53 protein-coding genes (1 of these 53 running past the window's edge) are annotated in these 52,782 nt (G+C 66.2%); 24 read left to right on the top strand and 29 right to left on the bottom strand.

Annotated elements, in window-relative coordinates; genetic code table 11:
* On the bottom strand, window positions 1–2,219 hold a 2,219-nt coding region (locus L6Q96_05780), incomplete at its 3' end, for a hypothetical protein (GenBank protein ID MCK6554080.1).
* A 178-nt stretch (window positions 2,220–2,397) separates the two neighbouring features.
* Between L6Q96_05780 and L6Q96_05775 the strand changes: the two genes are divergently transcribed.
* On the top strand, window positions 2,398–2,685 hold the full coding sequence (locus tag L6Q96_05775; protein MCK6554079.1) for a type II toxin-antitoxin system Phd/YefM family antitoxin: 288 nt from the start codon (window positions 2,398–2,400) through the stop codon (window positions 2,683–2,685).
* Between the two features lie 93 nt (window positions 2,686–2,778).
* Here the strand turns inward: L6Q96_05775 and L6Q96_05770 are convergent, their stop codons facing one another.
* From L6Q96_05770 to L6Q96_05725, 10 genes are all read right to left on the bottom strand, one after another.
* Window positions 2,779–2,946: a hypothetical protein gene (locus tag L6Q96_05770; GenBank protein ID MCK6554078.1), complete on the bottom strand. Its 168-nt coding sequence runs from the start codon at window positions 2,944–2,946 to the stop codon at window positions 2,779–2,781.
* 27 nt (window positions 2,947–2,973) lie between these two features.
* A complete protein-coding gene (locus L6Q96_05765) occupies window positions 2,974–3,396 on the bottom strand; it encodes a hypothetical protein (GenBank protein ID MCK6554077.1) in 423 nt (140 codons plus the stop codon).
* A gap of 26 nt (window positions 3,397–3,422) precedes the next feature.
* Window positions 3,423–3,869, bottom strand: a complete 447-nt coding sequence (locus tag L6Q96_05760; GenBank protein ID MCK6554076.1) for an Rrf2 family transcriptional regulator — start codon at window positions 3,867–3,869, stop codon at window positions 3,423–3,425.
* Window positions 3,870–3,883: 14 nt separating this feature from the next.
* The gene (iscX, locus tag L6Q96_05755; GenBank protein MCK6554075.1) at window positions 3,884–4,096 is read right to left on the bottom strand and encodes a Fe-S cluster assembly protein IscX; all 213 of its coding nucleotides are present in this window, start codon (window positions 4,094–4,096) and stop codon (window positions 3,884–3,886) included.
* A 29-nt stretch (window positions 4,097–4,125) separates the two neighbouring features.
* Window positions 4,126–5,934, bottom strand: coding sequence for a Fe-S protein assembly chaperone HscA (hscA, locus tag L6Q96_05750; GenBank protein MCK6554074.1), 1,809 nt, complete (start codon window positions 5,932–5,934; stop codon window positions 4,126–4,128).
* Entirely contained in the window at window positions 5,934–6,626 is a 693-nt protein-coding gene (locus L6Q96_05745) for a hypothetical protein (protein MCK6554073.1), read from the bottom strand. The genes hscA and L6Q96_05745 overlap by 1 nt, the downstream gene beginning before the upstream one ends.
* Window positions 6,627–6,647: 21 nt before the next feature.
* Window positions 6,648–6,974, bottom strand: coding sequence for an iron-sulfur cluster assembly accessory protein (locus tag L6Q96_05740; protein MCK6554072.1), 327 nt, complete (start codon window positions 6,972–6,974; stop codon window positions 6,648–6,650).
* Between the two features lie 11 nt (window positions 6,975–6,985).
* On the bottom strand, window positions 6,986–7,402 hold the full coding sequence (iscU, locus tag L6Q96_05735) for a Fe-S cluster assembly scaffold IscU (protein ID MCK6554071.1): 417 nt from the start codon (window positions 7,400–7,402) through the stop codon (window positions 6,986–6,988).
* A 21-nt stretch (window positions 7,403–7,423) separates the two neighbouring features.
* The gene (locus tag L6Q96_05730) at window positions 7,424–8,641 is read right to left on the bottom strand and encodes an IscS subfamily cysteine desulfurase (GenBank protein MCK6554070.1); all 1,218 of its coding nucleotides are present in this window, start codon (window positions 8,639–8,641) and stop codon (window positions 7,424–7,426) included.
* A gap of 657 nt (window positions 8,642–9,298) precedes the next feature.
* Complete coding sequence (locus L6Q96_05725) at window positions 9,299–10,225, bottom strand: DUF1566 domain-containing protein (GenBank protein MCK6554069.1); 927 nt, start codon at window positions 10,223–10,225, stop codon at window positions 9,299–9,301.
* Between the two features lie 776 nt (window positions 10,226–11,001).
* On the opposite strand from L6Q96_05725, the gene L6Q96_05720 reads away from it, so the two are divergent.
* Window positions 11,002–11,469: a hypothetical protein gene (locus L6Q96_05720; protein MCK6554068.1), complete on the top strand. Its 468-nt coding sequence runs from the start codon at window positions 11,002–11,004 to the stop codon at window positions 11,467–11,469.
* A 117-nt stretch (window positions 11,470–11,586) separates the two neighbouring features.
* On the opposite strand, the gene uvrA is transcribed toward L6Q96_05720, so the two are convergent.
* A complete protein-coding gene (uvrA, locus tag L6Q96_05715; protein MCK6554067.1) occupies window positions 11,587–14,427 on the bottom strand; it encodes an excinuclease ABC subunit UvrA in 2,841 nt (946 codons plus the stop codon).
* Window positions 14,428–14,738: 311 nt separating this feature from the next.
* Between uvrA and L6Q96_05710 the strand changes: the two genes are divergently transcribed.
* The 3 genes from L6Q96_05710 to L6Q96_05700 are packed head-to-tail and all read left to right on the top strand — an operon-like array spanning window position 14,739 to window position 16,527.
* The gene (locus L6Q96_05710) at window positions 14,739–15,014 is read left to right on the top strand and encodes a helix-turn-helix domain-containing protein (GenBank protein MCK6554066.1); all 276 of its coding nucleotides are present in this window, start codon (window positions 14,739–14,741) and stop codon (window positions 15,012–15,014) included.
* Complete coding sequence (locus L6Q96_05705) at window positions 15,011–15,574, top strand: hypothetical protein (GenBank protein ID MCK6554065.1); 564 nt, start codon at window positions 15,011–15,013, stop codon at window positions 15,572–15,574. The genes L6Q96_05710 and L6Q96_05705 overlap by 4 nt, the downstream gene beginning before the upstream one ends.
* The gene (locus tag L6Q96_05700; GenBank protein MCK6554064.1) at window positions 15,571–16,527 is read left to right on the top strand and encodes a site-specific DNA-methyltransferase; all 957 of its coding nucleotides are present in this window, start codon (window positions 15,571–15,573) and stop codon (window positions 16,525–16,527) included. Before L6Q96_05705 ends, L6Q96_05700 begins: the two co-directional genes overlap by 4 nt.
* A gap of 388 nt (window positions 16,528–16,915) precedes the next feature.
* Here the strand turns inward: L6Q96_05700 and L6Q96_05695 are convergent, their stop codons facing one another.
* Complete coding sequence (locus L6Q96_05695; GenBank protein ID MCK6554063.1) at window positions 16,916–17,167, bottom strand: hypothetical protein; 252 nt, start codon at window positions 17,165–17,167, stop codon at window positions 16,916–16,918.
* Window positions 17,168–17,258: 91 nt separating this feature from the next.
* On the opposite strand from L6Q96_05695, the gene L6Q96_05690 reads away from it, so the two are divergent.
* Together L6Q96_05690 and L6Q96_05685 are read left to right on the top strand one after the other, a co-directional pair.
* Window positions 17,259–17,483: a hypothetical protein gene (locus L6Q96_05690; protein MCK6554062.1), complete on the top strand. Its 225-nt coding sequence runs from the start codon at window positions 17,259–17,261 to the stop codon at window positions 17,481–17,483.
* Between the two features lie 497 nt (window positions 17,484–17,980).
* Window positions 17,981–18,373, top strand: a complete 393-nt coding sequence (locus L6Q96_05685; GenBank protein MCK6554061.1) for an AAA family ATPase — start codon at window positions 17,981–17,983, stop codon at window positions 18,371–18,373.
* A 30-nt stretch (window positions 18,374–18,403) separates the two neighbouring features.
* Here the strand turns inward: L6Q96_05685 and L6Q96_05680 are convergent, their stop codons facing one another.
* The 6 genes from L6Q96_05680 to mfd form a co-directional block, all read right to left on the bottom strand.
* Complete coding sequence (locus L6Q96_05680; protein MCK6554060.1) at window positions 18,404–20,575, bottom strand: phospho-sugar mutase; 2,172 nt, start codon at window positions 20,573–20,575, stop codon at window positions 18,404–18,406.
* Between the two features lie 79 nt (window positions 20,576–20,654).
* Window positions 20,655–22,463: a glutamine--fructose-6-phosphate transaminase (isomerizing) gene (gene glmS / locus L6Q96_05675; GenBank protein MCK6554059.1), complete on the bottom strand. Its 1,809-nt coding sequence runs from the start codon at window positions 22,461–22,463 to the stop codon at window positions 20,655–20,657.
* Window positions 22,464–22,470: 7 nt separating this feature from the next.
* Window positions 22,471–23,679 (bottom strand): NTP transferase domain-containing protein, encoded by a 1,209-nt coding sequence (locus L6Q96_05670; GenBank protein ID MCK6554058.1) that lies wholly within the window; start codon window positions 23,677–23,679, stop codon window positions 22,471–22,473.
* Window positions 23,680–23,699: 20 nt separating this feature from the next.
* The gene (gene pdxA, locus L6Q96_05665) at window positions 23,700–24,686 is read right to left on the bottom strand and encodes a 4-hydroxythreonine-4-phosphate dehydrogenase PdxA (protein MCK6554057.1); all 987 of its coding nucleotides are present in this window, start codon (window positions 24,684–24,686) and stop codon (window positions 23,700–23,702) included.
* Window positions 24,687–24,724: 38 nt separating this feature from the next.
* On the bottom strand, window positions 24,725–25,678 hold the full coding sequence (locus L6Q96_05660; GenBank protein MCK6554056.1) for a peptidylprolyl isomerase: 954 nt from the start codon (window positions 25,676–25,678) through the stop codon (window positions 24,725–24,727).
* Window positions 25,672–29,229 carry a transcription-repair coupling factor gene (gene mfd, locus L6Q96_05655; protein ID MCK6554055.1) on the bottom strand — a complete coding sequence of 1,186 codons (3,558 nt, stop codon included), beginning with the start codon at window positions 29,227–29,229 and terminating at the stop codon, window positions 25,672–25,674. Before mfd ends, L6Q96_05660 begins: the two co-directional genes overlap by 7 nt.
* Window positions 29,230–29,373: 144 nt before the next feature.
* On the opposite strand from mfd, the gene L6Q96_05650 reads away from it, so the two are divergent.
* On the top strand, window positions 29,374–29,712 hold the full coding sequence (locus L6Q96_05650; protein ID MCK6554054.1) for a tetratricopeptide repeat protein: 339 nt from the start codon (window positions 29,374–29,376) through the stop codon (window positions 29,710–29,712).
* 25 nt (window positions 29,713–29,737) lie between these two features.
* Here the strand turns inward: L6Q96_05650 and L6Q96_05645 are convergent, their stop codons facing one another.
* Complete coding sequence (locus L6Q96_05645; protein MCK6554053.1) at window positions 29,738–30,997, bottom strand: HAMP domain-containing histidine kinase; 1,260 nt, start codon at window positions 30,995–30,997, stop codon at window positions 29,738–29,740.
* Window positions 30,998–31,144: 147 nt separating this feature from the next.
* Window positions 31,145–32,128, bottom strand: a complete 984-nt coding sequence (locus tag L6Q96_05640) for a GNAT family N-acetyltransferase (GenBank protein ID MCK6554052.1) — start codon at window positions 32,126–32,128, stop codon at window positions 31,145–31,147.
* A gap of 154 nt (window positions 32,129–32,282) precedes the next feature.
* Between L6Q96_05640 and L6Q96_05635 the strand changes: the two genes are divergently transcribed.
* From L6Q96_05635 to lepB, 4 genes are read left to right on the top strand one after another with little or no spacing between them, the layout of a single operon-like run.
* On the top strand, window positions 32,283–32,723 hold the full coding sequence (locus L6Q96_05635) for an Hsp20/alpha crystallin family protein (GenBank protein MCK6554051.1): 441 nt from the start codon (window positions 32,283–32,285) through the stop codon (window positions 32,721–32,723).
* Between the two features lie 52 nt (window positions 32,724–32,775).
* Window positions 32,776–33,174, top strand: a complete 399-nt coding sequence (locus L6Q96_05630) for an Hsp20/alpha crystallin family protein (GenBank protein ID MCK6554050.1) — start codon at window positions 32,776–32,778, stop codon at window positions 33,172–33,174.
* A gap of 1 nt (window position 33,175) precedes the next feature.
* The gene (locus L6Q96_05625; GenBank protein ID MCK6554049.1) at window positions 33,176–33,769 is read left to right on the top strand and encodes a DNA-3-methyladenine glycosylase; all 594 of its coding nucleotides are present in this window, start codon (window positions 33,176–33,178) and stop codon (window positions 33,767–33,769) included.
* A 36-nt stretch (window positions 33,770–33,805) separates the two neighbouring features.
* Entirely contained in the window at window positions 33,806–34,498 is a 693-nt protein-coding gene (lepB, locus tag L6Q96_05620) for a signal peptidase I (protein MCK6554048.1), read from the top strand.
* A 313-nt stretch (window positions 34,499–34,811) separates the two neighbouring features.
* Here lepB and L6Q96_05615 read toward each other — a convergent pair whose 3' ends face one another.
* Window positions 34,812–35,054: a hypothetical protein gene (locus L6Q96_05615; protein MCK6554047.1), complete on the bottom strand. Its 243-nt coding sequence runs from the start codon at window positions 35,052–35,054 to the stop codon at window positions 34,812–34,814.
* 311 nt (window positions 35,055–35,365) lie between these two features.
* A complete protein-coding gene (locus L6Q96_05610) occupies window positions 35,366–36,436 on the bottom strand; it encodes a glucose-1-phosphate thymidylyltransferase (GenBank protein MCK6554046.1) in 1,071 nt (356 codons plus the stop codon).
* 192 nt (window positions 36,437–36,628) lie between these two features.
* On the opposite strand from L6Q96_05610, the gene L6Q96_05605 reads away from it, so the two are divergent.
* Window positions 36,629–38,014: a hypothetical protein gene (locus L6Q96_05605; GenBank protein MCK6554045.1), complete on the top strand. Its 1,386-nt coding sequence runs from the start codon at window positions 36,629–36,631 to the stop codon at window positions 38,012–38,014.
* A gap of 46 nt (window positions 38,015–38,060) precedes the next feature.
* Here L6Q96_05605 and L6Q96_05600 read toward each other — a convergent pair whose 3' ends face one another.
* From L6Q96_05600 to L6Q96_05590, 3 genes are read right to left on the bottom strand one after another with little or no spacing between them, the layout of a single operon-like run.
* The gene (locus L6Q96_05600) at window positions 38,061–39,515 is read right to left on the bottom strand and encodes a hypothetical protein (GenBank protein ID MCK6554044.1); all 1,455 of its coding nucleotides are present in this window, start codon (window positions 39,513–39,515) and stop codon (window positions 38,061–38,063) included.
* Between the two features lie 38 nt (window positions 39,516–39,553).
* Window positions 39,554–40,540, bottom strand: coding sequence for a signal peptide peptidase SppA (gene sppA, locus L6Q96_05595; protein ID MCK6554043.1), 987 nt, complete (start codon window positions 40,538–40,540; stop codon window positions 39,554–39,556).
* A 42-nt stretch (window positions 40,541–40,582) separates the two neighbouring features.
* On the bottom strand, window positions 40,583–41,581 hold the full coding sequence (locus L6Q96_05590) for a Gfo/Idh/MocA family oxidoreductase (protein ID MCK6554042.1): 999 nt from the start codon (window positions 41,579–41,581) through the stop codon (window positions 40,583–40,585).
* A gap of 251 nt (window positions 41,582–41,832) precedes the next feature.
* Between L6Q96_05590 and L6Q96_05585 the strand changes: the two genes are divergently transcribed.
* From L6Q96_05585 to L6Q96_05575, 3 genes are all read left to right on the top strand, one after another.
* Window positions 41,833–42,462 (top strand): endonuclease III, encoded by a 630-nt coding sequence (locus L6Q96_05585; GenBank protein ID MCK6554041.1) that lies wholly within the window; start codon window positions 41,833–41,835, stop codon window positions 42,460–42,462.
* Between the two features lie 86 nt (window positions 42,463–42,548).
* Window positions 42,549–43,376: a hypothetical protein gene (locus L6Q96_05580; GenBank protein ID MCK6554040.1), complete on the top strand. Its 828-nt coding sequence runs from the start codon at window positions 42,549–42,551 to the stop codon at window positions 43,374–43,376.
* Between the two features lie 89 nt (window positions 43,377–43,465).
* Window positions 43,466–43,978 carry a PKD domain-containing protein gene (locus tag L6Q96_05575; protein ID MCK6554039.1) on the top strand — a complete coding sequence of 171 codons (513 nt, stop codon included), beginning with the start codon at window positions 43,466–43,468 and terminating at the stop codon, window positions 43,976–43,978.
* Window positions 43,979–44,079: 101 nt separating this feature from the next.
* On the opposite strand, the gene L6Q96_05570 is transcribed toward L6Q96_05575, so the two are convergent.
* The 3 genes from L6Q96_05570 to L6Q96_05560 form a co-directional block, all read right to left on the bottom strand.
* Window positions 44,080–44,415, bottom strand: a complete 336-nt coding sequence (locus L6Q96_05570; GenBank protein MCK6554038.1) for an SCP2 sterol-binding domain-containing protein — start codon at window positions 44,413–44,415, stop codon at window positions 44,080–44,082.
* 181 nt (window positions 44,416–44,596) lie between these two features.
* On the bottom strand, window positions 44,597–45,655 hold the full coding sequence (locus tag L6Q96_05565) for a DUF4921 family protein (protein MCK6554037.1): 1,059 nt from the start codon (window positions 45,653–45,655) through the stop codon (window positions 44,597–44,599).
* An 89-nt stretch (window positions 45,656–45,744) separates the two neighbouring features.
* Window positions 45,745–46,311 carry a DUF4124 domain-containing protein gene (locus tag L6Q96_05560; protein ID MCK6554036.1) on the bottom strand — a complete coding sequence of 189 codons (567 nt, stop codon included), beginning with the start codon at window positions 46,309–46,311 and terminating at the stop codon, window positions 45,745–45,747.
* Window positions 46,312–46,425: 114 nt separating this feature from the next.
* On the opposite strand from L6Q96_05560, the gene L6Q96_05555 reads away from it, so the two are divergent.
* The 8 genes from L6Q96_05555 to L6Q96_05520 form a co-directional block, all read left to right on the top strand.
* Window positions 46,426–46,791, top strand: coding sequence for a hypothetical protein (locus L6Q96_05555; protein ID MCK6554035.1), 366 nt, complete (start codon window positions 46,426–46,428; stop codon window positions 46,789–46,791).
* Window positions 46,792–47,051: 260 nt separating this feature from the next.
* Window positions 47,052–48,647, top strand: coding sequence for a tetratricopeptide repeat protein (locus tag L6Q96_05550; protein ID MCK6554034.1), 1,596 nt, complete (start codon window positions 47,052–47,054; stop codon window positions 48,645–48,647).
* 11 nt (window positions 48,648–48,658) lie between these two features.
* Window positions 48,659–49,474 (top strand): DUF4292 domain-containing protein, encoded by an 816-nt coding sequence (locus tag L6Q96_05545; GenBank protein MCK6554033.1) that lies wholly within the window; start codon window positions 48,659–48,661, stop codon window positions 49,472–49,474.
* A 14-nt stretch (window positions 49,475–49,488) separates the two neighbouring features.
* Window positions 49,489–50,463, top strand: a complete 975-nt coding sequence (locus L6Q96_05540) for an ABC transporter ATP-binding protein (protein MCK6554032.1) — start codon at window positions 49,489–49,491, stop codon at window positions 50,461–50,463.
* Window positions 50,460–51,446, top strand: a complete 987-nt coding sequence (locus L6Q96_05535) for a dipeptide ABC transporter ATP-binding protein (GenBank protein ID MCK6554031.1) — start codon at window positions 50,460–50,462, stop codon at window positions 51,444–51,446. Before L6Q96_05540 ends, L6Q96_05535 begins: the two co-directional genes overlap by 4 nt.
* Before the next feature lie 59 nt (window positions 51,447–51,505).
* Window positions 51,506–51,940: a polymer-forming cytoskeletal protein gene (locus L6Q96_05530; GenBank protein ID MCK6554030.1), complete on the top strand. Its 435-nt coding sequence runs from the start codon at window positions 51,506–51,508 to the stop codon at window positions 51,938–51,940.
* Window positions 51,941–52,197: 257 nt separating this feature from the next.
* Window positions 52,198–52,512, top strand: coding sequence for a DUF3467 domain-containing protein (locus L6Q96_05525; protein MCK6554029.1), 315 nt, complete (start codon window positions 52,198–52,200; stop codon window positions 52,510–52,512).
* 39 nt (window positions 52,513–52,551) lie between these two features.
* Window positions 52,552–52,782, top strand: the beginning of a protein-coding gene (locus L6Q96_05520; GenBank protein MCK6554028.1) for a tetratricopeptide repeat protein. 1,383 nt of this gene lie beyond the right edge of the window; 231 of the gene's 1,614 nt are visible here — the first part of the coding sequence; it begins with the start codon at window positions 52,552–52,554; its stop codon lies beyond the right edge, outside the window.

Genomic DNA, 52,782 nt, shown 5'->3' with positions numbered 1-52,782 from the left:
GCATACGCCTGCACGTACTCCCGTACCGGGTCCTGACTGACGAACTGCACCAGTTGCGGGTCGTAGAACCGCGCCCCGTAGTCGTAGAGCGCCGCCGCACTCACCCAGCGCTGGCCGGTGTAGAGATGCTCGGGGACGAAGTCGCTCCCCGGCACGGCCGCCGTGAGACTCGCGCTCTGGCCGCTGGCCGTGTACGCCGCCGGCTGCCCGTAGGCGTTGTAACGGAAGCGCCGCGCCACCGTGCCGTCGGGACACGCCGCGCCGGCCAGATGACAGGTGAGCAGAAGCGTCGAGCCCAGATGGTCGGTGTGGGCGAAGTACACCGGATAACTCGGCGGCACGGGCGGCGGCGAGACACTGCCCGCCCACACCACCCGCAGCCGCGGCCAGGGCAACAACGCCGATACAACCACCACCACGACCAGCACCACCGGCCCCCGCGCCAGACGGCCCACCATCCCCAGCCGCACGCGGCGTCCGTATTCCGGGCTCCGCGTCCCCTCGTCCCACCACCGTCGACGGACGACAATGAGTACCAGCCCCACGCCCGCAATGACCGTCAGCGCCGCGGCGGCCTCCGCCGCCTCCACCGCCACCCGCGGCCTCGCCCACCCGTCGCGCCGCACGGCAGCCTCCATCGCCCGCGCCAGCACCACCGCCCGCTCGCCGTCATACCCCCGCGCCAGCGTCAGCCCCGAGGGCGCCGCCACCGGACTGTGCCCGATGCGCCGCTCCCCCAGATAAATGTGCCGCGTCAGCGTCCCGCCCGTCACCTCGAACCAGCGCCCGTAGTACACCGTCACCTGCTCGCCCGCCGCCCCCTCGTTGACGATACGCGCCACCCGCTGCCCGCGCGCGTCGTGCACGAAGCGCACCGCCGCGCCACCGCCCGTCACCATCGCCAGCCGCCCCTCGGCGTCGTAACCCAGCGTCCGCGCCGCCGCCGCACCGAGCGCCGGCAGCCCCGTCACCGACCCGCTCGGATCGTGACTCACCGCACCCCCCGGCGTCACCGCCTGCACCCGCTGCGGCGCCGCCGCGTTGTCGTAGAAGCTCACTAGCGCCCCCGCCCTCGTGCGATTGCCCAGCCCGTCGTAGGCGTACAGCGTTACCGGCTCGCTGTTCCTGCTCGCCAGCACCAGCCGGCCCAGCCCGTCGTAGGCATACGACCACGCATTGCGCAGCGGCGAGTCGCTCGCATACGTACTCTCCGGGGTCGTGTCGCCGAGAGCGGTCAGGTTGCCGGCGGCGTCGTACATCGAAAACCCGAGCGCCTGCAGCACCGGCGCCGGGGTGCCCGGCCCGCTCGCGCTCAGCGCACTCAGCCGGAACCGCCCCGCCCCGCTCTGGTCGTAGGTCGCCCGCTCGGTCACGCCGCCGCCATCGGTCCACGCCGTCAGCCGTCCGAAACGGTCGTACCGCAGATCGCGCGCAAACGTCTGCCCGGCCGCCGACACCAGCCGTATCCGCCCCAGATCGTCGTAGCGCGTCGTCACCGTCTGCGACTGCGCACTGCTACTTGTCGGCACCACCACGCCCTTCTGCCGGTCCGCCGCATCGTAGGCGTAGACCACCGTCGCCGCCGGCGTCAATGTCCGCCCGCCCACCACCAGCCTCCGCGTCACCCCCTCGCTCACGACCCGCCCGCGGGCATCGTACGTGAACACCGTCGCCAGTGTCACGTCCGTTCCCTGCCGTTCGTCGATGGCACAGAGCCGGCCCCGGGCATAGTACGAGCAGCCGCGCTCGGTATGCTCGTCGTAGGAGTAATCCGCGACGGCCGTGGCCGTGGGGTTTGCCTCTCCGCAGCGCGTCGCGTGTGCGATCGGATCCTCCAGCGTGTCGTCGTCGATCGTCAGCGTACGCACCGCCCGGTTGAGCGGGTCGTAACAAAACACCCGATGCTGCCCCGCCACCGGATCGTCCTGTCCGAGCAGGTTGCCGGCGCTATCGTAGGTCGCCCGCCACGTACCGCCGTTGCCGTCGGTCCACAGCGTGCGCCGTCCGAGCGAATCGTACTCCATGGTGCTCGCCGCCGTGCTGGCCGTAGAGGTCGTACACGGTCCATCCGGCACCTTCGACACGCAGTGCTTCGTCTCTCGGCCGAGGCCGTCGTAGACCTGCACGATACGCGTGCGGAAGTTCGTGGCGTCGTAGTGCTTGCTCTCGGTCACCCGCCCCAGCGCGTCGCGCTCGCCGCCGGATCGAATCGCCTGCAATCGGGACGGCTCGATCGTGGGTGTCTCGGTAGACCTCTACCACATAGGCGGTCCGTCTGGGATTTCAGCGCGGACGATCTAAGGAGTGGAAGCGTCCGAGAACCGGCGTCAGGTCAGATCGGCCGTCGGTACGGCCTCTGCGCTTGTGTCAGTCTACTTCATGGTCTACCGGTGAACCATGACGAAAGTGAACGTGCACGAGGCGAAAACGCACCTCTCCGAGTATCTCGATCGGCTCGAGCGTGGAGAGGAAGAGGTGGTCACGATCTGCCGGCGCAACGAACCCATCGCGGAGTTGCGGGCGCTGCCGCGACCGCGAAAGGCGCCGCGCCCAATCCTCCGCCGCGACCCTCGGTTCCGGTTGGCGAAGAGCTTCTTCGAGCCGTTGCCGGACGAAATACTCGGCGAACCTGACGCCTCCATCGGCGCTCATCTGCGTTCATCTGCGGACCCGGTTTGCCGCTAACGTCCACGCGGCCCGGCAAGCTTTCCGTCTGCCGCAAGGCGGGCAGGAGGGGCAGGGCGGCGACCCCCGGGGCGAAGCGGATGGCGTGGCCGGTCAGGCGGGCGGATCGAGCCAGCGGGTGAGGACCTGCTCCAACTGGGCTTTCGTGTACGGCTTGGCCAGGTGGTCGTCCGCGCCGGCGGCGAAGCACCGTTCGCGGTCGCCTTCCAAGGCGTTGGCCGTGAGCGCAACCGGCGGAACGTGCCGTCCGGCGCCCGGCAATGCATGGTCCGTGGCGCCGGGACCCGATCAGGATCGAGCCCGGCGCGGCCGGGGCGCCGCCCGTTCCGCCGGGCGGCGCGGTTCCAACTGCACTATCTTCTCGCGGCTCGCCGCCTGCAGGCGTGCCGCCTTCCAGCGCAGCAGTCCCGCGCGCAGGCCGGGCGCGTCGATGTCCAACAGATCGCAGATGTTCTCGAACGAGAACGGCCAGCGACGGTCGTCGGACATGATCCAGGCTTCCGCGTCGACGTACAGTTGGCGAGCCTTACGCTCGCGGGCGAACAGGTGTTTCTGAAAACAGTCGATGGCGTCCTGCAGGACGGCCACTACAAGCTCGTGCTCGGCGTCGTGGGTGCCGCGCGACCGGCGCCCACTGAAGTACTGCGCCGGCAGGACGGAGTCGGGTTGAAGCAGGTACGCGTGAGTGTCGGGAACGACGTTCAGGGACATTACCAGCCTCCGATCGAGATGCCCGATTAGACGGCGGCCTGCTCCGGAGTATTCAGCAGCGCTCCGGAACGTTTCGGCGTCAAATCGGCCAGTGAGGTATCTGCGAAGAATTCCAGCATGCGCCTCTGACCCTCTTCCCAGATGCGCTGCATGTTGCAGCTCGGGAGCATCGAACACCCGGTGTGGTCGTTGAGGCACCAGTTAATGGAAATCGGCCCTTCCACGGCCTCGATCACGTCGCGAAACGAGACCGCGGCCGGGTTCCGCGCCAGGGTGTAACCCCCGTGGGCGCCCCGGTGCGAGTGCACGATGCCGGCCCTGATCAAATCCTGAATGATCTTCTCCAGGAACTTCTGCGGTATGCGGCGCCGGGCGGCGATCTCCTTGACGGAGACGGGCCGCTCCGGCGACTGCAGGCACAGATAGATGGTGGCGCGGAGTGCGTAATCTACTTTGCGACTGACTTGCATCATTGGTGACGTTTCCCTCAATCCTGCGCGTCGCGCCATTCTTCGAGCCAGGCCATCTGAATCGCTTCCAACCTGGCTTCGCTCGAGCCGTGAGCGTCGTCCTCGAAGCCAGCGAGGGCCGTCACCCAGCGGTGGAGATCGGTGAAACGCACGGTCAACGGATCGACATCCGGATGCGCCTCCGCCAGCCGAATGGCGATCTCTTCGCTGTCTTCCCAGCGCAATCCCATCGGTGTCCGGCCTTTCTCCCGGGCCGCCGTCAGGCGACCTCCTCGACCCGCTTGTGGGTCAGTGCTTCCGTGATCGAGCCGTCCATGATGCGCTGCGCGAGCGGCATGGTGGCCCGGTTCACGGCATCGGTGAGTTCGCGGATGCGGTTGTAATCCGTGCCGGCCATGGCGGTCTCGAGCTCGGCGACCGCGGCATCGATGCCCCGGCGCTCGTCTCCCGAGACGGCGGTCTGGGCGAGGGCGCGCCGCGTGTGCCGCAGGATCCCCTCGGCGTCGTTGCGGGCCTCGATGAGCAGCCGCGCTGCCACGTCCTCCTCGGCGTGATCGATCGATGCCTCGAGCATGGCCTCGATCTGCTCGTCGGTCAGACCGTACGACGGCTTGACGTCGATCGACGTCTCGCGTCCTGTCTGCTGATCGCGGGCGGTGACGTTCAGGATGCCGTTGGCGTCGATCATGAACGTCACTTCGATGCGTGGCAGGCCGGCCGGCGCCGGTGCGATACCGCGCAGCTTGAAGCGCGCCAGACTGCGATTGTCTTTGACCAGTTCGCGCTCGCCCTGCAGGACGTGAAAGTCGACGGCGGTCTGATTGTCGACGAACGTGGTGAAGACCTGGGTTGCGGTAACCGGTATCGTCGTGTTCCTCTCGACGATGCGCTCCATGACCCCGCCGACGGTTTCCAACCCCAGCGACAGCGGCACGACGTCCAGCAACAGCATGTCCCGGTGCCCGCCCGACAGGACGCCGGCCTGAACCGCGGCGCCGAGCGCCACGACCTGGTCGGGGTCCAGCTCCGTGTGCGGTACGCACCCGAACAGGCTTTCCACCGCGTGCCGCACGGCGGGGACGCGGGTCGCCCCGCCGACGAGCACCACCTCGTCGAGATCGCCGGGGCCGATGCCGGCGTCCTTAAGCGCCTGCCGGCACGGGTTCAGGGTGCGGCCGACGATGTCTTCGATCTCCGTTTCGAACTCGGTGCGGGTCAGAGTGCGGCGGGCCACATGGTCACCGGCGCGCAACTCCATGGTCGCGGTGGCCGCGGTCGTCAGCTCGACTTTGGCGCGTTCGGCGACGACCAGTGCCTGGCGGACGACGTCCGGGTCGCCCTGGACGGGGGCGGGCAGGGCGGCGAGAAGAGTGCGGGCGAGGCGCCGGTCCATGTCGTCGCCCCCGAGCCGCGTATCTCCGGCAGTGGCCAGTACCTCGAAGATGCCGCCCTGGAGACGGAGGATGGATATGTCGAAGGTGCCGCCGCCAAGGTCGTAGACGGCGATCACTCCTTGATTGCGCTTGTCGAGTCCGTAGGCGAGAGAGGCAGCGGTAGGTTCGTTTACCAGCCGCAGGACTTCGAGTCCGGCCAGACGTCCGGCATCGCGTGTGGCCTGACGCTGGCTGTCGTTGAAGTAAGCCGGGACGGTGATGACGACCCGACGCACCGTCTCGCCGAGGGCGGCCTCGGCGCGGCGCTTGAGCTCTTTCAGGATGAGGGCCGAGATCTCCGGGGGCGTGTAGGTCCGGTCGCCGACACGGAACCGCACCAGATCTCTCCCGGCCTCCGCGTCGAAGGCGTAGTGCCGGCGATCTTCCTCGGTGACGTGTTCCATGCCGAGGCCCATGAAGCGCTTCACGGAGGCCAGCGTGGCGAGCGGATGGCGGATGGCGAGCGCCCGCGCCTCGGCGCCGACGATCGCTGCGTCCGGGGTCGGAAACGACACCACCGAAGGCAGCAGGGCGGCCCCGGTTTCGGGATCGGCGATGACCCGCGGGACGCCGTTGTCGGAGTAAGCGATCAGGCTGTTGGTCGTGCCGAGATCGATGCCGAAGATACGGTCCATCAGCGCTCCAGTTCTCTGTCGATATCGCGCAGAAGCGTGCCCAGGTAGGCGAGATCGGAGAGCAGGCTCTTGAGCTCGCGGTGCAGGGTGGCCGCATCTCCGCCGGCGTCCCAGGCGACGAAGTTCGCCTGCAGGAGCTCGAGCAGGGTGTCGCGTTGCGCTACCAGCTCGGCGCGGGTGGTGCGCACGGCGGCCGCGAGCCCTTCGGCGGCTGGCGTTTCTCGCGCCGCCCGCAGTTCTTCCAACTGCTCCTGAGTTTCGAACACGAGAGCCGCGAGCGCCGGGGGCACCCGGTTGTTGCCGGCGCCTACGCTTTCTCCGTGCAGTGCCAGCCAGTAAAGACCGCGATCGATCGGGTCGCGCAAGGTGGCAAAGGCGCGGTTAACCGCCGCCGTGTTGCGCAGGCTGGCGACACGTGCCGACTGCGCCCCGGTCTGGAAACGATCCGGATGCAGCAGGCGGTGCAAGGCGTAGTAGCGTTCCTGCAGGGCAGCGAGGTCGAGGGCCAGACGCCGGGGCACGCCCATGATGCGAAAGTAATCGACCTGTTCCGGTAGCGGCTGGATGGCTCCGCAGGCGGGGCAGAAATAGTCCGGCGAATGCTCGGCTCCGCACTGCCAGCAATGCACCCGCTCCCCGGCAGTCCAGGTGCCTTCCTCGTGCTGGGAGAACGAAACCAGGCTGGCAGCCATCGCGATCGGAGCCTCGCGCGTTCACACCGTAAACGACGCCCCGCAGCCGCAGGAGCGCTTGACGTTGGGGTTCTGCAGGGTGAAGCCGGAGTGCATCAGCCCCTCGTTGTAATCGAGTTCGGTGCCGTTCAGGTAAAGGAAGCTCTTGCGGTCGACCAGCAGCGGCGCGTCGGTCTCGCCGAAAACCTTGTCGCCCGGGCGTTCCACGTCGAGGTCCATCTTGTACTGGAGGCCGGAGCAGCCGCCGCCGACCACCTTGACCCGCAGGCCGGTTGCGGGTTTGTCGCCGCCCTGGGCGAGAAGACCGCGAATTTTCGCCGCGGCATTTGCTGAGAGCGAGATGGCCACGCCGTGACTCCCTATTCGTTGGCAGCCGCCCTGGGCTCGGCCTCGGCGTCGCCCTTGCGCGCCTTCCAATCGTGGATGGCGGCTTTGATGGCGTCCTCGGCAAGCACCGAGCAGTGGATCTTGACCGGGGGCAGGCTGAGTTCCTGCACGATTTCCGTGTTCTTGATCTCGAGTGCCTCGTCGAGGGTCTTGCCCTTCACGAGCTCGGTGACGTAGCTCGAGCTGGCGATGGCGCTGCCGCAGCCGAAGGTCTTGAAACGGGCGTCTTCGATGACGCCTTCGTCGGTGATCTTGAGCTGCAGCTTCATGACGTCGCCGCACTCGGGGGCGCCCACGACGCCGGTGCCGACGTTGGGCTCGTCCTTGGCGAACCCACCGACATTGCGGGGATTCTCGTAATGATCGATGACCTTGTTGCTGTATGCCATGCCGTTCCTCCGCCGCGCGCCTTACTCGCGCGCCCAGTTGTACGACTTCAAATCGATGCCTTCCCTTGCCATTTCGTAAAGCGGCGACATGTCGCGCAGACGCTTCACTTCGTGGACCACGCGCTGGACGACGTAGTCGACGTCGTCGTCGGTGTTGAAGCGGCCAAGTCCGAAGCGAATCGACGTATGCGCCAGTTCCTCGCCGACGCCCAGCGCGCGCAGCACGTACGAAGGCTCGAGTGTGGCTGACGTGCAGGCCGAACCCGAGGACACGGCGATGTCCTTGAGGCCCATCAGGAGCGATTCGCCTTCGACGTAAGCGAAGCTGACGTTGAGATTGCCGGGCAGGCGCTCGGTCGGGTGGCCGTTGACGTAGATCTCGTCGAGCTGGTCGGACAATCCTCGATACAGCCGCTCGCGCAGTGCGAGGGTGCGCGCGGCCTCGCCTTCCATCTCCGCGGCGACGAGTTCGCAGGCCTTGCCGAAGCCGACTATGCCCGGGACGTTGAGAGTGCCCGAGCGCATCCCGCGTTCGTGTCCGCCGCCGTCCATCTGCGGCACGAGGCGGACTCGCGGGCCCTTGGCGCGGACGTACAGGACGCCACAGCCTTTGGGGCCGTAAATCTTGTGGCCGGTGCAGGACAGCAGGTCGATCCCCATGGCCTCGACGTCGACGGGGATCTTGCCGACCGCCTGGGTCGCGTCGGTGTGGAAGAGGACGCCCTTTTCCTTGGCGATCTTGCCGATTTCCCGCAGGGGATGCACCGTGCCGATCTCGTTGTTGGCGTGCATGATCGAGATCAGGATAGTTTTGTCGGTGATTGCTCGACGCAGGTCGTCGAGGTCGATACACCCGTGATGGTCCACGGGCAGGTAAGTGACCTGCGCCCGCCCGTTGCGCTCCAGCGCTCTGCAGGTGTCGATGACGGCCTTGTGTTCGGTGGTCGCGGTGACGATGTGGTGGCCCTTGTCTTTGTAGAAATCCACAACGCCCTTGATGGCGAGGTTGTTGGATTCCGTGGCCCCACTGGTGAAGATGATTTCCTTGGCCTTCGCGTCGATCAGCCGGGCGATCGTCTCCCGGCTCCGGTCGACGGCGGCCTCCGCTTCCCAGCCGAACTGATGGTTACGGCTGGCCGCGTTGCCGAATTTCTCCGTGAAGAACGGCAGCATCGCCTCCAGCACCCGCGGGTCCATCGCTGTGGTGGCATGGTTGTCCATGTAGATCAGCCGGCCCATTCAAATCCTCCTCACGGCGGCTGGCGGGCATGCGCTCGACGCCACCGGGTATTCGTCGTGTTCTCCGGATCTTCTCGGCTTCATCCGGGAGATAGATCCAATTCAGACCTCATAGGTCTAATATCGGCCGGTCTGCGGGCAGTCAAGCCCGTATAAGGCGCAATGCCAGCCGGTTTCGGTAATGACGGGCACTCCGTTCGCCGGGGCAACGCAGTGTGTGGCGAGTCCGCGGGCCATCGACCTCGGCGGCAACACGAACTGGCAGTTCCCGGCCGTGCCGATGCCGACCTGGCCACCGACGCCGGCGGCGCTGACATCCTCGGAATTCGCAAGTCGGCGCGGGCTGCCACCCGCAACCCAATGCCCGCAACTCCCCGTTCGCCCCGAGTAGGACCCGTTTGTTCAGGGGCCGTATCGAGGGGTCACATCAGACGTGCCTCGATACGCGCCTGAACCCTTCGATACGCCGATCGAGAAGACATCGGCTACTCAGGGCGATCGGGTTGTCCAGACGGCGCTACTCGGCACGAACGGTGGCGCACTGCTCCTCGATCATCCAGGAAGTTCCTCGCGCCGTGCGCGCAAACTCGGAATTCGCAAGTCGGCGCATCCGGCCCGCCCCAGCCTGTCCCGCGAAGCGCAACGCGCGGCGCGGAATTACACGCCGCCCCGCACTGCGCGAACGCGATAATTGCTGGGCTTGGAGATCGGGCCGACGGTGCCATTGTCAAAGGACACCGTCCACGCAAACTGCGGGCTGGGGGCATAGGTCGTCGACGACCAGTAGGTGTACAGCACGGTGCAACTGCAGCCCGTCACCGTACAGCCGCCCGTGCACGACGTATTGAACACCGGGTCCACCACCGGTCCGGGGGGCGGAATCCCGTAATTGACGATGCTCAGCAACTCTCTGATGTTCGGCAGCCGCCAGTCGCAGTGCCCGGCGAAACACGGCGGTGCGTTCAGCGCGGCGACGTACGTCGCGTACGCGTTGTCCCACGTGTAATTCGTGTCCTTGTCGTGGATCGAACCGTCGTCGCTCTTCTTTGCCCACATCAGTCTGGTGTTCATATCGGTGATCGTACCGTCGCCGTTGTCCGTGTATGCCAGCGCAGCCCCGGCGCGAACGTCGCCGTCGTGTGCCGTGCCGGCACACGTGACTACCGTGCCGCTGCTGTCCCAGCACGTCGTCTGGCCCGACTCCGGGAACGCCTGACACACGTCGAAGCCGCTACCGCCAAGCGCTTGCGCGATGTTGTCGGTGTGGTCGTCGATGACATCCTTGTATGCCGACACGGCCAGGGGTGCATCGGGGCAGGTCGCGCTGGCAGCGGTGGCCGCATCGATGAGCTTCTGCCACTTGTCCTGGAACTTCGTTTCGCACTTGCCGATAGCGGCGGCGTATTTCGTCACGTCCCCGGTCTTGACCAGCTTCGCCTCCGCCTTCTGCCGGCAGTCGGCGTACTTGCCGGCGACCTGATTCTTACCGGCCTGGCATTTCTGTTCGGGCGTCAGCGCCCCCGCCGCCGGCGCCGCCGCCAGGAACACTCCCACGGTCACGATGTGCAGTCCCGCGTGTCGCATCGGTATCCTCCCCTCGCTCTATTGATGCCACCGCCCCGCAGGTGCGGATGGCTCGCCGTAGTTGTCATCAGAGATCTGGCACTTAAGCAAGATGAGAAATGCACGGGTGGCTCCGAGGCGGAGTGCGACCTCCGGGCGCGTTTACCGCGGACGAAGCGGAAGGACTCGTGTCTCACCCCGGAAGGTTGCGAGATCCCTGTACGATTTACGGGTGAGCGGCTGCGGATACGTTGCCATACTTATGCCGACGAGTACTAAGGGTTGTCATGAAGGGCAGCCATCGCCAGTGCAAGCGCGCCGCGAAGCGGGGGCGCGTCGCTGTCAAAGGGGCATCCGGAAGACGACACATGCCGAAGGGAACACGGGCCTCGTTCGAGCTGCACATACGCGGACTGTGCGAGGACGGAATTCGGGTTCCACTTCCGAGGCAGCGTGCTGTCAGGCCACGTCGTGCGTCGCAGCAAGTCAACTATTACGCAACAATCGCGGCGCCTGCCTGACCTGCAGGGGATACTCATTGGCACAGAGGGGACCCGCACCGCTGCAGCAGGTTGATAACCGTTACCCTCCGGGGTAGCGTTTCGTGTGGCGAAGATTCGACGTGGGAACTATGTCTTCCTGACGTGTAAGGGGGATCACGGGCCGAGACACGTGCACGTTTATCGCGACGCGCGACTCGTGTTGAAGTGGGATCTCGACGCCAATGTGCCGATGAAAGGGAAGCCGAGCGCCAGGCTACTGGCGCTCATCGAAGCGCTGAAGAGCGAAGGTGTGTTATGAAAATTGCGCGGGTGTCCGTGAATAATCGCCGAAAGGCATTCGAGATCAGAGCGGGTCGACACACGTATGTTTTTCCCTACGCCAGGCTCGAGATCCGCCCCACAACCAGCGACAGAGTGTGCGAAGCGCACGTCGACGACGAGCTCGGCAGTGAAGCGTTCAGCTATACGCTCGAGTCCGGCCGGCAGGGCAGCGTGCATCTCGACCACGTGCTGGAGTACAACCGGGATCCGACCTACATGCGAGATTTGCTGCTCTACCAACTTACGTTGGAGGCGCAGCGGCGGCTGCCCCGCAGTCCGCTGAGCCGGCGCGAGATGATCCGTCGCTTGCGCACGTCACCGGCGCAGTTCTACCGCTTACTCGACCAGACTAACTACAAGAAGTCGGTCGACCGGATGCTCTCATTGCTCCGTATCCTCGACTGCGACGTCGAACTGCTCGTCAAAACGCGGGCGGCGTGAATGCCTACGACTTGGTGGTTCGACCATCCCAGATTCTGGATTCTATTCAGACAGGTTGCGAATTGAAGTCCGAGTTCCCGCCTGGGACCCGGGACTTTGGACCGTGGACTCGGTCTACTACGCCGCCAGCCCGGGTAGCAGCGGACGAAGGAATGCGCCGGTGGCCGACTCCGGGGCCCGGGCGATCTCTTCGGGGGGGCCGGCCGCGACGACGCGCCCGCCGTTTTCGCCGCCGCCGGGGCCGAGGTCGATGACGTAGTCGGCCGTCTTCACGACGTCGAGGTTGTGCTCGATCACGACGACCGTGTTGCCGGCATCGACCAGCCGGCCGAGGACGTCGAGCAGTCGGCGAATGTCGTCGAAGTGCAGGCCGGTGGTCGGCTCGTCGAGAATGTACAGGGTCTTGCCGGTGGCGCGGCGGCTCAGTTCCTTCGCGAGCTTGATGCGCTGTGCCTCGCCTCCGGACAGGGTCGTGGCCGACTGGCCGAGGTGGATGTAGTCGAGGCCGACGTCGCGCAAGGTCTCCAGCTTGTGGCGGATTGGCGGGACGTGACTGAGCACCTCGATGGCCTGGGCGACACTCAGGTCCAGGACGTCGGCGATGTTGCGTCCCTTGAACCGGACTTCGAGGGTCTCGCGGTTGTAGCGCCGGCCCCCGCACACCTCGCAGGTCACGAACACATCCGGCAAGAAGTGCATTTCGATGCGAATCGAACCGTCGCCGCGGCAGGCCTCGCAGCGTCCGCCCTTGACGTTGAAGGAAAAGCGGCCGGGGCCGTAACCGCGCGTGCGGGCTTCGGGCAGTTGCGCGAAAAGGTCGCGGATGTGCGCGAACACGCCCGTGTACGTGGCCGGGTTGGAGCGCGGGGTGCGCCCGATCGGGGACTGGTCGACATCGATGACCTTGTCGAGGCACTGCCAGCCGCGCAGTTCGTCGTGAATTCCCGGTTTCTCCTTCGCTCCGGAGAGGCGCTGCGCGAGGGCGCGGTACAGAGTGTCGACGATCAACGTGCTCTTGCCAGACCCGGACAGGCCGGTGACGCAGGTCAGCGTGCCGAGGGGGATGCTGACGTTCAGGTTGCGCAGGTTGTTCTGGCGCGCCCCGGTGATCGTTAGCGACAGGAGGCTGCCGCCGCGGCGGGCTGCCGGGACGGCGATGCCGCGTTGGCCGGAAAGGTACTGGCCGGTCAGCGAGCGCGGGTCGGTCATGATCTGCGCCGGCGTGCCGCGCGCGACGACCTCGCCGCCGTGGGCGCCGGCCCCCGGGCCCATGTCGATCACGTAGTCGGCCTCGGTAATGGCGTCGCGGTCGTGTTCGACAACGAGCACGGTGTTGCCGAGGTCGCGCAGCCGGCGCAGGGTCGCAAGCAGCCGTCGATTGTCCTGCTGGTGCAGACCGATCGAGGGTTCGTCGAGGATGTACAGGACTCCGACGAGGCTGGCGCCGATCTGCGTGGCCAGACGAATGCGCTGGGCCTCGCCGCCGGACAGCGTCGCCGCGGGGCGATCGAGGGTCAGGTAGTCGAGGCCGACGTCGGCGAGGAAGCCGAGGCGTTCGGTGACCTCCTTCAGGATGCGGCGGGCGATCTCGTGCTCCTGCGGCGTCAGCGGCAGCGCGCTGAAGTAACCGATCGCCTGCCGGATCGACATCGCCGTCACGTCGACGATCGACTTCCCGTGCAGCCGCACCGCCAGCGCTTCGGGCTTGAGTCGAGCCCCGTGACAGCTCTCGCAGGGGCGGGAGTTCATGAAACGTTCCAGCTCCTCGCGCATCCAGTCCGATTGCGTCTCTTTCATGCGGCGTTCGAGGTTGGGGATGACCCCTTCGAACGGGCGGCGAAACTCGTAGCGCCGGTTGGCCTTCTCGAAGACGAAGGTCACGGACTGCGTCGTTCCATGCAGCAGCCCGTCGCGCGCGGTCTTCGGCAGGTCTTTGAAAGGCGTATCCGGGTCGACCTTGAAGTGGCGGGCGAGCGCCTTCCAGATTGCCGGGCGCAGATAGCTGCTCTTGCGTTCCCACGGCGCCACAGCCCCGTTGGGAACGCTCAGGGCCGGATTGGGGACGACGAGGTCGGGGTCGAAGTACAGTCTTTCGCCGAGTCCGCCGCACGTCGGGCAGGCGCCCTGCGGGTTGTTGAAAGAGAACATGCGCGGCGTCAGCTCGGCGAACGAGACCCCGCAGTGAACGCATGCGAAGCGCTGACTGACGACGAAGTCGTCGCGGACGGTGTCGCGGGAGGGGCCGAGAACCTCGATATGCGCGACGTCGTTGGCCTGTTTGAAGGCGACTTCGAGCGAGTCGGCGAGGCGCCTGGCGATGCCGGGGCGGATGACGAGGCGGTCGACCAGCACTTCTATGGTGTGCGCCACGGTCCTGGCGAGGGCGATGTCCTCGGCGAGATCCCGGAGCGCGCCGTCGATGCGTACGCGCACGAAGCCGGCCTTGCGGAGGGCGAGGAGTTCTTTGCGGTACTCTCCTTTGCGGTCGCGAGCGACGGGTGCCAGCACGTGAATGCCGGTACCCTCGGGCAGGGCGAGCAGGCGGTCGACGATTTGTTGGATCGTTTGCGGCTGAATGGGGCGACCGCAGCGGTGGCAGAAGGGCGTTCCGATGCGCGCGAAAAGGACGCGGAGGTAGTCGTAGATCTCGGTGACCGTGCCGACGGTCGAGCGCGGGTTGCGGGATGTCGTGCGCTGTTCGATGGCGATGGCGGGGGAGAGGCCGTCGATGGAATCGACGTCCGGTTTTTCCATCTGTTCGAGGAATTGCCGCGCGTAGGCGGACAGCGACTCGACGTAGCGGCGCTGGCCTTCGGCGTAAAGGGTATCGAAGGCGAGCGAAGACTTGCCGGAGCCGGAGAGCCCGGTGATGACGACGAGCTTATCGCGTGGAATGTCGACGGAGACATTTTTCAGGTTGTGCTGCCGCGCGCCGACGATGGAGATGTGCTGAGCCATGGCGAACCGAGAGAACGCTGCCGCGCCTTGGCTGCGGAGTCAATGCAGCGCCGGGAGTTCGGGGGCCTGCGGCCATAGAGCCGAGCCCATTAGCTCCACTTTCGTCGCACGTTCGAATCTGACCCACGGAAGATAGCTGTGTCGCGTTTCCGTTTCCCGCCGAGTGCGCATGAGGTCCGGCCAGAAGATTCGTGATCAGGCAAAGGGCAGGGTAGACCGTCCCTTGCCGGCGGTGCTTTCCGGAATTCCGGAAGACGCCCCGGACAACCAATTTTGGGTTTAACCGGAAATGGGTTTATCGACCCGGCTTGGTGACCAAGTCCGTCTTTACAGGCAAGTACGAATCCCTCCGGAAACTGCTCGTTGAAGCCCGGCGGGTGGCGGGGCTCACCCAGGCCGAGCTGGCGGGGCGCCTGGAGCGCCCGCAATCGTACGTTTCGAAATACGAGCGCGGTGAGCGACGCCTCGATGTTGTCGAGTTCATCGAAGTCGCGAACACGCTTGGCTTCAGTGCCAGCGATGCCGTCGAGACGATCAGGAAGATCGAGGAAGAGGTCGCCACCCGCCGCAAGAGGCGACGCAGGTGAAAGAGCGCCACCCGGTCGAGGAGCTGCTGAACGCCTCGGCGTCAGACATCCTGTCCGCGATCCAGCGTGGGTTTCGCGCCCTCGTTGACGTGAAGGGGAAACTGGCCGAGTATTTTCTCTTCCAGAAGCTCGAGCGGTTGCGGGAGCAGAGAGTCATTGAGAGCGTTGAATGGTTGGACAGGGACGGTCAGCCCGATTTCGTCATTGGGGTTGGCGAGCGGACTCTGCGGGTCGAGTGCAAGAATGTCCGCAGTGGTGCGGAAGGACGCTACCGGAATGCGGAGGGGTACAAGGTCGAGCTGCAGAAGACGCGCAACAGCAAGGACGGAACACCGACGCGGGGCTACCGCATCGGTGAGTTCGATATCCTTGCGGCGTGTCTTTTCAATCAGACACACCAGTGGGAGTACTTGTACGTGGCAACGGGGGCACTTCAACGAAGGGCGAACATGGCCGACATTCTAGTGATCATGCAGCGGGTGCCGCCGGGGCCTGAGGGGCCATGGCGCCCCGACATCGAGGCGGCGATTCACGACGCCTTGCAGGGAGTAGGGCGGTGAAGCGGCGGGAAGTGGCGAAGCCGTTGTATGAGACGTCGTACGGGAAGGCCTTCCTTGGCGATTCGCTCCCGCTCATGGCCGACATGCCGGTGGCAAGCGTGAACCTGGTGTTCACGTCGCCGCCGTATGCTCTGCACTTTAAGAAAGAATACGGGAACGCGGCGCAACGGGACTACGTCAAATGGTTTCTGCCGTTTGCTCGTCACGTACACCGTCTCTTGCGGGACGACGGGAGCTTCGTCGTCGACATCGGTGGTGCGTGGACGCCTGGGCAGCCGACGCGTTCCCTCTATCACTTCGAGCTGCTCATCGCACTGTGCCGTGAGGTCGGGTTCTATCTGGCGCAGGAGTTCTACTGGTACAACCCGGCGAAGCTGCCCTCGCCGGCGGAGTGGGTGACAGTGCGGAAGGTTCGCGTCAAGGACGCCGTGAACTGTTTGTGGTGGCTCTCCAAGACCCCCGCGCCGAAGGCTGACAATCAGCGCGTGTTGAAAGAGTACAGCCCGGATATGAAGCGCTTGGTCAAGCGCGGGTACCGAGCCACGGTGCGGCCGTCTGGGCATATCATAACGGCGAAGTTTACGGATCGCGGCGGTTCCATCCCGCCGAACCTGCTTACCTATGGGAATAACGACAGCAATGGCCACTACTTGGAGCAGTGCAAGAAGCACGGTTTGAAACCGCACCCGGCGCGCTTCCCAGTACAGTTGCCGACATTCTTCTTGCGGTTTCTTACGGACCCCAACGACTTGGTCTTCGATCCGTTCGCGGGTAGCAACACCACGGGCGAAGCGTGCGAACGCGAGGGCCGGCGGTGGATTGCTGTCGAGGTGGAGGAGCGGTACCTGGAGGCAAGTCGCTTCCGCTTTACGGGCGACCTCAGGGCCTTGTCGGACCTGTACGAAGAAAATGGGACCGCGGGTGTGGTCGTGCAGCCAAGCCTCTTCGGCTGAGGAATCGTGCGCCGCGATCTACTGGCCCTTCTCTAGGAGTCTGCTGCTATCGCTCCGCTCGGGGTTCGAACAAAACGAGCACCAGCGGCGCACCTTCATCGAAACCGTGGGCGCTCGCCAGGGCCACTTGCAAACGGCCCGCATCGTTCGTGTTCGCGGCAAGTGCGGTACCGCGCGCCGCCGCCGCCCTGCGCACGCCAACCACTGTGAGGTTCCGGGAATCGTAGGTCAGCTCGGCAGTGATCGCGTGCTGGCGTCCGGGGCCGGCCGCGTACAGAGCCCGAGACAGCCGGCCATCACGTCGATGCTGAAGCCCTCCCCAGCGTCCGTGCTCGCCTCCGGGGGACCGCAAAGCCTGCACCGCGGCAGCGCCTCCGTACGACGGATTTCAGTTGCCGATACTGTCGCCGAACAGAACCGCCTGGAAATTCCGGTTGTTTGCCGGGCCGGCGAGCGGTTCGTATCGGATTTCGCCGCGCTGACAGACCTCAGCGGGAATCGAGGGTGCCACCACCACCTGGTTTGGAACCGTTGCGGCCGCGGGGATGAAAATCCAATCCGACGCGCAGGGCTGCGCCACCGGGAGGGTGTCGATCAGGTGCACCACAAGCTGGAGAATCCGCACGTCCCCTGTCTCCACCTACCTCCACATCCCTCGATCGAGGAACGTCCCTGGCCGCCGCTGTTGCGCACGCCGGGCCCGCGGAGTATCCGGAAAGAGGAGGATCGCCATGGAGACCATTCGGCTCACGACGACGATCGCGGAAAATGGAACCCTCGAGATCAGCGGTCTGCCGCCGGGACCCGCCGAAGTTCTGGTCGTCATCAGCCCCCTGGCCTCCCGTTCCGAGCAGCCGTTGCGGTGGCGAGACCTGAAGGGACTCGGAAAGGAGATCTGGAAGGGTGTGGACGCACAGGAGTACGTGAGCCGGTTGCGTGACGAGTGGGAAGAATGAGCCTGCTCGACCACCTTCAACTCGCCGTCGCCCTTGAGCACAGTTCCGCTTGTTTTCTGACGAACGACGTCTGTCTGAAGAAGGTGAGCGAGCTGCGCGTGATCGCTCTTGACGACTATGTGTAGCGCGCAGACCCGAAACGTACGGGTTGCCATCTCGCTGCCGCGGGGCGTCGCGTGGGCCGTGGATGATCTGGCGAGGTGCCGCGGAGAGCGCCGGGTTCGATTCATTGCGGCGCTGCGGACGGCATCCTCCGGGACGTAGAGACTTTCCGGACCGTTTCCTCCGAAGGCCTTTCACGCGCCCGGCGCAAAAACTCCGCACCTTCGATTAAGCGGTGTAAATCGAGAGAGTGCGTCAGGCTGACCTCCGGCTGCGGCCACGAATCACGGCAATGACCGGCCCCCGGATCGTTTTCCGCGCACCGCACTGCCGAACCCTCAGGCCGGCCAGGTGAACCTGGAATTGCAGACCGCCGGCGGTATCGTAAGAATCCATTGCATTCTTACGATACCGCGGGAATAGTGCGGGCGATGGATGGGCTGCCGCGTCTGCTCGCCTTGCCGAATCGTTCGTTCTTCGTCTTCGGACCGCGCGGGGTGGGCAAGAGCACCTGGCTCCGGCAGGTACTCCCGGCCGACACCCCCGTGTTCGACCTGCTCCGCAGCGACGTGTTCCTCGATCTCGCCCGCGACCCGGCGTTGCTGGAGGCCAGGGTAGGCCGCCGTGCGGCGGGAAGTTGGGTCTGCATCGATGAGGTGCAGAAGGCGCCCACAATACTCGACGAAGTCCATCGGCTCATCGAGGAGCGCCGGTGGCGCTTCGCCCTGAGCGGCTCCTCGGCGCGGAAGCTCCGGCGTGGCGAGCGCCGCGGCCGGGCTGTTGCATGAGACCATGGTCTCATGCGGCGGAAAGTGGCCCTACGTCATGGTGGGAAACAGCGCGGCGAGTCGCTGCGCCACGGCGCTTTCGAGGGACTGCTCCTTGAAATGCGCCGCCACCCCCGGCGCCACCAGCGCCCGGGCGTCGGTGCCGTACTTCGCCAGGCGCGTGTCCACCCACACACCCAGCTCGGCGAAGTCCGCGTCCTGCGCGAGGCGCGCCGCCAGGTCGGGCAGAAACCGTTCGCCGAAATCGATGCGGTGCTCCAGTGCCAGCAGCGGCGAGACCAGCAGTGCCGGACGCGAGAGCCGAACGCCGACGGCTCGCAACAACGCATCTACCAGAGCGAGCGTCGTCTCCAGCACGTCGGCGTTCGCCGCCTCGCGCACGGGTGCGAGATCGCACTTGGCCCAGGTGGCATCCGGTGTACACACCCGCTCGACGTAGAACTTGATCTTCGGCTCCGTGCCCGACGGCCGAACGGCAACCCGGAGATTGCCGTCGTAGACGAGCTGCACGAAGTTCCGTGCGGCGCCGTCGGTGTCGGAACGGATCGGTCCGCCCACGGACTCCTCGAGATGATCGATCGCCGATGCGAACCTGTGGCCGTTCAGGTCCGCCGGCGGATGCGCCCGCAACGCGCTCATCATGCGCGCGATGCGCTCGGTGCCGCTGATGCCGTCCATGACCAGCGAGTACCCGAGGTTGGCCGCGTAGCCGTAACGCCGATGGATCTCGTCGAGGTAGTCGCCGAAAGAGCGGTTGCGCCCTCGCAACCACGCGCACATCTCGGCCAGCAGCAGCGCTCCACCGGCGGCGTCCTTGTCGCGCAGGTTCGGGCTGACGAGCACGCCGTTGCTCTCTTCGGCGGCGAACAGGAAGTCGTCGAGCGCGGCACTTACGCTCCCCCAACGACCGTCGCGCTCGATAGCATCGAGTACCGCACCGACGTACTTGAATCCCACCAGCAGGTCTCCCACCACCTGCACCCCGTGGCTGTCGGCAATCTGCCGAACGAGGTCGGTCGTAACCGCGGTTTTCACCACGAAACCGCGCTGCGGCAGGGTTCCCTGCGCGCGGCGGTTCTCGATGATGTACGCCGTCAACAGGACGGCGACTTCGTTGCCGTCGACGGCGCGCCAGCGGCCACCGACGGGTGCGACGAGCCCGATGCGGTCGGCATCCGGATCGGTGGCCAGTCCGAGTTCGGCGCCAATGCCTGCGGCCTCGGTGGCGAGCAGGTCCATCGACGCCGGCACCTCGGGATTGGCGATGCGAAACGGCACCGCCGGAAAGGTCCCGTCCGGTTCCGCCTGGGGCGCGACGAGGTGGACGGCGAACCCGGCGCGCGAAAGCAGATCGCCCACGGTATGCAGACCGGTGCCGTGCAGCGGGCTGTAAGCCACGGTGGCGTTGCGCTCTTCGGGACGCACCGAGCGTCCGAGGTTCTCGTCGAGGTACCGGGCGTGCATGGCGGCGTCCCACCAGCGCACGGCGCCACGCCGCACGGCTTCGTCGAAGTCGGCGTCGGGGATCTCGGTCACTTGCTCGACGGCAGCGGCGAGGACGTCGTCCTCGGGCGGTACCGGCTGGCCGCCGCTGGGCATGTAGAACTTGGCGCCGTTGTCGTCCGGGTGGTTGTGGGACGCAGAGACGTTGAGGCCGCCGTGGGCGCCGAGGTGCCGGATGGCGAACGACAGCTCCGGCGTTGACAGGTAGAAACCGTCGTCAGCGGGAACCGTCCACACCTCGATTCCTTGCGCGGCGTAGATCGCGGACGCCTGCCGCGCGAGGTCGCGCGAGCGCAGGCCGAGCAGGGGGTTGGGCGCCGTAGGATCGTAGACCCCGCGGAGATCGCGAAAGACCCTCACGTCAAAGGCCACGACGACGCGCAAGGCATCGCCTGGAAACCGCGTGCGTAGATAGGCGACGTGGCCGGCGACGGAGGTAAGAACCGTATCCGGGTTGACCCGGTTCGAACCGACGCCCACGGGTCCGCGCCGGCCGCCGGTGCCGAACGGGATGGTGCGGTAGAAAGCGTCGAGCAGAAGGTCCCACTTGCCACGCTCGGCCAGCTTCTCGATCTGCGGGCGAAACGCTGCGAGTCGGGGGTTGGTCCACCAGTACGTCAGGTTGTCACGCGCGCGCTGTCGGTGTTCGGCGGCGACGGGGAGCGCGTCGAGGTGGGCGAGAATTTCGGCGAGGGTCATGCGGTCGGAGGCGCGCTGGACGGGTGGCGGTTGTTCCCTGGCCTCGGTACGCCAGCCGGCACCGGGCCGACGCGTCTCTTCACGCCACGGTCACCGACTTGGCCAGGGAGCGGGGTTTGTCGACGTTGCGCTTGAGGGCGGTGGCGGTGAAGTAGGCGAGCAACTGCGCGGCGACGAGGGGCAGGAAGGGGGCGGTGAGGTCGGAGCGCGGTGTGAACGTCACGCACTCGTCGAAGATATCGTCGACGCCGTTGAACGCGAGGCCGAAGACGAAGCCGCCGCGCGCCCGCACCTCTTCCACGCTCGACATGGTCATGGTGTGCAGAGCGCCGTTGGCGGGCGGCACGAAGACCAGCGTGTAGAGCTTGTCGTCGACGAGCGACAGCGTGCCGTGTTTCAGGAAGCCGCCGGGCATACCCTCGGCGTGGATGTAGGTGACCTCCTTCATCTTCAACGCCGCCTCCAGCGCGATCGGGTAGTAGTGGCCGCGACCGAGGAAGAGCCAGTTCTGCACGTGGGCGTGGCGGTACGCGGCGGCGCGGATGAGACCGGACTTCTCGTTGAGGAGGGTTTCGATCTCGCCCGGCAGTGCCGCCAGGGCGGACTCGTGTTCCTGTACCGTGCCGGGGGACAGCACGCCGCGCAGTCGGCCCACCTCGATGGCAAGGCGGGTGAGAATGATCATCTGGGCCAGAGCGGCCTTGGTGCTCACGACGCACACTTCGGGGCCGGAGCCCTGCAGGATGACCTGATCGACCAGGCGAGCCATTGACGATCCGACGACATTGACGATGGCGGCCGTTTTCGCGCCGCGCTCTCTGGCGTCCCGCAAGCTGACAAGGGTGTCGTAGGTTTCACCCGACTGCGATACGGCGACGACCAGGGAACCGCTGTCGCTGCGGTGCAAGTGGCGGTACTCGTCCGAGCTGATTGCCGGCACTTCGAGGTCACCGAGCGCCGCCATCAGGTACTGGCCGAGCAGCGCCACGTAGTAGGTGGTGCCGACGCCCATGAAATGGACGCGTCTTGCCGCCAGGATACGCTCGGCGAGGGCACCGATGTCGTCGCGGCCGATGCTCGACGCCGCGCGCACGGCGCTCGGCTGTTCGTGGATCTCCTTGAGCATGTAATGCGGGTAGCCGCCCTTGCGCGACAGTTCGGAGTCCCACGGGATGACGGTGACCGCCTTGTCCACCGCTTCGCCGGTGCGCAGGCTCTTAATCGCGTAGCTGTCTTTGGCGACGATGCCGTACTCGCCGTCTTCGAGGATGACGGTGTTCTTGGTGTAATCGATGAAGGCGTTGAAGTCCGAGCCGACGTAGTTGGACTCGGCGCCGACGCCGATGATCAGCGGGCTTTCGTGCCGGGCGCAGTAGATGTGTTCGGGGTCGTGGGCAGAAATGACCGCGAGGGCGTAGCTGCCTTCGAGGGCCTGCAGGGCGCTCACGAGCGCACGTTCGATGTCGCCGGATTCGGAGAAGCGCTCTTCGATCAGGTGGGCGATGATTTCGGTGTCGGTGTCGGAGCGAAACGCGTGGCCCTTGCGGGCGAGGGCCTCTTTCAACTGCTTGTAGTTGGCGATGATGCCGTTATGGACGACGGCGAACTCGCCGTGGCAGCTCAGGTGAGGGTGGGCGTTTTCCTTGGTGACCCTGCCGTGGGTCGCCCAGCGGGTGTGCGCGATGCCGACCTGGGCGGCGAGGTTGCGCAGGCTCTCCTTGCTGTTCACCTCGTCGACGGTGCCGATGTCCTTGCGAACTTCGATATGGTGGTTGTCGAGAACCGCGATGCCGCACGAGTCGTAGCCGCGATATTCGAGGTGGTGGACGCCTTCGTACAGGCGGTCGCCGATGGGGTGAAAGCTTGCCACCCCGGTGATTCCGCACATGGTCCGCCTACCTCCCTGACGGCACGGTGGCCCGGTGCGGAATAATCGTGCCGGGTGAGATCACGGTCCCGGGGTCGATGGTGTTGCTGCCGCCGATCTTCACGTCGTCGCCGAGGAAGGCGCCGAGCTTGACCAGTCCGGAGTCGACCGGTTCGCCCAGGATGTCGACGGTAACGGGGGTACGTTCGAGGCGTTCGTTGATGGTCATGGTTCCCGACCCGATATCGACGTTCTCGCCGCCGACACTGTCGCCAACGAACGACAGGCGGCCGACGGTCGAGCTGCCGAACAGGACGCAGTTCTTGAGTTCGACGCCGTAGCCGACCGTCGAGCCGGCACCGAGCGAGGAGTATTCGCGGATGAGAGCGTTGTTGCCGACGTACGAGTCGCGCCCGATGTAGCACGGTCCCGAAATGATCGCGCCGGCTTTGATAATCGAGCCGGGCTCGATGCGCACGGGGCCGCTGAGGGTGACGTTGCCCTCCACGGTGGCGTGGCGGGAGATACGGGCCTCGTCCCACGTATCCATGATCATCCGGTTGGCGGCCAGGATGTCCCATGGGTGCTCGATGTCGAGCCAACCGTCCTCCCAGATCGAAGCGTGCAGGCCGGGTTCGCGAACAAGCCGGTCGAAGATCTGTTCCATGCTTCCCTGGCCGCGCTCCAGGAGACCGAATATCTCCGTCGGCAGGACGAAGAATCCGGCGAGGACGTAGTTGCCGAGGCCCTGAGCGGTGGGCTTCTCCACGATCCGGGTGATACGCGTGCCGCTCAGATAGACGTTGCCGTAGCGGCCGGTCGGTGGGCCGGGCAGGCAAACGCTAGCCACGGGGCCTTTGACGGCGTTGAACGACTGCAGCAGGGGATGGAAAGGGTTGCCGGCGGTGACGACGTCGCCGTACACGAGAATGAAGTATTCGCGCGGGATGAACCGGTCGCGGGCCTGCAGGATGGCGTCGGCGATGCCGCTGGGCCGCGTCTGTTGGGCGTAAGTGATCTGCACGCCGAGCGTCTCGCCGTCGTCGAAGGTGCGGCGCACCGTCTCGCCGTGCTGGCCGAGAACGATAGTTGCGTCGGTAACCCCGGTTTCGCGCAGGAAGTTGAGGGTCCGCCGGATCAACGAACCGCCGGCAACAACCGTCATGCCTTTCGGCCGGGTGGCGGAAAACGGCACCAGCCGCCGGCCCGGTCCACCTGTCAAGATCAACGCCTTCATCGCCTCGCCTCGCTACCGAGCTAGCGTACTGCGGGACGGCGGGGAATCACAAGCGCCGAGTGCGCTCGGGTCCGCCGGGCGGTAGCGGCCATTGCCATGGCGGCTGCCATGCTGCTGGGATCGGCCACGCCCTTGCCGGCGAGATCGAAGGCGGTGCCGTGGTCCGGGGAGGTGCGCACGAAAGGCAGGCCCAGGGTAACGTTTACGCCGTCGGCGAAGTGCAGGAGTTTGAACGGGCCGAGGCCCTGATCGTGGTACATACACACCACGACGTCGTAGGCGCCGGCGGCGGCCTGGGGGAAGGCGGTGTCGGCCGCCAGTGGCCCGGCTGCCGACAGGCCGGCGCGGCGTGCGGCGCGCACGGCCGGGGCGATGAGGCGCTCTTCCTCGTCGCCGAAGAGCCCGTGCTCTCCGGCGTGGGGGTTCAGGCCGGCGACGGCGATACGCGGGCGGCGCACGCCGTAGTGCCGGCGGACGCCGGCGGCGGCGAGGACGATCGAGTCGTATATCCCGGTGACCGTGAGGGCTCCGGGGACGGCCGCCAGCGGGATGTGGATCGTGACCAGGACGACGCGGAGACGTGGGCCCGCCATCATCATGCGCACGCGGGCGGCCCCGGCGAGGCGCGCGAGCAGTTCGGTGTGGCCGGGGACGTCGTGGCCGGCGGCGGCCAGGTGTGCCTTGCTGATCGGTGCGGTGACGAGGGCATCGGCCTGTCCGGTGCGTACGAGGCGGGCGGCTTCGACGATCGCGGCGTGGGCCGCGGCGCCACACGCCGCGCGGGCCGCAGGGGAGCTGGGGAGCCCCGGCCGCCGAAAGCGGGCCGGGAGGTCCGACGTCGTTACCAGTGGCGCGCGCCCGAGCACGCCGGTGAGACGGAGTCGGGCAGCGGTTTCGTGCCACACCGCGGCGTCGCCGACCAGTAGCGGCTCGATATCGGGCGACCGCGGCGGGGAGGCGAGGGCGCGCAGGGCGACCTCCGGGCCGATCCCGGCGGGGTCGCCCATGGTGATCGCCAGGCGCGCGCGGCGGCGGCCGGCCTCTCTCACTGCAGCAACTCCACGTGGTGACGCTTGCGGAGTTCCTCCGTGAGGTACTTCTGGAAACGATCCTCCAGCGCCTGCTGATACAGGTCTTGCTTTATCTGATCGGCGAGTTCGTCGAGGGCCTTGCGCGATTCGCCTTCGCGACCTTCGACTTTGACGATGTGTACGCCGGCCCGCGTGCGCACGGGTTTGCTGTACTGCCCGACGTCCAGGCCCCGCGCCGGCTTTTCGATGTCTTCGAGGAGTTCGCCGGGTTTGAACCATCCCAGGGTTCCGCCGTCCTTTCCGCTGGCGTCTTCCGAGTGCTCGCGAGCCAATTCGGCAAAGTCGGCGCCTTTTTCGAGCTGCTCGTAGACGGCGCTGGCTTTGTTCGTTGCGGCGGCCACTTCCTCGCTCGATGCCCGCGCGTCGACGCGGAAGAAGATGTGTGCCACCTGGATGCGTTCCGGGGTCGAGTACTCGTCACGGTGCGCTTCGTAGTAACGCTGTACTTCCTCCGGCGTCACGCTGACCTTGCCGCTGACTTCCCGGCTGATTAGCTGTTGGCGCTGAATGTCCTCGCGGATCTGGTTGCGATAGGCCTCCATGGTCAGGCCTTGATTGGCGAGGGCGGTGGCGAGCTGCTCGGCGTCGATCTTGTTGCGTTCCTTGATGGTCTCGATGTAGCGGTCGATGTCCTCGTCGCGGACGATGACCCCCTTGGCACTGGCTTCGCGTTGCACGAGTTTCTCGGCGATCAGCGCATCGAGGATCTGCGCCTCGTCGAGTTGTCCACCGAGTTGCCGGCCGCGGAGGTTGCGCGCGGCAAACTCCTTGACCTCGTAAAGCGTGATCGGCTCGCCGTCGACGGTGGCAACCACCTTGTTGACCAGCGCCGCATCGGCGGCGCCTGCTCCGACGGCGACCGCGAGGCCCGCGAGCCACGCCGCCAGAACGCAACGTCGAATCAGCATTGTCCGTGCACCTCCTTGAGCCGAGCTTCGGGAATGGGGGCGTTCAGGCGATAAAGCAGTTCCTGGATCTCCGCGACCAGACCGTCCCAGTCCGCGGATGCCGGGCGCAGCAGTAGCTGCGCGTCGCCGCGCAGGGCGAGGCGTCCCTTGCTCTTCGTGACCAGGCGTACGAGTTCGGCGCGATCGACCGGCGCATCCGGATGGAACTGGAGCGTCACGGTGCCGTCCCGCAACGTGGCCCGCAGAACGAGGCAATCCTTGAGGGTGCGGCGGAGATCCATCACGCGCAGGAGGCTGTCGACGTGCGGCGGGATCGGTCCGTAGCGGTCGCGCAGTTCTTCGGCCACGGCCTCGAGGTCGCTGCGGCCCTTGATGGCCGTCAGGCGCCGGTAGACCACCAGACGCTGGTTTTCGTCCGGGATGTAGGTGCCCGGAATGAAGGCTGCGATGCCGAGCTGGATTTCCGGTTCGACCTCGACGGTGACGTGCTCGCCGCGGAGTTCGCGCACGGCCTCTTCCATCATTTGCTGGTAAAGTTCGAAGCCGACCGCGGTGACGTGGCCGGATTGCTGCTTACCGAGCAGGTTGCCGGCGCCGCGGATCTCCAGATCGTGCGCGGCCAGCTTGAAGCCGCCGCCAAGGTCGTCCAACTCCTGCAACGCCCGCAAGCGCAGTTGCGCGTCGCGCGAGATGAGGTGCTCGCCGGGGATCATCAGGTATGCGTAGGCGCGTTCGTGGGAGCGGCCGACCCGGCCCCTGAGCTGGTATAGCTGGGCGAGGCCGAAGTGATCGGCCCGGTCGATGATAATGGTGTTTGCGTTCGGCACATCCAGACCCGACTCGATGATCGCCGAGCATACGAGAACATTGGTGTGCTTGGCAAAGAAGTCGCTCATGACACGCTCGAGGGCGCCTTCGGCCATCTGACCGTGGGCGACGGCAAAGCTGGCTTCGGGTACGAGTTCGCGCAGGCGGCGAGCCCGCATCTCGATGGTCTCCACCCGGTTGTGCACGTAGAAGACCTGGCCGCCGCGGCCGAGTTCGCGCACGATCGCTTCGCGCACGAGGCCCTCGTCGTAACGCGTCACGTAGGTCCGGATGGCGAGGCGGTCGATGGGCGGGGTCTCGATGACGCTCAGGTCGCGCAGGCCGAGCAGGGACATCTGCAGGGTGCGGGGGATCGGCGTTGCGGTCAGGGTCAGGACGTCGACGAGCTGGCGCATCTGCTTGATACGTTCCTTGTGCCGGACCCCGAAGCGGTGTTCTTCGTCGATGACCAGCAGGCGCAGGCGTTTGAACTTTATATCGGACTGCAACAGGCGGTGTGTGCCAACGACGAAGTCGACTTCGCCGGTAGCGAGACCTCTTACGACCGCCTGGGTCTGGGTGCGGGCGAGGAAGCGGGAGAGCATCTCGACCCGCACCGGATAGCCTTCGAAGCGCTTGCGCAGCGTATTGTAGTGCTGTTGGGCGAGAACGGTGGTGGGAACGAGCACGGCGACCTGGCCGCCCTCTATTGCCGCGAGGAAAGCGGCGCGCATCGCCACCTCGGTCTTGCCGTAGCCGACGTCGCCGCAGATGAGGCGATCCATGGGTTTGTCGCGTTGCAGATCGGCGAGGACATCGTCGATCGCCTGTTGTTGATCGGGGGTCTCTTCGAACGGGAAGGCGGCTTCGAAGGCGCGGAAGTAGGCGTCGGGCGAGCCGAACCCCTTGCGCTCCATCACCTCGCGGGCGGCGTGGACGGCGAGCAGTTCGCGGGCCATGGCGAGAATCGACTCGCGGGTCTTGTGCTTCACGCGCTCCCAGGCGGTGCCACCGAGCTTGTCCAGCGCCGGCGCCGCGCCGTCGGCACCGACGTACTTCTGAACCAGGCTGATCCGGTCGACCGGCACGTAGAGCCGATCGCCCCCGGCGTATTCGAGGTGGAGGTAATCGCCGGCGGTGCCGGCAACCTGCAGGTGCTTGAGCCCCTTGTAGCACCCGACCCCGTGGTCGATGTGGACGACGAAGTCGTCGGGTTTGAGCTCGCTGAGGTTCTTCAGCAGTTGCGCGACTTCGACGCGGCGGGTCCGCCGCCGCTGTTTGGCCTCGCCGAATATGTCGGCTTCGGTGGCGATGGCGAGGCCATCGTCGGGCAGGCGAAACCCGTCGTGCAGGTGGCCGACCACGATTCGCGGGGCGGGGCTGGAGAGCGCGGCGGCGAGGGACGGCGCTGTGTCGATCTCCAGGTCGTGATTGCCGAATAACTTCCGCAGCCGTTCGGCCTGGGGCGCCGCCCCGGCGACGACGAGGACGCGATGGCCGTCGGCACGCCAGGCGCGGACGCGCTCCGCGACCGGACCGAACGAAACCTCGCGGCGGCCGGCAATGCGATCGATCTTGAGATCGCGCATCAGGTACGAGCGGACCGGCACGGTGCGCTCGCTGTCGATGCCGCCGAGTACCTCGAGCGTCTCGGTTTCCACCGTGGGTCGGGAGGCAACGGCGGCCCGCCAGATCTGCGGCGACGCATAGAGCCGTTCGATCGGGGGCAGGTAGCGCTGCGCGGCCGTACGCTCCTCGGCGCGCCGTTCGATCTCCAGCCATACGCGTTCGATCGCGGCGTCGACCGCACCGGCACCCTCGATCCACACCAGAGCGTCAGGGGGCACGTAGTCATCGAGCAGATCGAGCGTCGGATAGAAATACGGCAAGAAGAACTCGATGCCTGGAAACAGGAGGCCCGTTTCCAGGCCGTCGAGGATCTCGGCGCGCTCCTCGCGCTTGACGTCCAGATCGAAGAGCCGCTCCTCGACGGCCCGGTATGCCTGACGACTGGTGCGCCCGGCCGCATCGAACTCGCGAACCGGAAGGATGAGCAGCTCGGGGTGGTTCTGTAGGGAGCGCTGGCTAATCGGATCGAAGTCGCGAATGGTTGCGATAAGGTCGCCGTCGAGCTCGATACGCAGAGGCTGCACATGGGCCGGTGGAAATATGTCGAGGATGCCGCCGCGGATACCGAAGTCGCCGCGGTCTTCGACCAGGGGGACGCGCCGATAGCCCCAGTCCACCAGTTGCGCACCGGTTGCCTCGAGATCGAGTGTGTCGCCCTCCACGAGGTATCGAAGGCGTCCCGCGAAACAGTCTTGCGGCGGGACACGCTGCAGGAGAGCATCCGGGGTGGTGACGACGATCGGGTCGCGGGTTTGTTGCAGGTGGTAGAGTCCCTCGATGCGAGCGGCCACGATATCGGGGGTGGGTGACAGGTCGTCGAAGGGGCCGACGTCCCACGCCGGGAAGTAGTGTATGCGGCGGGCGAACGGCGCGGCGGAGTCGTCTTCGCCGAAAAAGAAACGGAGGTCGTCAACGAGAGCTTCGGCGCGGGCCGCGTCGGGTACGATCGCCAGCGTGGGCCTTGGCCGGGCGACCAGCGTGCGCCAGAGACAATAAGCGCGGGCACCACCTTGCAGGCCCTGAACTTTCCACGGTGGTTCAGACGTTGCGGCGCGTCGATCGGGTATGCCGGCGGCGATGCGGCGGGCAACGTGTTCGCAGCTATGCGAGTTCATGTGGCGGCGGAGTTACGCAGGCACGGTCTTGCGGGCGGGCCGACGTCGCACCGTAGCAGCGGCACGAAATGGGGACAACGCACCGGCCGGGCGGGTTGAGCCTGCGCGCTCCTTTGGGTAACCTCCGGCCTCGGAAGCCCCGCCATGTCGAGTCCGGACGAACTGTACGATCGAGCGGTTGACTGTGTCGCCGAAGGCAGGATCGCCGATGCGATCGCGTGCTACCGGGCGGCCCTGGAACAGGCGCCGGATTTCGCGGACGCCTGGGAAGGGCTGTCGATGGCGCTTGCCGATCAGGGCGAGTGGGAGGAGGCGATCGCGGCCGCCAAGCGGGTGGTGGAGATCGATCCGGACGAACAGCTCGGGTACACCAACGTCTCGCGCATCTACCAGCGGGCCGGTAACGTGCCCGAGGCGGAAGCGTGGGCGGCCAGGGCGCGCGTACTCGATTGGAAGTCCCAGCTCAAGGCTGGGAAGAGCTGAAGGCGGCTCTGGCGGAAGCGGACAGCTAGCGTCGCAGCGGCAGGTCGATGGTAAAGACGGCGCCCTGGCCGACGTCGCTTTCCACCGAAACCTCGCCGGCGTGGGCGTCGACGATAGAGCGCACGATATAGAGGCCGAGTCCGGTCCCGCCGGTGTCCGGGCCGGAACGGCCCCGGCGGTATTTGCTGAACAGATGGGGCCGGTCCCTGGGGGCAATGCCGCACCCGGTATCGCTGACGATCAGGCGGACGCGGCTTTCGTTGACCGAAGTGGTGCGCACTCTGACTTCGCCGCCCTCGCCGGTGAATTTGATCGCGTTGGAGATCAGGTTGCTCAACATACGCCGGAAGAGCTGCCCGTCGGCGTCGACCACGGGCAGGTCGGGTGCCAGAGTTACGGAGAGCTTGATGCCCTTGGCTTCGGCGGCGGCCGCGTAGAGCTCGGCGGTATCGGCGACCAGATCGTTGAGTTGAACGGGGCGGTGCTCCGGGGTCATGGGTCGAGCCGCCAGCGCCGCGGCGTCGAGCACGTTGTTGACGAGGTCGAGGGCGTGCTGGGCGGCGCGGCGGATATGGCGCAGGTACTCGCGGTTATCGCCGGCTGGCGCCGTCTCGGCAAGCTCGGCGTAGCTGCGAATGGCGCCGAGGGGGTTCTTCAGGTCGTGCGAGAGCGCGTTGACCGCCTCGCTGCGAAGCTCCTCGGCGCGCCGATGAGTGGCGCGGATCTGCCGCACCGTGCTGGAGACCACCCAGGCAACCAGGGTCAGGTACAGCCCGACGGCGATCACCGTTGCCACCGCGTCGGGTCCGCTCTTGGTGTACGAGAGGTGGTGCGGCAGGAACCCGAACCGTTCGGCGCAAATCAGGGCGGCGTACATAACACTGCTGCCGACCGCGACGGCGTAAGCCGCGCCTCCGGAGACGATAAGCCCGGCCAGACCGATAACTACCGTGTAAAGCAGGGGCCCGCTGACGTTGTCGGCGCCCCCCCCGTAATGAATGCCGACGGTGACGGCCGTGGAGTAGGCAACGAAGGTCGTCAGGATGATCGCCTGCGGTGCGCTGCCCGGCCACGTCACGACGAGGATCGAGGGCATCAGGGCGATCGCCGCGAGCAGGGTGTAGCGCGCCGCCGGGACCGCCGGATACACGAGAAACTGGAGCGCCCACATGGTGCAGACGAGCGTCACCGTCGCGGCGATCACCGTCATGTAGATGGCGGCTACGTCCGGCGTTGGTAGGGCGGTTGCCCCTTGATTACGCGAGTTGCTTGCGTTCTGCTTCACGTGTGCTGGCGCCTCCGACGCCGACGCGGTATCGCCGGACCCCGATCCTGTCACCGAGTGTATCCTCGGTATTGGGTGTGCGCACAAGCCCACCGAGCACCTGCCGACAACCTGAGAAGCAATAGCTGGACCCCGCGCGTGTCATAATCAGAAGCGATCGGCGATCCAATATACGGACCGCTCGGGCGGCAAAAGATGGAACATGGCGTCATCGGCGAGAACCTGTTCCGGCCCTATTCTGCCGGCGGCCGCGACTCGTTCGACGTCGATCACGCGCCACAGCCAGAACACGTCGTCGATGGTGCGCATCGCGAGCCCGCGCGCTCGCAGGTTTGCAAGGACGGCGTCGTCGCCGGTGAGCTGTGTGAGGGTGCCGGCGAACCCCGTGGCCACGGAGCTGTGCAACCTCGCGATCACGGATGCCAGGGCGGGTTCGTGAGCGGGTGCGCAGGCGTGCTCCATTACCACGTAAAGACCGTAGAGTACGATGCCGCGGGCGTACGCAACCACGTCGGCGCCGTCACGGGCGACCAGGAAATCCTCCGTGGGATTGCCGGCGAAGCGCAGTTGACCCTGCCAGTAAGCGGGAGAGCGCACGGTGGTGCCGACGCGGTCCGCTGTGTAGAGATCGTAAACACGTGCCACGGCATCGAGATCGGCAGGGCGGAACCTTTCGATGGCGTAGCGGTCGTCGTCGACGGGCGGCGCGGCTTCGAGGAAGACGAGGTGGCGAACGTGGCTCCGCCACCCGAGGCGACCGTAGAAGGGAATGCGGGTCGCAAAAAGCAGCGACATGTCGAAATCGTGATCGGGCATGGCCGCCAGCGCCCGTTCGAGAAGTGCGGTCGCCAGACCGCGTCCGCGGTGGGTCTCCGCGGTGAACACGTTGCCGACTGCGGCAACTTCCACAATCCCGCCGACAAGCCGCACGCGCCGGCGGAAAACCTGCAACGTGCTGACGATCGTGCCGCGATCTGTCGCCACGAAACAGAGGTCGTCTCGGAAGGACGGGTCATGGCGCACGTAGCGGTCAAAGAACTCGCGGTCGTCGAACCATCGGGCGAGGAGATCGAGCACGGCGTCCCGTTCGGATGGCGATATGGTGCGCAGTTCGAGGCCATTTGCCGTCACAGAAGCTGTGATTGGCACGTGCCGGGGCGAGAGTCCAGCAGAGCGATGCGTCGCGCCTTGACAGAAAACTAACGCGTCTTAGTTTGCCGGCAGCCGACGCCATTGGTAACGCAAAGGGGCAACGGTCGGCATAAGACACACCAGGAGGTGCGGCATGGCGATGTTTCGGTTCGACCTTCTCGATCCGGGGAGCGGCCTAGTTGCATTGCAGCGGGAGTTGGAGCGCGTGTTCGAGAACCCGCCCTTTAACTTCGGGATCTCCGGTCGGGGCGTGTTCCCGGCTATTAACGCTTTCAGCGACAAGGAGGGCCTGGTGCTGCGCGTGGAGGTGCCGGGGGTGGCGGCGGACACTCTGCGCATCGAGGCGCAGGGCCGCACGCTGACCATCTCGGGCGAGCGGCGACGATCGGGTCCCGAAGGTGCGAGTTATCACCGCCGCGAGCGCAACGTGGGCACATTCTCCCGATCGCTGCAGCTTCCGGAAGACACCGACGCGAGCCGCGCCTCGGCAGCATACAAGCACGGCATCCTCAGCGTGCGCATTCCGCGTCGCGAAGAAGCGAAGCCGCGGCAGATCGCCGTGCGGGCCGGATGACCGCAACGGACTTTGCGCGCGTCGCACCGATCGAGGCATCAGGAGGTTAGGCATGGCCAGTCAGGAACTGAACGGACGGGTGAAGAGTGAAGTGACCGGCGCCGAGTCGACGCGTCCCGGGCGCGTCTACAGTCCGCACATCGACATTTGCGAGACACCGGAGGCACTGTGGCTGTATGCGGACATGCCCGGCGTCGACGACAAGGCGGTCGACGTCAGCGTCGCCGAAGGGGTTCTGACGGTCGATGGGCGGGTGTCGCTGGCGGAGTACGAGAACTTGCAGCCGGTATACACGGAGTACAACGTCGGCAATTTCCTGCGCCGCCTGTCGATCTCGGCGGACATCGATACCGGGCGCATCAACGCGCGACTGCGAGACGGGGTGTTGGAACTCGAGCTGCCCAAGGCCGAACGTGCCAAGCCCCGGCGAATTCAGGTGCAGACGGCCTGACGTGGCGATCGAGGCCGGAGGCGAGGCGCGGCTGAGCCGTGCGTTCTACGCCGGGCCGACCCTGACGGTCGCCCGGCGCCTGCTCGGGTGCTTCGTGTGCCACCGGGTAGATGGCCGGCTGTGGCGGGGTCGTATCGTCGAAGTTGAAGCGTATACCGACGATGCGGCTTCGCACGCCGCAGGTGGCCGGCGGACCCCTCGTAATGCCGTGATGTTCGGTCCCCCCGGGGTGGCGTACGTCTACTTCACGTATGGAATGCACCATTGCTTCAACGTAGTCACCGAAAGCGACGGCCGTCCCGGCGCCGTACTGGTGCGGGGGCTGGATGGCCTGCCCGGTGCGGGCGGCCCGGCGCTGGCCTGCAGAGCGCTCGGCCTGGGCCGCCCGGATTCAGGTCGTGACCTGGTGACCGATCCGAACCTCTGGGTCGAAGCCGGCAGGCGGCGGCGCGGCGAGCGCATCGTCCGCACGAGCCGGGTTGGCATCCGTCGCGCCGTAGAGCTGCCCTTACGTTTGTATCTGCTCGGCAGCCCCGGGGTGTCGCGCCGCGACCGACTTGCGGAGGGTGCCGCGCTCCGCACAGGCGGACCTTGACGAGGCGCGGCCAGCATTCCATGATCCCAGCAAGCCATGCCCGCGCAACCATCCCCAACTGACGCCCCGTCGTCAACGTCGTCGCCGTCACGCTGGCGTTTCTGGAAGGCCAATCGCGGTCGGGCAGCCGACGCGTCGCACAAGTCGCGCCTGCGGCAGAATGTCGAGTCGCTCGCTCTCGCCGTTCTCGTGGCTCTTGTCGTGCGGTCGTCGGTGGTCGAAGCGTTCTGGGTGCCGTCGGGCTCCATGCTGCCGACGATACAGATCGGCGATCATCTTTTTGTGAACAAGCTTGCGTACGGTATGCACATCGACGTGCCGCTGGTTAACCGGGCACTGGTGCTGACGCAGTGGAGTCACCTGGATCGCGGGGACATCGTCGTGTTCGTGTCGCCCGTCGACCGGCGGACCGACCTCATAAAGCGGGTGGTCGCCGTGGGTGGGGATACGGTGGAGATCCGCAACAAGCGCCTGTACATCAACGGCGAGGCGGTGGACGACAGCCACGCCACGTTCACCGATCAGTCGACGCGCAGCAGCACGCCGCGGGATAATTTCGGTCCGGTCACCGTGCCCGAGGGGAAATTCTTCGTCCTCGGCGATAACCGCGACCAGAGCTACGACAGCCGGTACTGGGGCTTCGCCAACGAGCGCGACGTGAAGGGTAAGGCGACCTTCATTTACTGGTCCGGCATGAAGTGGGACCGGCTCGGCCGCGTCGTCCGCTAAGCGCGTGTCGGAGGGTCCCCCGCTCGGTCGTCGCGCACCCGCAACGTCCCTAATATTGTGGGCGGATGGTAGAGTCGAGATGTGGCGCGGTGGTGTAGGCTGAGGTTTGGATTCCCTGTTGCTCGCCCTTTCGTCTGCGAGTGTCCCAGCATTTCAGCCATCTACCCGTCGGTGGGGACTCGATAAGGGGGCGGTGAGGTACCCGTACGATCTACGGGTGGGCGGTGGGTGTGGTGCAAGCCCTACCCCTTCCGAGCCGGCGAGACACCCGTCCCACCACCTTCGCGCGCGGGCGTGAACCGGGGAATCCGAGTTATGCGCGTGTACGAGAACGTTTACGTCGGGAAGAATCACCGGCGGCCCCTCGCAACTTGTCCGCCGCCGCCTCAACGTCCAGCTCGTCGACCAGTTGATTCAGCTTGTCCAGATCGGCGCCGGGTTTGAAACCGAAGGAATGAGGCAGCACGCGCGGGACGCGGCCGCGCCGGCGGCGTGCGGCCTCTCCCATGCCGGCCCGTATCGTTCGATTGACCATCTCCTTGAACGACACACCCATCTCCCGCGCTCGCCGTTCGAGAATTCCGGCAAGATCGTCGTCAAGGGTCAGCGTAGTCCGCACGCGGACGCCACAGGCAGCCACCTGAGTGATGTCAAGACATCACGGCGATCCCAAATCCCGCGCTAACAGATTGTCCGCATGCCCGTAAGCCGTCACCCCCGCGAAAGCGGGAATCGACGAGTACAAGACCCACCCCAAGTTAAGCGGACGCGTGCCCGTCACCACTGACACCCTTAACTTAACGACATGGGCCTCGCCCTCCCAAAGGTACTTCTGGTCAGGTCAAGGGTTGCGGGTGCCAGCCCGCACTAAGGTAGGTCGGTTTCGGAAAAATCCCCGAGCAAGAGGCGCATCGTTCCAGCCTTAGCGGGCTTTCCGGTGACCCGTACTTTTCGGCCGATCAGGCAGCCGGAGAGCGGCTGCGAGACGTGGCTGATGACCGTCTCCTCCATGACGACGGAGTTATCGAGGCGGCTGTCGATCACCTCGACGCGATCGCCGATCGACGCGTAAGGGCCGATCTCGGCGTTGACGATGCGGGCGTTGGCACCAATGATCGATGGGCCGTGGACCTTGCTGTTGACGATGTCGGCACCCTCGGCGACGTCGACCACGCCGAACAGCGTCGAGGCGGCATCGACCTTGCCACGGACGCTGGAGACGAGGGTTTCGTCGAGGACGGCGCGGTTGGCTTCCAATATATCCTCGGGTTTACCGGTGTCCTTCCACCACCCGGTGACGATATGCGGTACGACCTTTAAGTCATGGTCGATGAGGTTTTGAATGGCGTCGGTGATTTCGTATTCGTTGCGCCACGACGGCTTGATGCGGCGGATGGCGTCGAAGATGTTGCGATCGAAGATGTAGCTACCGACGATGGCGAGATTCGAGCGCGGCGCCTTCGGTTTCTCGACGAGACGGACAATGCGGTCGCCTTCTACTTCGGCGATCCCGAAGTGTGACGGGTCGTCTACGGCCTTCAGCGTGACCACCGCGTTGGCCCCGGATCGGCGGTACTTCTCGACGGCCGGGGCGAGGCCTTCCGGGAGCAGGTTGTCGCCGAGGTACATGATGAACGGTTCCCCGCCGACGAACGCCTCGCCGCACTGCGCTGCGTGCGCGAGGCCGCGCGGCGTTGTCTGCTCGAGGTAGGTGACGCGTGCGCCCCAGCGGGCCCCGTCGTCGACGGCATTTTGAATGATCGGACGGCTTTCGCGGCTGACGATAATGCCGATATCCCGCGCTTCCACCGCCACGAGGGCTTCGAGTGCGGAATACAGGACCGGCTTGTTGGCGACGGGGATGAGGTGTTTCGCCGTGCTGAAGGTCAGAGGGCGCAGACGCGTCCCAAGGCCGGCACAGAGAATAATTGCGCGCATGCGTTACCCCTTTCCGCGGTCGCTCCTATTACGTTCCGGCGGCGGCTTCAACCGAGGGGGGCCGGTTGGCGATCCGCGGCGACCCGGGCCCCGAAGCCAGCGAGGAGAAATGCGGACTTCCTCATACTTAACTGGGATCCGCACCCGGCCTCGTCGAGGCCGGCTCGGCCGCGGCCGTGTATAATGCTCGCTATGTCGTCGTGGTGGCGTGCGGGGGCGGGGCTCATGCTGGCGAGTGCCGGTATGGCCGTGGCCTCGTGGCTGGCGCCCGATCTGATGCGCAACGATTTCGAGCGTTTCGACGATCTGCGGCGGTCGTTTCTGTTCTTTGGGCTAAGCGGCGTCGCACTGGCGGCTTACTGGACCGCGTATGCGAACCGTGACGAAGTTCCATCGGGACCGTTGAGGACTACGACCATCGTGTGCTTGGCGGCTCTTTTCGCGGCTTTCCCGGTCGGTTCGAAGGATGTGTTCGGCTATGCGATGTTCGGGAAGATCCTTGGCCACTACGGGGCCAACCCGTTGGTGACCGCGCCGAGCGCATTCCCCGCCGATCCATGGTTGCCGTTCCTGGGCGACGCGCGTTGGCGCGACTGGCCTGTGGTCTATGGGCCGCTGGCGGTGTGGCAGGCATGGGCGATCGACGGGCTTGCCGGAGCCGATCTCTGGGTTGCCGTATGGCTTTACAAGGGCCTCGCGATGGGGCTCTTCGGCGCGACCCTGGTTGTCGCCGCGGCAGTCCTGCGCCGGCCGGCGTTGGCGGCCCCGGCGAGTTGGCTGCTGGCCCTGCTGGCCTGGAATCCTCTGCTGCAATTCGAGACGGCGGGTAACGCGCACAACGACATCGTTATGGTTCTGGCGGTGTGCGTGGCGGTCTGGTGCCGTCAGCGGGAGCGGTCGCGAGCCGCGGTGGCCGTGCTGGCCGTGGCGTTCTGGTACAAGTGGTACAGTCTGCTGTTCTTGCCGGCATTTCTGGTCGACCGGGCCGGGCGTTCTTGGCGTGCGGCTGGCGGCGACCTGGGGGTCGTGGTGGCGGTTGTCGTGGGCGTCGGCGTACTGTCGTTATGGCCGTTGCCCGGGCCGGCGGGCGCGGTCCTGTCGAATTGGTTTGCCCCGAAGGCGTTGCAGGGAATTTATCCGAACGAGTTGTCGCCGTTGCTGGCGCCGCTGTTCTGGGGGCTGAACTGGGCCGGGGCATTCGAGTCCCTGTGGGGTGCGTGGACGTTCGATGTGATGCGATGGTCGGCGTTCGCGGCGGCGGCGGCGGCGATAACGTGGCGACAATGGCGGGCTGGGCCGTCGGTGGAATCGATGCTGGAGGCGGGCTGCCTGTGGGCAGCGGCGTTCGTTCTGCTGGTGCTGACGATGCTCCTGCCGTGGCACCTGCTGATGGTGATTGTTCCAGCCGTGCTCTGCGGGCGCGAGCCGTTTATCGGCTTCGCGGTCGTGCTCACGGTTCTGGGTCTGGCGAGCTATTTTCTGACCTTCGCGGTTGCAACGCTGGCGCTGGCGCTGATTGCCGCCGCGCTGTGGGCCCTGCGGCGAGAAGGGGCCATGACCGCCTGGCTGTGGCGGTAATAGAGATCGATGGGTGCAGAACGCGCGAAAACGACAGGGCGGCCGGTCAGGGAAAGATGCCGGTTGTGGCCGGCGTGGCAATCGGCGGCAGCGCGGCCGGAGCCCCGGTACGAACGTATACGCTTGCGGTCGAGTCCGCCCAGACGCGTTGCCATTCCGGCAAGGTAGCGATCGGGCAGGGGCTCCCGACTGGCACCAGCGCGGCGTCGGTTGGATAGGCGTCGAGGAGTCGTTGCCAGCCTGCGGCGCCGCCGAAGAAGTCGAAGTTGGCGGTAATCACCGCCTCGGGGAACAGGGTGGCGAACCGCCCGTCGAGCGAGACTTTCGCGCGCGGCTCGAGAAAGAAGAGCACGTACTCACCCCACTCCAGGGGGACGGCCAGGTTACCCGCGAAGTGAACGTCACGCATGGCGGCCACCGCCATCACCGGGTACTCGGTCGGGTCGAAGACAATGTTCAGGCCGTCGCGCCCGAGGCGCCCGGCCGTTAATCCGAGTTGCACCAGCGCTAGCGCCGCGACTGCGGCCTCGACCAGACGCGCGGCGCCTGGGCTCAGTCCGGCGACACCGTGCCGGCGCGCCCAGGCCGCCGCGCGGCGTACCTGGGTGGCCAGTGGCGCCGTAGCACAGATCGCCAGCAGCGGGGTATGCCGCTGATGCTGCAGCGCCATGAGCGCAACGCCGAGGGAGAGTGCGACCTCCCAGTCGAGTCGCCGCTGCCGCTGCTGGAAGGGCAGCGTCAAAACGAATAGCCCGAGCAAAGCGAAGAACGCACCATGTTCCACCTCACCGATCGCCGGTGCCTGCCACTCGGTGATCGGATGCGGCATCTGCAACTCCTCGGCGATGTAGACGAGCAATCCGGGCCCGTACGGATTGATCGCGGTGGCGGCTGCGGAAAGACCTAAGATCGCCCACAAACGGCGCGCCTCGGGGCGACGGTGCCACGTCGCCGCGCTCGCGGCCAGTCCGATGATGGCCAGACCGAGGACAAAGCCGCCATGAGCATTGGCCCAGAGTGCGAACAGCGGCGGCACCCCCCACAACCAGCGGGACGCCTGTCCGTGCGGTCGTCTCAGCAGCACCAACAGCGCCGCGGAGGCCACGTAAGTCACAATCTGGGGCCGGCAGGCGAATCCGCGGGCGAGTACCGCGGCTGCCAGCAGCCCGATACCGCCCCACTGCCACGGGACAAGTGTGTTCCGGCGGACCCCGTGCATCACAAGTGCGAACGTTGCCGCGCCACCGAGGAACTTGAGCAGCAGCAACCCCGGATTGCCGAACGCATCGAACATGGCGGCCATGCCCGCCTGCGCCAGCCACTCGTGGTCGATCCAGCGCGCTCCCGCCGTCGTGTAAGCGTATGGATCGGTGTGGGGGGGATGTCCCAACGCCAGCACGTGGCGCCCGAATAGGACGTGACCCCAGAGATCGTTGTCGGCGTCGTTGGCGAGGAAGAAGTAAGCTGCGCTGCCGATCAGGAGCAGCATCCACGGGTACACGCCGCGGCGCCGCGGTGCAGCGCGAGAGGACGGCGGCTCTACTGTGCCGGTGGCAGCCACAGGTACATGAACTGCGGCGGCTGCGCGAGAGCGCCGACGTCGATGTTTACGATATTCACCTGCGGCGCGGCCGGAAGGGCGCCGGAGTAGACGTTCTCTGCGAACTCCTGCGGCCGCCGGTACATCACGACGCGCGCATCGGGGTCGCCCACGCGGGTGCGCAAGGCGCGCACGGTGTCGTCGAGATAGCCGATCGAATCGATCAGGCCGTCGCGGAGCGCGTCGTGCGCTCCAACCGGGCGTCCGTCGGCGACGATAGCCAGCGCGGCGCTGCTGACCTGCGGCCGGCGTTCGCGGACAAGCTCGACGAAGCGCAGCTTCATCGGGTCGAGCAGGCCGAGCAGTAGCTGGCGGTCCTCCGGAGTCATGGGTCGCAACGGCGACCCGACGTCCTTCTCCACGCCCGTCTTGATCGTCTGGTCTGCGACGCCGAGCTTCTGCATGAGACCCGAGAAGTTTAGCCCGTACATGACCACGCCGATGCTACCGGTAACGGTGGTTGGGCTGGCGACGATCTGATCGGCCGCAAGAGCGACATAGTACCCACCCGACGTGGCGAGATCGAGCAGGTGGGCGACCAGGGGCAGTTTGCGTTCGATCGCGAACCCGCGGAGTTGGTGAAATACGACGTCGCTGGCGGTTACCCCGCCGCCCGGACTGTTGATGCGCACCAGAAGGGCGCGTACGTCGTCGTCCTTGCGGGCCCGCTCGATCTGTTCGAAAACGCGAGCAGTCGTTGCCTGTTGGACGGTGATCCCAAACGGGCCCCGCTGGTCGCTACCGGTAATGACGTCGGCAATGTCGATCAGCAGGATCTTCGTGCGCCCCTCCCCGGAGACGACATGCTCCTCCAGCGGTTTGGGGCGGGTTGACAGGGGGTCGAATTCCCCGGTTACGAAGAAGCATCCCGAGGCCCAGACGGCGGTAAGGAGCAGGCTGAGGTGGCGACGCCAGAGCGACTGCATGAACAGGTCCAGAGCGCGCGGACTATAGGTGGGTCGCGGGCGTCATGGCAAGTCGGTACGGGGCGCTTCGATGCCGGGCATATCGACTACCTCCGCGGTGCGTGCGGCACGGTAGCAGGCCTCTGCTACCGCTACGGCCCGAAGCCCGTCGTCAAGCGTGATGGGCATCGGCGTTCCGTGGCGCAGCGCGTCGGCAAAAGCACAGACGACCGCGCGTACGGTCGACACCGGGGAGGGGACGGGCAGGGGAGTCGCGGTGGACCCCTGGATCAGGGTGGCCGTGCGGAAGATATGGTCGGCGATCAGTTGACCGTGTTCCCCGGCAAGTTCGATCGGGCCGGAGCGACTCGCCGAGGCGCGCGAGCCGGCGATCGAGGCCAGCACGGCGCCGCCGCCGAAGCGCACCGTGGCGACGAAGTTGTCCTCGGTGCCGCTCGTCAACACGTATCCCATTTCGCAACTTACCCGGTCCGGCTCCAGACCCGACAGCAACCTCGCAAGGTCGAAGCTATGCACACCGGTATGCAGCGTGATGCCCCCGCCGGCCACCGCCGGGTTGTCGATCCAGGCGGGCCGCGACGGTTCGAAGCGCTGGCTTATGCGCACAGCGTGCAGTCGACCGAGGGTGGGCAGCGCGTCCTGGAGCGTACGAACAACCTCGTTGAACCGCAGCGTTTGCGCCACCATCACGGGCAGGTTCGCTCGGCGGACGGCCGCGACCATACGGGCACCATCGGCACCGCTGGCGGCGGCGGGCTTCTCCAGAAGTACCGGCCGACCCGCCACCGCAGCCTCCTCCAGTACTTCGGGATGCAGCGTCGGCGGCACCACGACAGCCACCGCGTCGATGTCCGGTGCGCGGAGCAGGTCGCGGTAGTCCGCGTAGGCCCGACAGCCGAACTCCTCGGCCTGGGCCCGGGCGGCCGCCAGGTCGCGCCGGGCAATGGCGACGAGGCGCACGCCGGGGACGTCCCCGGTGAGGTGACGGGCGTAGCGGGTACCGTGCTTGCCGACGCCGATTAATCCGATGCGGAGGTCCATGATGAACTCCTGCTGGTTGCGCCTTCGCCGCCGCGGCGACCGCGCTGGCCATAGATAGAGGATGTTGCACCGTGGTCAAGCACCGGCGAGCGTCACGGAGTTCCGCTCCCGAGTTGCACGGCCTCGCAACGCTTGCGATTAGATACCGCGCCATGGCCAAGCGTGTGCGACGGGCGAAACCGGGGGCCGGCCAGCGGGCTGCCGGCCCGCCGCTCGGTGCGGACCGGCGTCGCTTCGATATCGACGCAGTGATGGCCCGCCTGGGCGCGGTGGCGAAGTCGTGGAATGCGCCGGTGGTCACTTTCATCGCGTTGCAGACCGGCGACCCGTTCCGCGTACTGGTGTCGTGCCTGCTCAGCCTGCGCACGAAGGACGAAACCACCGCCCCGGCCGCGCAGCGGCTCTTCGCGCTTGCCGATACGCCGGGGGCAATGGTGGCGCTCGACGAAGGAACGATTGCGAGGGCGATTTATCCGGTCGGGTTCTATCGAACCAAAGCCAGGACCCTGCGCGGGATGGCGCAGGCGCTGCTGGAACGTTACGACGGCGAGGTGCCGGATGACCTGGACGCGCTGCTTGCGCTGAGCGGCGTTGGCCGGAAGACGGCAAATCTGGTGTTGACGCAGGGATTCCGCAAACCGGCGATCTGTGTCGACACACACGTGCATCGGATCTCGAATCGCTGGGCTTATGTGCGAACGCGCAACCCGCACGCTACCGAAATGGCTTTGCGGCGTAAGCTGCCGCGTTCGTACTGGATCGAATACAACGATCTCCTGGTCGCGTTCGGTCAGACGATATGCCGCCCGACCTCTCCCTGGTGCAGCCGGTGTCCGGTTGCGTCGTGGTGCAGGCGGCGCGGGGTTAAGCGGTACCGATGATCCGGGCGCCCGCGCTCCCGGTTGCGGGGTTGACTGACTGGAAAGCGGTCGTTAGAAGGCGACGCGTTGTCAAAGAGGGAGCCGGCATGCGTGTGCAGCGTGTTATCGCGTTGTGGGGTGTGATTGCGACCTGCGCGGGTGGCGGGGTGGGGTGTGCGGCGAAAGGCCGCAGCGTGCGTCCGACTGTCGTGGTGGGCGCTGACGAGACCACTCCGATGCCGACGGTGCCACCGGCGACCCCGACGCCCGAACCGGAAGTCCAGGCCGTCCCCACCCGGGGCGGAGGCGATCCGAAGGCAAAACGTGGGCCGGGGACAGGCCCGGTCGTAACTCACTTTGGCGTGGCCCGGGCCGACGGTGTGGTTGTCGAACCCAAGTCCGTCGACAAAGACGGAACGCCGCTCTATCTGAGCCCGATCGGGTCGGGATTCATGATTGTGGTCGAAGGTAGACCGGGTGCCAGTGGGGAGGACGTCGGAAGACGGACGTTCGCGCACGTCGCTGACGACCCGAGTGTACGTCCGGACCTCGAGATCCAGGTCAACCACAACCTCGGCGACGGAAGCACGGCCGTGTGCGACCGCCGCCGTCCCACGATCGGTGGTATCCCCGCAATCAACCCGCCGAGTTTCGCCGAGACGCAACGGATCAGCGACGCGTTAAACGACTTTTCGTGCCGCTTCGAAACCTTCATTGAATCCGATTCCTCCTGCACCGTCGGAACGGGGGGGGACTATACGTTCGTCAAGAAGGACACCACGACCCAGTTCTGCTTGATAATTGCGCGTGCTTACGGGTTTCCGGTCGGCGATACACTGGTGACGGTGCGACTCCGCGACACGGCGGGGAATCCGGGGCCTCCTAAGCGGATGCGGATTCGGCGGCCAGCCGAGCCCCCGCCGCGGCCGAAGTGACGGTCGGGTCACTCACGGAGCCGTGCTTCGTGGATCGGCGGAGACGCACACGATCGCGAGAAGATGATCGCAAGAGAGGGGGTCGCTCGATGAAAGCGTCTCAAGTGTGGATAGCGGTGCTGCTGCTTACCGGCGGCTGTGGCGGTTGCGAACGGCCCCCGGTGCCATCCGGCACCGGCGGTGGTGCGGCGTCAGGGGCGAAGCCGCCTGCGGTAGCCACGGCCACCGCAGGGTTGCCGCCGCGTGCTACCCCTGCGGCAGCAGCGCCCGGCGGCGCCCCCGGGGTGCCGGGTGCCGCGGTGCCCGGCGGGATCCCTGCCGACGAAGGCGACTGCATCGTCATCGGCGACGCCACTCCCGATTACGGTGCACCGCCGCTCAACGTCGAGTTGAGCGCCGAAGCCGAGTGCAGTGCCGGCCAGCCCAAGTTCCGCTGGGATTTCGGCGATGGCTCAGCGCCCGTGGACCAGGCCAATACCACTCACACGTATAAGAATCCCGGGGATTTTACGGCGGTTATCACCGTCACCGGGCCCGATGGCTCGACGTCTACCGACGAGATCGACATCACCGTAGAAGAGGACGCGGCCGACCTGGAGTAGGTCTGATCGACCGTAAGGCACGCGCGGGCAAAAAAAGACCCCGGAGTCGAAGCGGCTAACCGCTCGACCCGGGGCCAATGTGTTCTTAGCCTCGATGCGGGTCAGGCAGGGCGCTTGAACAGGCTCTGCATCTTCATGGCGAGGCCCATGTCGCCCGCGATCTTCAGCTTGCCGCTCATGAAAGCCATCTGGCCGTTGAGCTTGCCGGCGATCATGTCGATGTAATCCTGTGCCGCCATCGTCATGGTCATATTCGGCGACGCATGCGAACCTTCGGCCACGCTTGCCGCGCCGTCCTTGATCGTGACGTTGTAGTTCCCCCCGCCGTCGCCGGACAGGTTGAACTGGATCACCGCGTTCATCCCCTTCGCAGCGTCGGCGTTGAGGCTGGCCGGCATAGCGCTGAAGATCGCCTTGATTTCCTCTGTCGTTGCCATTGTCACACTCCTCCTTTTGGGCTTCGAGGGGCCTGGCAGAGCGCCCTCATAATTAGCGTAGGTTGTTGGACCGGGTGCGAGTTCTGATGCGCCTCCGTTTCCCCCACCACTCTCGTTGGCCCGATCTGCCAAGCCTCTTATGCGAGCGAAGCAGTCATGTCAATCATGGTGCCGACGATTTTCATGGGTCTGTCGGCGGATCCCGGCGGGAGGCGGGCGGCGCGGTGCGTGGCGGCTGACTGCCGGCGATCGTCGAGGGCAGATTCAGCGTTCCACCGATGTTGGAGTAAGGGAAGTGCCTGGCGTTCACGTGGGCGTGCACAGGCATGCCCGGGCCGTCGTGGATTTCGTAGTCGAGTGGCATCGGCCCCAGCATGCGCAGAACGTCATGCAGCAGGGCTGCGAACGTTGCCCACCGCCTGGCCGGCAGATCGACAGCGCGAACCCAGTCATCGAGGCAAACAACCTCGTAGCTGCGGGGAAAAGCGCCAAACGGGCAGAAATAGGCGACACAGCCGTCCCGTTCCGCGAGCACGAAACCGCGACTGTGAACGAAACGGTAGATGTCCTTCCACAAACCGGGATCACCGATAGTCACCTCGCGCTCGCGGGCGAGCACGGGAAACGTGAGATCGGACCCGATCACCTGACTGTGGACGTGGGGTTGAGAGGCGCCGGAGTCCCGGCCCTGGTTCTTGCGGAGTAGGACACTGCGAACCGAGGGGTTGGCATAGGCCTGGCGCGCTACATCGACGGCGGCGGCGATCAACGCCTGGAATTGAGCCGCTGGGAGCATGGCCGTGTAGAGGAGGTCGTCGTGCCCGCGAGCGTTGTCGGCAAAGTGGCGCGGATCCTCGACGATGACGTACGACTCGTTTCGTCCCCCCGTGCAGCATTCCGGGATGCGGGGGATCAAATTGCGTACCGCGCGTATGAGCCAGCTACCGGAGGTTGCGCCGGACATCGCCCGTGCCGGCGCGACGCGCAGGATCTCATCGGAAGACCGCTCCTCGTTGCCCGGACAGAAGGGGCAGGAGCGCCGCGCCTCCTCGAGTTCGGCGCGCAGTCGCGCGGCGTAAAGCGCCGGGTCTTCGGGGCTCCCGCGTAAGAGCGCCTCCTGCGCCCGCCGCCCGAAGCCACTCTGCTTGCGGTGCACGTGGGTGAAATAGGTCAGCACACCCGTGAACGGGTTGCGTATCCAGACGAGTTCGTTGCCGTCTTCCCGGTATTCCAGCGGCATGGCAATGGCGGCCGGAATTCCACGCGGGAACTAGCCGGCGATGGAGCGGCGAGGCGAGTTCGCGGCGTGCTCCGAAGCGACCCTCTCGGTTACTGCCACTGTGGTTCGAGGTTGATGTTGGCGGTGCCGAACAGGCAGGGGCTGTCGAGCGTGAGATCGAACGTGCCCCCCTTACCGGGCGCAAGCTCACCCGGGTCCACATCCGCCTGCTCCTGCATACAAACCGTACCCTGAGTTTCGTCCACCACGGTGACTTCCACCGTCACGTTGGATACCGGCTCGCCCCCGGAGTTCCGCACCCGACCCATGACGCGAACCGATGAGGGGCTAATGCGCGGCGTCTTTTGCGATAAGATGATCACGCGTGCCGGCCCACTCGGTACGGCCTCCGTCGGCGTCCCGGCCGCCACCGCATCGGTCCCTGAAGCAGGGTCGGCGTCCGCAGCGGCCTCGGCAGGACGACGGACAATGGGTGGAGCATTGACCATACGCTCCTCCACCCCCTTGCCGTCGGATGGCGGGGAGTCCGAGAAGTGCACCACGCCCCGATCGTCAGTCCACTTGTAAAAGGTTTGCGCTACGCCAGACGAAGCGACCAGCAAGCCCAGAACGCCGAGCCCTGAGACCCACGCGCGGCGCGAGATGTTTACACGCATTTGACCTCACTCTACGGCCGCGCTGCCGATCAGTCAATTCTGAGTTCGCCGGCTTGATTCGCAGCGAGTCGGTGGTTAACCCCGGCCCAGCTCGAACAGATGGGACCGAGAACGATGACGGGAAGAGAAGCCGTCTTAGAGGCTTTCGATCGATTGTTCGAACGGGCGGTGCTGCGCCTGCGCGTCGAGTGCGCGGCCGACGAGCGTGAGGAGGCGCGGCAGCACTTCCTCGAACGCTTCGATGGCTTGTTGGCTCTGGCGGACCAGGCGTCGATGCCGAGCATTCCGAATGAAGTGATGGAGGCGATGGAGGCGAAGGTGGATCAGGTTTCGCCGGCCCAGCTCGCCGGCTACCTCGCGGCCATCCCACTCGTCCAGGAGACGGCCGCGGTTCTGCAACGCATCGCCTATCTGGCGGCGGAGCAAAGGCTGCTGGAGCACGTCATCGGGCAGGCCGACGGGCGCTACGGCGGCAACTGAGCGCGCGGCGGGCAGGCCGCCGTCGATTGCTCGCGTCTGCCGGGACGTTTATGCTGTGCCAATCGATGGCAAACCCCACGGCGTCCTTGGCGGTCGGTGCGGCAGCGGTACTCGCGGGCTGCACATTCACTCTGAGCGGATGCGCCACCTTGCGCTCCATGTTTTCGTCCGGCCGACCAGCTCCCTGGTCGACCGAGCTTGGTCCCGCGCAAGCGGGTAGTGCGCCTATTCCACCCGATGCCGAGGCATTGGGTCATTTCTTGAAAGCGGAAATCGCCGTCAATCAGGGCGATCAGGAAGTCGCCATGGAGGAGTACGAGAGGGCGGTTGAGGCGGATCCCGATACCGCCCTGCTGCGCAGTCGGTTGGCGATGCTGTACGTGAGGGCCAATCGCTTGCAGGACGCCATGGAGCAGGTGCGCCAGAGCGTGGTGCTGGAACCTGAGAACGCGCAGGCGCGGATACTGTTGGCGGGGATTCTCTCGGCCGGCGGGGACGACGACGCAGCGGTGCGCGAGTATCAGAACGTCCTGCAACTCGATCCGACGAACCAGGAAGCCCATCTCTTTCTGGGCGCCCTCTATGGAAAGCAGGGTCAGTACGAGTTGGCCGTCGGCACCCTCGAACGGCTGACGCGCATGAACCCGACTTCGTTCCTCGGTTATTACTACCTGGGCCGCGTCCACGCCGCCGCACGTAACTACCCGACCGCCGAGAAGGCTTTCGACCAGGCTCTAAAGCTCAATCCCCATTCGGAGATGGTGCTCCTCGACATGGCGATGCTTTACGAAGCCCGGAACGAACCGGATCGCGCCATCGAGATCTACCAGCGCATTCTGCGTTCCGAGCCGCAGAGCGCCGCGGTACGCCGGCGCCTTGGCGGCCTGTACGTCGGCCAGCGTAAGCTCGACGAGGCGCTCTCCCAGTTCCGCGAGCTCGAGAAGCTCGAAAGCGATCCGCAGGAAACGCGCGTCAAGATCGGGCTCATCTACTACGAAAAGGGCGATTTCGATCGCGCTGCAACGGAGTTCACGCTGGTGCTCGCGGCGGAACCCGGCAACGACCGCGTGCGGTACTACCTGGGGTCGGTGTACAGCGAGCTGAAGGATTATCCCCGCGCGCTGGACGCCTTCGAGCGCGTGCCGAGCTCGTCCGATTTCTACGGCGACGCCTGCGTCCGAATGGGATTCATTTACCAGAAGCAAGGCAAGCTCGATCAAGCGATCGACGCCGTGCGACGCGGGCTCGACACGCGCCCCGACAGCTCCGACCTTGCCGGCTTGCTGGCGTCGATGTACCGGGAGAAGGGCGACCTCAGCAAAGCCATCGATCTGATGCGGGGGCTGATCGCCAAGGACCCGAACAACGATAAGTACCGGTTCACGCTCGGCGCTCTGTACGACGAGGCCAAGGATAAGAACGCCTGCATCGAGGAAATGCGACGCGCGATCGAAATCAACCCCAACAACGCGCCCGCATTGAACTACCTCGGGTACACGTATGCCGAAATGGGCACGCATCTCGAGGAGGCCGAGAGCCTCATCCAGCGGGCCCTGGCGATCGACCCGAACGACGGATATTACGTCGACAGCCTCGGCTGGGTGTACTTCCAACGCGGTCAGTATCCGGCAGCGGTTGAGCAGCTCGAACGCGCCGTGGAACTGACCGGTGAGGACCCGACGATCGTCGAACACCTTGCCGACGCCTATCGGGAGACCGGCCGGTGGCGCGAGGCCCTCAACCTTTACCAGAGCGCGCTCTCGCGTACGAAGGAACCCGAGCAGGCGGACCGCCTCAAGGGTAAGATCCGTGCCATCGAGAGCACGCGGTCTTCGAGCACCGAACGAGAATCCTGAGTCCCGCAACCGTGCCCTCCTCCCTACGCCCCCTGCGCCTCGCGGTTGCTACGGCGATCGTCTGCGGACTGAGCCTCGGCGGCTGCGGCTTACGCCGTCAGGCGGAGATCCCACCTTCGACGACGCTGCCGACCCCGCAGGAGCTCGATAGCGTGGTATCTTCACGGCGTGAATCGGTCAGCACGCTCAGAGCCCTGGCGCGGGTGCGCATCAAGGACCCCGCCGGGACGGTGGCGTCGCGCGAGGCCATTGTGGTTGCCCGCCCGGCACGGCTGCGGGTCGAGGTTCTCTCGGCCTTCGGTTCGCTCCTCGTCTTCACCGTCGATGAGGGACAGCTTCGCGCCTACGCCAGCGGAGAGGATACGGTCTACACCGGCACGGCCTCACCTGAGAACCTGTCGCGCTACGCCGGGGTTGGACTTGCCCCGGACCACCTCGTCGATCTCCTGTTGGGAACGCCGCCGAGCCAGCCGGGAGCCGCCGGGGGAGAGGTGGCCGTCGATTCCGGTACGGGCTGGATCGCGCTCACGCAGCCGATGGTCGGTGGCAGTCGGATCACCTGGTTCACGGCAGCGTGGTTGCCCGTGGCGGTCGAGGACCGCAACGATGCTGGCGAGGTGCTCTGGCGAGCCAGCTTCGACGGCCATGAGACCTACGCCGGTGCCTCGCTGCCGACGCGCATCATTCTGGAGGCGCCCCCGCTGGGTCGCGCCGTCGACATCGCCTTGAACGACATCGACGTCAATCCACGGCTCGATGCCGCCGCCTTCGCGCTCCGCGCCCCGGCGGGAGCGCGAGTCGTATCCCTCGATACAGCCGGGGAGTGAGCGCCAGTTCGACGATGCCGGTGCTGGAAGTGCGTGGCCTGTGCGCTTCCTTGTCGACGCCGCGAGGTCCCGTGCGCGCCGTCGACGGTATCGACTTCCGCGTCGAGGCGGGCCGCACCCTGGGGATCGTGGGGGAGTCAGGTTGCGGCAAGACGCTCACCGCCCTGTCTTTGCTACGACTACTGCCCCCCACCGCCCGCGTGACCGGCGGGAGTGTGCGTCTCGACGGAAGGGAACTGCTGCACCTGAACGAGCGCGCCATGCGGGCTGTGCGCGGCGGGGCGATCGCGATGGTATTCCAGGAGCCCATGACCTCGCTCAACCCGGTTCTGACGGTGGGCGAGCAGATCGCGGAAGCGGTACGCCTACACGAGAGAGCGAGCCGACGCGCGGCGCGGGCACGGGCAGTCGAGATGCTGCGTCGCGTCGAGATCCCGGCGCCGGAGAGCCGCGTCAATGCCTACCCTCACGAGCTTAGCGGGGGCACGCGCCAGCGCGTCATGATCGCCATGGCGTTGGCGTGCCGGCCGCGAGTATTGGTGGCTGACGAACCGACGACTGCGCTCGACGTGACTATCGAGGCCGCCATTCTCGACCTGTTGGCCGTCCTGCAGGCAGACTCCGGCATGGCGCTGATCCTGGTGACACACGACCTCGGCGTGATCGCCGAACGGGCCGACGAGGTGCTCGTCATGTACGCCGGTCGGGCGGTGGAGTTGGCGTCCGTGCCGGCGCTGTTCGCGAACCCGCTCCATCCCTATACCCGGGGCCTGTTGCGAGCGATTCCCGGTCTCGAACCGGCGCCGGCCCGTCGGCTCGAAGTGGTTCCCGGTCTGGTACCGGAACTCGACGCACTTCCCTCCGGATGCCCTTTTCGGGATCGCTGTCCGCAGGCCGTGGATCGCTGCGCGATCGAGGAGCTGGCCCTGGGCGTTCGGGGACCGCATCACCGCGTCGCCTGTTTGCGGGTCGAGGAGGGGACGGCGTGACGACCGTGGAGCGCCGCGCGGAGGTCTTACTCGAGGCCCGCCATCTTACGAGGCACTTCGCCGCCGGCGGTGGCATCTTCGCCGGAGGACCTGTGGTCCGCGCGGTGGAAAGCGTGGACCTGCAGGTGCGTGCCGGCGAAACGCTGGGAGTGGTTGGCGAGTCGGGCTGCGGCAAGTCGACGCTGGCTCGCTTGCTGGTGCGCCTCGAGCAGCCGACCTCCGGAAGCGTCTGGTTTGACGGCGTCGACCTGACCACCCTTGGAGGCGCGGAGCTGCGCCGACGTCGCCGCGACCTGCAGATCGTGTTTCAAGACCCCATCGGATCGCTGAACCCGCGCCTGCGCGTGGAACACATCGTTGCCGAAGGTCTGGCGATCCACGGCATCGTGGCCGGTCCGGCGCGCCGTCAGGCGGTGCTGGCCTTGCTCGCCCAGGTGGGTCTGCGTCCGGACACGCTCGATCGCTTTCCGCACGAACTCAGTGGGGGTCAGCGCCAGCGAGTGGGGATTGCCCGCGCCCTTGCCGTGCGGCCGCGCGTCATCGTCGCCGACGAGCCGGTGTCCGCGCTCGACGTCTCGGTGCAGGCCCAGATCATCAATCTGCTCATGGACCTCCAGGACGAGCTTCATCTAACGACGGTGTTCATTGCGCATGACCTTCGAGTTGTGAAACATATAAGCGATCGGGTGGCGGTCATGTACCTTGGCCGAATCGTGGAACTGGCGGACTGCGCTGCGCTCTATCGCCAGCCCCGCCATCCTTACACACGCGCCTTGCTGTCGGCCGTGCCGGTTCCTGATCCGGCGGCGCGGCGCGAGCGCATACGCGTCGGCGGTGATGTGCCGAGCCCGGTCGCTCCGCCGTCCGGTTGCGCGTTCCACCCCCGCTGCCCGCATGCGGTGAAGCAATGCGGCGGGGAGCGGCCCCTGTTGACGCCCGGGTCCGACGGGCATGCCGTGGCCTGCCACGTATTTCCGGCGTGAGTCGGGTTGACGGCTCGTTGAGGAGGATAGCCGTGGTATTCTCGAGGCGGAGTGGGGAGATGACCAGCGGTCCGAGCGACGCCGACGCCGGCTGGACGAGCGGCGAGGACGTCAAAGTGGCCGGGGCGGTTCCGGTGTTGCGGTCTTCGCTCGGTCCAGACACGGTGGTAAGCGGGCGGCTCAGTTTCAACGCGCCGACACGGATCGATGGGACATTGCGCGGCGAAGTGAGGGCCACCGACCTGCTCGTAGTTGGCGAAAGAGGGTTCATCGAGGGCGCCGTGCGCGCCCCTCACTTGATCGTTCTCGGCGAGGTCAGGGGCGATGTGCTCGGTGCGGAACGTGTCGAGATCGGCGGGAGCGGACGTCTCATCGGCACCGTGGAGGCCACCAGCCTGATCGTCAAGGACGGCGGCTGCCTCGATGGCGATTGCCGGATCACGCCGCGGAGAGTTGCCGGGAGAGTGCCCGTGCCCGGGACCGGCGCGCGCTGAAGCGAAGATCGGGGCGGGCTGCGGGGGCGGGCTGCGGGGCCGGTACGCGCGACCCCTCGCAAGCCTCGATCTGCTCCGGAGCGCGTTGTCGCCCCTGCCGGCAGTGACGTAGAAGGCAATCGAGGGCGCCGATCATTCTTTCAATCTGCCGAAGTCGCTCGGCCGCGAGCCGGCCGCCGTGTGGGACGAGATCGTCGATACGTATACGCGGTGGCTGCACGCGCTGCCCTGACGGGCGACGCAACGAGGAGGGACCCATGTCCGATGAGAAGGCACCAACAGCGCCGGGGCAGCAACTATCGATTCAAATAGATCCGCAGCACGCCCCCGGGGTGTACGCCAACCTCATGATGATTACGCACCGGAAAGAAGAGTTCGTACTCGACTTTCTTTTCGTCCAGCCGCAGCGCACACCCGACGGCCAGGCTATCGCCAACCTGCGAGCCCGTGTCATCACGACGCCGGAGCACGTCAAACGCATCCTCAAGGCCATCGAGGAGAACGTCGGGCGCTACGAGGCGGCCTTTGGCCCCATCTCGGCCGCTACGGACCTGCCGAAGGTGGTGCACTGAGGCACGGGACGGGCACCGCGCACAACGAACCCCCTCCGTATGGTAGACTCCTGGGAGATGTCGCGCCCCGGCTGTGTCGATGTCATCCTGTGCGGGTACCGTAACGACCTTGCGCGCGCTCGCGTCATCGACTGGGTGAAACACCAACCGGCGCGACCGGCCGGGCCCGCGGCTCTGAGCTCGGAAACGGTCACGCCGGTGCGGCTGTTCGCCGAGCTCGATACGGAGGCGGCGGCGACCTTCGCAGCGCAACTGCGCGACCTCGGCGCC

This window comes from Candidatus Binatia bacterium (assembly GCA_023150935.1).
Classification (GTDB): Bacteria; Desulfobacterota; Binatia; order HRBIN30; family HRBIN30; genus JAKLJW01.
The sequence above is the reverse complement of the archived record's forward strand: the minus strand, read 5'-3'. Positions and strand labels throughout refer to the sequence as shown.

Coding starts and splice junctions, on each gene's coding strand:
- L6Q96_05670 (MCK6554058.1), bottom strand. CDS start 23,679: ATGAAGGCGTTGATCTTGACAGGTGGACCGGGCCGGCGGCTGGTGCCG.
- glmS (MCK6554059.1), bottom strand. CDS start 22,463: ATGTGCGGAATCACCGGGGTGGCAAGCTTTCACCCCATCGGCGACCGC.
- L6Q96_05565 (MCK6554037.1), bottom strand. CDS start 45,655: ATGCCGCTGGAATACCGGGAAGACGGCAACGAACTCGTCTGGATACGC.
- L6Q96_05650 (MCK6554054.1), top strand. CDS start 29,374: ATGTCGAGTCCGGACGAACTGTACGATCGAGCGGTTGACTGTGTCGCC.
- sppA (MCK6554043.1), bottom strand. CDS start 40,540: ATGCAGTCGCTCTGGCGTCGCCACCTCAGCCTGCTCCTTACCGCCGTC.
- L6Q96_05615 (MCK6554047.1), bottom strand. CDS start 35,054: ATGGGTGTGTCGTTCAAGGAGATGGTCAATCGAACGATACGGGCCGGC.
- uvrA (MCK6554067.1), bottom strand. CDS start 14,427: ATGGCTCAGCACATCTCCATCGTCGGCGCGCGGCAGCACAACCTGAAA.
- pdxA (MCK6554057.1), bottom strand. CDS start 24,686: ATGGGCGACCCCGCCGGGATCGGCCCGGAGGTCGCCCTGCGCGCCCTC.
- L6Q96_05605 (MCK6554045.1), top strand. CDS start 36,629: ATGTCGTCGTGGTGGCGTGCGGGGGCGGGGCTCATGCTGGCGAGTGCC.
- iscU (MCK6554071.1), bottom strand. CDS start 7,402: ATGGCATACAGCAACAAGGTCATCGATCATTACGAGAATCCCCGCAAT.
- L6Q96_05690 (MCK6554062.1), top strand. CDS start 17,259: ATGGAGACCATTCGGCTCACGACGACGATCGCGGAAAATGGAACCCTC.
- L6Q96_05745 (MCK6554073.1), bottom strand. CDS start 6,626: ATGGCTGCCAGCCTGGTTTCGTTCTCCCAGCACGAGGAAGGCACCTGG.
- L6Q96_05610 (MCK6554046.1), bottom strand. CDS start 36,436: ATGCGCGCAATTATTCTCTGTGCCGGCCTTGGGACGCGTCTGCGCCCT.
- L6Q96_05765 (MCK6554077.1), bottom strand. CDS start 3,396: ATGTCCCTGAACGTCGTTCCCGACACTCACGCGTACCTGCTTCAACCC.
- L6Q96_05775 (MCK6554079.1), top strand. CDS start 2,398: ATGACGAAAGTGAACGTGCACGAGGCGAAAACGCACCTCTCCGAGTAT.
- L6Q96_05580 (MCK6554040.1), top strand. CDS start 42,549: ATGCGTGTGCAGCGTGTTATCGCGTTGTGGGGTGTGATTGCGACCTGC.
- lepB (MCK6554048.1), top strand. CDS start 33,806: ATGCCCGCGCAACCATCCCCAACTGACGCCCCGTCGTCAACGTCGTCG.
- L6Q96_05525 (MCK6554029.1), top strand. CDS start 52,198: ATGTCCGATGAGAAGGCACCAACAGCGCCGGGGCAGCAACTATCGATT.
- L6Q96_05635 (MCK6554051.1), top strand. CDS start 32,283: ATGGCGATGTTTCGGTTCGACCTTCTCGATCCGGGGAGCGGCCTAGTT.
- L6Q96_05575 (MCK6554039.1), top strand. CDS start 43,466: ATGAAAGCGTCTCAAGTGTGGATAGCGGTGCTGCTGCTTACCGGCGGC.
- L6Q96_05585 (MCK6554041.1), top strand. CDS start 41,833: ATGGCCCGCCTGGGCGCGGTGGCGAAGTCGTGGAATGCGCCGGTGGTC.
- L6Q96_05630 (MCK6554050.1), top strand. CDS start 32,776: ATGGCCAGTCAGGAACTGAACGGACGGGTGAAGAGTGAAGTGACCGGC.
- L6Q96_05590 (MCK6554042.1), bottom strand. CDS start 41,581: ATGGACCTCCGCATCGGATTAATCGGCGTCGGCAAGCACGGTACCCGC.
- L6Q96_05660 (MCK6554056.1), bottom strand. CDS start 25,678: ATGCTGATTCGACGTTGCGTTCTGGCGGCGTGGCTCGCGGGCCTCGCG.
- L6Q96_05680 (MCK6554060.1), bottom strand. CDS start 20,575: ATGACCCTCGCCGAAATTCTCGCCCACCTCGACGCGCTCCCCGTCGCC.
- L6Q96_05555 (MCK6554035.1), top strand. CDS start 46,426: ATGACGGGAAGAGAAGCCGTCTTAGAGGCTTTCGATCGATTGTTCGAA.
- L6Q96_05530 (MCK6554030.1), top strand. CDS start 51,506: ATGACCAGCGGTCCGAGCGACGCCGACGCCGGCTGGACGAGCGGCGAG.
- L6Q96_05540 (MCK6554032.1), top strand. CDS start 49,489: ATGCCGGTGCTGGAAGTGCGTGGCCTGTGCGCTTCCTTGTCGACGCCG.
- L6Q96_05720 (MCK6554068.1), top strand. CDS start 11,002: ATGAAAATTGCGCGGGTGTCCGTGAATAATCGCCGAAAGGCATTCGAG.
- L6Q96_05760 (MCK6554076.1), bottom strand. CDS start 3,869: ATGATGCAAGTCAGTCGCAAAGTAGATTACGCACTCCGCGCCACCATC.
- mfd (MCK6554055.1), bottom strand. CDS start 29,229: ATGAACTCGCATAGCTGCGAACACGTTGCCCGCCGCATCGCCGCCGGC.
- L6Q96_05560 (MCK6554036.1), bottom strand. CDS start 46,311: ATGCGTGTAAACATCTCGCGCCGCGCGTGGGTCTCAGGGCTCGGCGTT.
- hscA (MCK6554074.1), bottom strand. CDS start 5,934: ATGGACCGTATCTTCGGCATCGATCTCGGCACGACCAACAGCCTGATC.
- L6Q96_05730 (MCK6554070.1), bottom strand. CDS start 8,641: ATGGGCCGGCTGATCTACATGGACAACCATGCCACCACAGCGATGGAC.
- L6Q96_05570 (MCK6554038.1), bottom strand. CDS start 44,415: ATGGCAACGACAGAGGAAATCAAGGCGATCTTCAGCGCTATGCCGGCC.
- L6Q96_05725 (MCK6554069.1), bottom strand. CDS start 10,225: ATGCGACACGCGGGACTGCACATCGTGACCGTGGGAGTGTTCCTGGCG.
- iscX (MCK6554075.1), bottom strand. CDS start 4,096: ATGGGATTGCGCTGGGAAGACAGCGAAGAGATCGCCATTCGGCTGGCG.